The sequence below is a fragment of the Streptomyces sp. BV286 genome (assembly GCF_019090165.1).
Lineage (GTDB): Bacteria > Actinomycetota > Actinomycetes > Streptomycetales > Streptomycetaceae > Streptomyces.
Genome location: NZ_JAHRIB010000149.1, coordinates 115,344 through 156,999, shown reverse-complemented (window position 1 = coordinate 156,999; position 41,656 = coordinate 115,344). Strand labels below are relative to the sequence as shown.

The following is a 41,656-nucleotide window of genomic DNA, read 5'->3' as shown; positions in this document are numbered from 1 at the left end:
GGCGGCCTCCGAGCGCCAGGCCCCCGCGCCCGCCGCCCGGCCCGCGACCGGCCAGCCCGCGCGCTCCGGCGGCTCCTCCAACCGGGTGCGTGCCCGGCTCGCCCGTCTCGGCGTGCAGCGGTCCAATCCGTACAACCCGGTGCTGGAGCCGCTGCTGCGGATAGTGCGCAGCAACGACCCGAAGATCGAGACGTCCACACTCCGCCAGGTCGAGCGCGCCTACCAGGTGGCCGAGCGCTGGCACCGCGGCCAGAAGCGCAAGAGCGGCGACCCGTACATCACGCATCCCCTCGCCGTGACGACGATCCTCGCCGAGCTGGGCATGGACCCGGCGACGCTGATGGCGGGGCTCCTGCACGACACGGTCGAGGACACGGAGTACGGCCTCGACACCCTGCGCAAGGACTTCGGCGACCAGGTCGCGCTGCTCGTCGACGGCGTCACCAAGCTCGACAAGGTCAAGTTCGGCGAGGCCGCGCAGGCCGAGACCGTCCGCAAGATGGTCGTCGCCATGGCCAAGGACCCGCGCGTCCTGGTCATCAAGCTCGCCGACCGCCTGCACAACATGCGCACCATGCGGTATCTCAAGCGCGAGAAGCAGGAGAAGAAGGCGCGCGAGACCCTGGAGATCTACGCGCCGCTCGCCCACCGCCTGGGCATGAACACCATCAAGTGGGAGCTGGAGGACCTCGCCTTCGCGATCCTCTACCCCAAGATGTACGACGAGATCGTCCGGCTGGTGGCCGAGCGGGCACCCAAGCGTGACGAGTACCTGGCCATAGTGACCGACGAGGTCCAGTCCGACCTGCGCGCGGCCCGTATCAAGGCGACCGTCACCGGCCGCCCGAAGCACTACTACAGCGTCTACCAGAAGATGATCGTCCGCGGCCGTGACTTCGCGGAGATCTACGACCTGGTGGGCATCCGCGTCCTCGTCGACACGGTCCGCGACTGCTACGCGGCACTGGGCACCGTCCACGCCCGCTGGAACCCGGTTCCGGGGCGGTTCAAGGACTACATCGCGATGCCCAAGTTCAACATGTACCAGTCGCTGCACACGACGGTCATCGGCCCCAACGGCAAGCCGGTCGAACTCCAGATCCGTACGTTCGACATGCACCGCCGCGCCGAGTACGGCATCGCCGCCCACTGGAAGTACAAGCAGGAGGCCGTCGCCGGCGCCTCCAAGGTGCGCTCCGACCAGCCGCGGACCACCGGCAAGGACGACCACCTCAACGACATGGCGTGGCTGCGCCAGCTCCTCGACTGGCAGAAGGAGACCGAGGACCCGGGCGAGTTCCTGGAGTCCCTGCGCTTCGACCTGTCGCGCAACGAGGTCTTCGTCTTCACGCCGAAGGGCGACGTGATAGCGCTGCCGGCCGGCGCCACGCCCGTGGACTTCTCCTACGCGGTGCACACGGAGGTGGGCCACCGCACGATAGGAGCACGCGTCAACGGACGCCTCGTACCGCTCGAGTCGACCCTCGACAACGGCGACCTGGTGGAGGTCTTCACCTCCAAGGCGGCCGGCGCCGGACCGTCCCGGGACTGGCTGGGCTTCGTCAAGTCGCCCCGCGCCCGCAACAAGATCCGCGCCTGGTTCTCCAAGGAGCGCCGCGACGAGGCGATCGAGCAGGGCAAGGACTCCATCGCGCGAGCCATGCGCAAGCAGAACCTGCCGATCCAGCGCATCCTCACCGGCGACTCGCTGGTCACGCTCGCACACGAGATGCGCTACCCCGACATCTCGTCCCTGTACGCGGCGATCGGCGAGGGCCACGTGGCCGCGCAGGGCGTCGTGCAGAAGCTCGTCCAGGCGCTCGGCGGTGAGGAGGCCGCCACCGAGGAGATCGACGAGAGCATTCCGCCCGCGCGCGGCCGCAAGCGCCGCTCCAACGCCGACCCGGGTGTCGTCGTCAAGGGCGTCGACGATGTGTGGGTCAAGCTGGCCCGCTGTTGTACGCCCGTCCCCGGAGACCCGATCATGGGCTTCGTCACGCGCGGCAGCGGGGTGTCGGTGCACCGCACCGACTGCGTCAACGTCGACTCGCTGTCCCGCGAGCCGGAGCGCATCCTCGAGGTCGAGTGGGCCCCCACCCAGTCGTCCGTCTTCCTGGTCGCCATCCAGGTCGAGGCCCTCGACCGTTCCCGGCTCCTGTCGGACGTCACGAGGATCCTGTCCGACCAGCACGTCAACATCCTGTCGGCGGCCGTCCAGACGTCCCGCGACCGGGTGGCCACCTCCCGCTTCACCTTCGAGATGGGCGACCCGAAGCACCTCGGACACGTCCTGAAGGCGGTCAGGGGAGTGGAGGGCGTCTACGACGTGTACCGGGTGACGTCGGCGCGCAGGCCCTCCGAGGCCTGACACAGCGGACAGCAACGGGAGAGGCCCCCGTACGGTGCGTACGGGGGCCTCTCCCATGGTGCCGGGCAGCGCCCCCGAAGGGGCGCGGAAAACTGCGCGACGAACCACACTCCACCCGCAGACGGCAACCGACCGTCCAGTGGGGCGTCACAGCGGGAAGCTACCCGCCGAACTCGTGCAGCCCTTTGAGCGCCTGCTCCAACAGCGCCTGCCGGCCATCGAGCTCCCGCTGAAGCTTGTCGGCCTTAGCGTTGTTCCCCGCGGAGCGAGCCGTCTCGATCTGCCCCTGGAGCTTGTCCACGGCAGCCTGCAACTGACCGGTCAGACCCTCCGCACGCGCGCGTGCCTCCGGGTTCGTCCGGCGCCACTCGGTCTCCTCGGAGTCCTGGAGAGCCCGCTCCACCGCGTGCATCCGGCCCTCGACCTTCGGGCGGGCGTCACGCGGTACGTGACCGATGGCCTCCCAGCGCTCGTTGATCGAACGGAAGGCGGCCCGGGCCGCCTTCAGATCCTGCACGGGGACGAGCTTCTCGGCCTCCTCGGCCAGCTCCTCCTTGAGCTTCAGGTTCTCCGTCTGCTCCGCGTCCCGCTCGGCGAAGACCGAGCTGCGAGCCGCGAAGAACACGTCCTGGGCGCCGCGGAAGCGGTTCCACAGGTCGTCCTCGTGCTCGCGCTGGGCACGGCCCGCGGCCTTCCAGTCCGCCATCAGCTCGCGGTAGCGGGCCGCCGTCGGGCCCCAGTCGCTCGATCCGGAGAGCGACTCGGCCTCCGCGACCAGCTTCTCCTTGGTCTTGCGGGCCTCCTCGCGCTGCGCGTCCAGGGACGCGAAGTGCGCCTTGCGGCGCTTGGAGAACGCCGAGCGCGCGTGCGAGAAGCGGTGCCACAGCTCGTCGTCGGACTTCCGGTCGAGCCGCGGCAGGCCCTTCCAGGTGTCCACCAGCGCGCGCAGCCGCTCACCGGCGGACCGCCACTGGTCGGACTGGGCGAGCTCCTCGGCCTCGGTGACCAGGGCCTCCTTGGAGTGCCTGGCCTCGTCGGACTGCTTCGCCCGCTGTGCCTTGCGCTCCTCACGGCGTGCGTCGACCGTCTCGACGAGCTTGTCCAACCGCTTGCGCAGCGCGTCCAGATCCCCGACCGCGTGGTGGGCGTCCACCTGCTCGCGGATGTGACCGATGGCGACCTGGGCGTCCTTCGACGACAGGTCGGTGGTCTTCACCCGCCGCTCGAGGAGGCCGATCTCCACGACCAGGCCCTCGTACTTGCGCTCGAAGTAGGCCAGTGCCTCGTCGGGAGTCCCGGCCTGCCAGGAACCGACGACCTGCTCGCCGTCGGCCGTACGCACGTACACGGTCCCCGTCTCGTCGACGCGGCCCCACGGGTCGCTGCTCACAGCGCCTCCTCCACATGATGCCTGCGTGGGGCTGCTTTGCCCCCGGGCATCGTCCACAGTTTCGTCACGGCCAACATAGGCGACCGGCGGGGCGGCTGTCCGCATCCCGCGCGACCGAAATTTCGCTGCTGGAGGTCAGGATTTCGTCACGGTCGCCTTGTCGATCACGACCGTCGCGTTGGGCGCTCCGTCGCCCTGGCCAGTGCTCTCGCCGGCCCCGGCGATTTTCTTCATCACCTTCATGCCTGATTCGGAAATAGTCCCGAACGGTGTGTAGTTGGCCGGCAACCGGCTGTCCTGGTACACGAGGAAGAACTGGCTGCCGCCGCTGTTGCGGCCTTCCTTCGTCTGCGCGTTGTACTGGTTGGCCATCGCCACCGTGCCCGCCGGATACACCTCGCCCTTGAGGCGCTTGTCCTTGAGGTTCTCGTCCGGAATCGTGTAGCCGGGGCCGCCCATGCCGGTGCCCTTCGGGTCACCGCACTGGAGGACGTAGATGCCGTTCGTGGTGAGCCGGTGGCACTTGGTGTGGTCCAGGTAGCCCTTGCCCACCAGGAAGTTGAATGAGTTCACCGTGTGCGGGGCCTTCGAGGCCGGCATGTCGATGTCTATCGCGCCGCAGGTCGTCTGCAGCTTCATCGTGTAGTCCGCCGACTTGTCGATGGTCATCGCCGGCTCCTTCTTGTAGCTCAGCGACTTCACCTTGCCCGCGGCGGCCTTGTCGCAGGGGTCCGGAGCCTTGCTGGGCGCGGAGGGGCTCGGGGTGGCCTCCGCGGCCGCGTCGGACTTGTTGTCGTCCTGCTTGAAGACCCCGGTCGCGTACGACACCACGCTGCCCACGACGACCACGCCGAGGACGGACGCGATCACCGCGTTACGAGCGTGCGCCTTGCGCCGAGCGGACGTGCGCCGCTGCTGCTGCCGCAAGAACTTCTCCCGGGCGAGCTGACGCCGCCGCTGTTCCTGGGTGACCACCGGGTTATCTCCTCATGCGTCTCGTACGTCAGGTGGGACGCGTGCGTCTTGTGAGCCGACCGCCTGCGTGTGCCCCGTACCGTATATGGGTTCGCTGTGGTTCCGGCAGCGCCGGTAGGCTCTGATCCACAGCGATGCCATTCCCCGTACGACATACCGAAGGACGAACGTGCTCATTGCCGGGTTCCCCGCCGGGGCCTGGGGCACCAACTGTTACTTGGTCGCCCCCGCCGCGGGTGAGGAGTGCGTGATCATCGACCCGGGCCACCAGGCCGCCCAGGGAGTCGAGGAAGCACTCCAGAAGCATCGGCTCAAGCCCGTCGCCGTCGTCCTCACCCACGGCCACCTCGACCATGTCGCCTCGGTCGTCCCGGTGTGCGGCGCGCATGACGTACCGGCGTGGATCCACCCCGAGGACCGGTACATGATGAGCGACCCGGAGCGGGCGCTCGGCCGCTCGATCGGGATGCCGCTGATGGGTGAGATCACGGTCGGCGAACCGGACGACGTGTTGGAGCTGACGGACGGCGCCGCGCTGAAGCTGGCCGGACTCGACTTCTCGGTCGCGCACGCGCCCGGCCATACGAAGGGGTCGGTGACGTTCCGGATGCCCGAGAACACGGAGATCCCGTCCGTGTTCTTCTCCGGGGATCTGCTCTTCGCCGGCTCCATCGGACGCACCGACCTGCCCGGCGGTGACATGGACGAGATGCTCGGCTCGCTGGCCCGTGTGTGCCTGCCGCTCGACGACTCGACCGTGGTGCTGTCCGGCCACGGCCCCCAGACGACCATCGGCCAGGAGCGCGCCACCAACCCGTACTTGCGGCAGGTGGCGGCGGCCGGCCCGGGAGCGGACCCTTCCTCCGCTCCTCGACGAGGAATGTGACGAGAGACTTCCGTTGAGTACCTTCAAGGCCCCCAAGGGCACGTACGACCTGATTCCGCCGGACAGCGCGAAGTACCTCGCGGTGCGTGAGGCGATCGCCGCCCCGCTGCGGAACTCGGGTTACGGATACATCGAGACGCCCGGTTTCGAGAGCGTCGAGCTGTTCGCGCGCGGCGTCGGTGAGTCCACCGACATCGTGACCAAGGAGATGTACGCCTTCGAGACCAAGGGCGGCGACAGGCTGGCGCTGCGCCCCGAGGGCACGGCGTCCGTGCTGCGGGCCGCCCTGGAGGCCAACCTCCACAAGGCGGGCAACCTCCCCGTCAAGCTCTGGTACTCGGGCTCGTACTACCGCTACGAGCGCCCCCAGAAGGGCCGGTACAGGCACTTCTCCCAGGTCGGCGCCGAGGCGATCGGTGCCGAGGACCCGGCCCTGGACGCCGAGTTGATCATCCTGGCCGACCAGGCGTACCGCTCACTCGGGCTGCGCACCTTCCGGATCCTCCTCAACTCGCTCGGCGACAAGGAGTGCCGTCCCGTCTACCGGGCCGCGCTCCAGGACTTCCTGCGGGGCCTGGACCTGGACGAGGAGACCCTGCGCCGCGCCGACATCAACCCCCTGCGGGTCCTCGACGACAAGCGGGACGACGTCCAGAAGCAGCTCGTGGGCGCCCCGCTCCTGCGGGACTACCTCTGCGACGCGTGCAAGGCGTACCACGAGGAGGTGCGCGAGCTGATCACGGCCGCGGGCGTCCCCTTCGAGGACGACGCGAGGCTGGTCCGAGGGCTGGACTACTACACCCGCACCACCTTCGAGTTCGTGCACGACGGTCTGGGATCGCAGTCCGCGGTGGGCGGTGGCGGACGGTACGACGGTCTGTCCGAGATGATCGGCGGCCCCGCTCTGCCGTCCGTCGGCTGGGCCCTGGGCGTCGACCGTACGGTTCTCGCGCTGGAGGCCGAGGGTGTGACGCTCGCGCTGCCCGCGTCCACCAGCGTGTTCGCGGTGCCGCTCGGGGACGAGGCGCGGCGCGTGCTGTTCGGTGTGGTGAGCGAGTTGCGCAGGAACGGGGTCGCGGCGGACTTCTCGTACGGCGCGAAGGGGCTCAAGGGCGCCATGAAGAACGCCAACCGCAGTGGCGCCCGCTACACGGTCGTCGCCGGTGAGCGTGACCTCGCCGAGGGCGTCGTGCAGCTGAAGGACATGGAGTCGGGCGAGCAGGTGGCGGTCGGCGTGAACGAGATCGTGGCCGAGCTGGAGTCCCGGCTGAGCTGAGACGGGGGCCGGGACCGGGGCCGGGGGCGTGGTTCGCCCGTCGCCCTTCCCCTTCTCCTTCCCGTTCGGGGACTCCGCCCCGAACGGGAAGCCTCACGTCTCGGGCGGACTGGAAGGCCGAGCCCGTCCGCGACCAGTAGCGCGCGAAATGCCGCACGGTCTCGCCCACCGTCAACCTCGCGGGTGCCGATTCCCCCTGCCGGACGATGCCGACGAGCGTCCCGCCGGAGCGGGCGTTCCGGGACGACCGCACGTACTTCCTTATGTCCATCGAACGGTGGACACACGCGCGTGTGCGGCACAATGACCCTGCCCGGATGGTCCTCTCGAGCTACGGAAACGGCGTGATGAGCAAGACGACAGTCAGGGAAGGCGCCTCCACCGACCAGGTGGCCGCCACAGCCCCACGCACCGTGGGCGGCGGTCGTGCCCTCGCCCTTCTGCTGGTGATCACGGGCGCGGCCGGACTGCTGGCCTCCTGGGTCATCACCATCGACAAGTTCAAGCTGCTGGAGGACCCGAACTTCACGCCGGGCTGCAGCCTGAACCCGGTCGTCTCCTGCGGCAACATCATGAAGAGCGACCAGGCCTCCGTCTTCGGGTTCCCCAACCCGATGATGGGCCTCGTCGCCTACGGCATCGTGATCGGTGTCGGCATGAGCCTGCTCGGCCGGGCCACCTTCCCGCGCTGGTACTGGCTGACCTTCAACGCGGGCACGCTGTTCGGCGTCGGCTTCGTGACCTGGCTCCAGTACCAGTCGCTGTACAACATCAACTCGCTGTGCCTGTGGTGCTGCCTGGCCTGGGCCGCGACGATCATCATGTTCTGGTCCGTGACCTCGCACAACGTCCAGAGCGGTCTCCTGCCCGCGCCCGCCTGGCTGAAGGGGTTCCTCGGCGAGTTCGCCTGGGTGCTGCCGGTCATGCACATCGGGATCATCGGCATGCTGGTCCTGACCCGCTGGTGGGACTTCTGGACCAGCTGACGGGACCGGCTCGTCCCTTGCGCGCCAAGGGCCGGGCCGCGCTGTCAGTGGCGTGACATAGGGTCGACGACGTGGAGCCCGACCTGTTTACCGCCGCAGCCGAAGAACGCCAGGAGAAGGACCCGTCCAGCAGCCCCCTGGCCGTACGGATGCGCCCGCGCGTCCTCGACGAAGTCGTGGGCCAGCAGCATCTGCTGAAGCCGGGCTCACCCCTGCGCAGACTGGTCGGCGACGGCGGAGGCCCGGCGGGCCAGTCCTCGGTCATCCTCTGGGGACCGCCGGGGACCGGCAAGACGACCCTGGCGTACGTGGTCTCCAAGGCCACCGACAAGCGCTTCGTGGAGCTCTCCGCGATCACCGCCGGCGTCAAGGAGGTCCGCGCGGTCATCGAGGGCGCCCGCCGCGCCGCCGGAGGCTTCGGCAAGGAGACCCTCCTCTTCCTCGACGAGATCCACCGCTTCAGCAAGGCCCAGCAGGACTCCCTGCTCCCGGCCGTCGAGAACCGCTGGGTGACGCTGATCGCCGCGACCACCGAGAACCCGTACTTCTCGGTGATCTCCCCGCTGCTGTCCCGCTCGCTGCTCCTGACCCTCGAACCGCTCACGGACGACGACCTGCGCGGACTGCTCCGCCGGGCCCTCGCCGACGAGCGCGGCCTCAAGGACGCCGTCACGCTCCCCGAGGACACCGAGGAGCACCTGCTGCGGATCGCCGGCGGTGACGCCCGCCGCGCGCTGACCGCGCTGGAGGCCGCGGCCGGGTCCGCGCTCGACAAGGGCGAGCCGGAGATCACCCTCCAGACCCTGGAGGAGACCGTCGACCGCGCCGCGGTGAAGTACGACCGCGACGGCGACCAGCACTACGACGTGGCCAGCGCCCTGATCAAGTCGATCCGTGGCTCGGACGTCGACGCCGCGCTGCACTACCTGGCCCGGATGATCGAGGCGGGCGAGGACCCCCGCTTCATCGCCCGCCGGCTGATGATCTCCGCCAGCGAGGACATCGGCCTCGCTGATCCGACCGCACTGCCCACGGCCGTCGCGGCCGCCCAGGCCGTCGCCATGATCGGCTTCCCCGAGGCCGCGCTCACCCTCAGCCACGCCACCATCGCCCTCGCCCTGGCCCCGAAGTCGAACGCGGCCACGACGGCGATCGGCGCAGCCATGGAGGACGTGCGCAAGGGCCACGCGGGCCCCGTACCGATGCATCTGCGCGACGGCCACTACAAGGGCGCGGCCAAGCTCGGCCACGCACAGGGGTACGTGTATCCGCACGACCTGCCCGAAGGCATCGCCGCCCAGCAGTACGCCCCCGAGGAGCTCAAGGACCGGGAGTACTACACCCCGACCCGGCACGGCGCCGAGGCGCGCTACGCGGACGCGGTGGAGTGGACGAGGAAGCACCTCGGTCGAGGACGGCCCTGACCACCCTGTAGACTCCTCGAAGCGCTGCGTCCCGTGTCCGTCTCTCGTCGCTGGAGAGCCGGACACCACCAGAACGGGACATCCAGCCGGAGCCCCCACCGCAAGGCGGGGAATCCAGGAGCGTCGCGCACCGTCGATGGTGTCGCGGGCAGCCCACCACCCTCCCGTATCCCGGGAAACGGTCGGTGGGCCACTCGCGTGCTGCACGTATGTGCCCAGACCAGGGAGCGGCTGCCCAGCAGGTCCGACCGACCGGACCCGCAGGGTTTCCCCGGCTGCGGATTGCGACCTCCCCTAACCCTGGTGAAGCCGTATTCACATCAGAAACACGAGGTGTTTGGTTCATGCCGAACCAGTCCCGCCCCAAGGTCAAGAAGTCGCGTGCCCTCGGCATCGCGCTGACCCCGAAGGCCGTCAAGTACTTCGAGGCCCGCCCCTACCCGCCGGGTGAGCACGGTCGTGGCCGCAAGCAGAACTCGGACTACAAGGTCCGTCTGCTGGAGAAGCAGCGTCTGCGCGCGCAGTACGACGTGTCCGAGCGCCAGCTCGTCCGCGCCTACGAGCGTGCCGCCAAGACGCAGGGCAAGACCGGTGAGGCCCTGGTCATCGAGCTGGAGCGTCGTCTCGACGCCCTGGTTCTGCGTTCGGGCATCGCCCGCACGATCTACCAGGCCCGCCAGATGGTCGTCCACGGCCACATCGAGGTCAACGGCGGCAAGGTCGACAAGCCGTCGTTCCGTGTCCGTCCCGACGACGTCGTGATGGTCCGCGAGCGCAGCCGCAGCAAGACGCTGTTCGAGGTCGCCCGTGCCGGTGGCTTCGCCCCCGACGGCGAGACCCCGCGCTACCTCCAGGTGAACCTCGGCGCCCTGGCCTTCCGCCTGGACCGCGAGCCGAACCGCAAGGAGATCCCGGTGATCTGCGACGAGCAGCTCGTCGTCGAGTACTACGCCCGCTGATCCAGCGGACGGCACCACCGGCTTCGCGCCTGCCTCAGCCCGTCGCTTGCCCGCCCATCACCGGCGGGGGAGCGGCGGGCTGTCGCGTGCGTGGACGCCGCCGCGTGGACGCGCCGCTCCTCAGCCCGCTGTCTCCCCGCGTTCCCGAGTGGGTGAGCCGGCGGGTTTGCGCAGGTCGGGGGGCATGACAGTGCCGCGAGGTGCGGGCAGCACGCCGAGCGGCCGCGGCCGGGTACGCCCCAGCGCCCGGCCCACCGCGGCCTCACGGCCGAGCCGCGCCCCCGCCCGCACGCACTCCTCGTACCGTTCGTCGCCCAGCCGTGCCCGGGCCGTCGCCTCGCACTGCTCGTGCGGGGCGTTGTAGTAGGCGGAGCCGAACAGCGGAAGACCCACCGACGGCCACATCCGGGACGCGGAACCCTGGAGCACCGCGGCCTCGAAGGCGTCGCCCTCCGCCACGGTGACCAGCGCGAGCAGTTCCACCGCCAGGACCGTGCCGAGCAGGTCGTGGAAGACGTGGCTGATGTCGAGGCACTCGGTCAACAGCAGCCGAGCCCGCGGCAGATCACCCTCGGTCCAGGCCGCGTACGCCAGCACGTACAGCGCGTAGGAGAGGGACCAGCGCTCCCCGTGGTCCACGCAGATCCGGCGCACCTCCTCGCACAGTCGCACCGCGCCCGGCAGATCTCCCTGAAAGGCCAGCGCCATCGCCAGCTCGACCTGCGCCATCAGGACGTTGCTGTTGAGCTCGCCGATCTCGTGATAGCGGTCGAGCGCGGAACGCAGCAGTGCCTGCGCGCGGGGCATGTCGTCGGTGACCAGGGCCAGACAGCCGGTGCGGTGCTCGGCGTAGGCCAGCGCGGTGGCGTTCCGGCCGCGTTCCGCCTTCTGACGGCACTCGTCGAGCGCGGCGGACGCGGGCCCCGCGTCGCCCTGCAGGATCGCCACATAGCCGAGCACCCACAGCGCCTTCAGCCGCGAGCGCTCGTGCTCCGTGGACAGGCCCACACTCCGCTCCAGCCAGTGCCGTCCCTCCGACAACCGGCCGCAGCCCACCCAGTAGAACCAGAGGGTCCCCGCGAGGTACTGGCCGAGATGCCCGCCGTCCGGCTCGCTCAGACAGTGCTCCAGGGCACAGCGCAGATTCGGCAGCTCCGCCTCCACCCGCGCGGCCACCTCGCGCTGCCGGGGCGAGAACCAGTCCAGCTCGCACCAGGTCGCGAGCCCCATGTACCAGTCCCGATGGCGACGCCGCAGCCGTACCCCGTCGTCCGTGGCCTCCAGCCAGTCCGCGCCGTACGCCCGGACCGTGTCCAGCATCCGGTAGCGCACGCCCGCCGGGGTGTCCTCGCGGGTGACCACCGACTGGGCGAGCAGCTCGCCGAGCACGTCGAGGATGTTGTCGGGATGCAGGCCGTCGCCCCCGCACACGTACTCGACGGCCTCCAGGTCGAACGGCCCGGCGAACACCGAAAGCCGCGACCACATCAGCCGCTCCTCGGGTGTGCACAGCTCATGGCTCCAGCCGATCGCCGTACGCAGGGTCTGATGGCGCGGCAGCGCGTCACGGCCGCCACCCGTCAGGAGCCGGAAGCGGTCGTCGAGCCGGGCCAGCAGCTGTGCGGGGGAGAGGGCGCGCAGCCGTCCCGCGGCCAGTTCGACGGCGAGCGGGAGGCCGTCGAGCCGCCGGCACAGGTCGAGCACGTCCGCGCGGTTGCCGTCGTCCAGCGCGAAGCCCGGAGTGCCGGCGGCGGCCCGGTCCGCGAACAGCTCCACCGCGTCCTCCTCCGTCAGCGGCGCCAGGGGGAGGACCCGCTCGCCCTCCAGCGCGAGCGGCCTGCGCCCCGCGGCGAGCACCCGCAGGCCCGCCGCGTGCCGCAGCAGCGCACCGATCAGGGACGCGCACGCGTCCACCAGATGCTCGAACCCGTCGATCACGAGCAGGAGTTCACGCTCCGCGAGGTGCTCGAGCAGCACCCGGCGCGGTGGCCGCGACGTGTGATCCGTCAGACCCAGCGACTCCAGGACCGCGTACTCGACGAGCTCCGGCTCGCGCAGCGCGGACAGCTCCACGCGCCACACGCCGTCGCGGGGCCGGACCCGGGCCGCCGCACGCGCCGCCAGCCGCGACTTGCCGACCCCGCCCACGCCCGTCACCGTCACCAGCCGGTTCGCATCGAGGGCCGCGTCCAGCAGGGTCAGTTCGGCCGAGCGGCCCACGAACGCGTTGAGCTCCAGAGGAAGACCGCCGGCCCGATGACCGTCCTCTCCCGCACCGGAACCCCGTGAACCCTCAGAATGCCGCATGGGCAACGGAGCGTACTCATCCGTAAGCACTCCGTACAATCGCTGCGCGCGACCGCGGCTTTGGCGGACGGTAATCCGGTACGGAGCCGCGGCCCCGGCGCGATAGGCTCGGGGGACGACTTTTCAATGGTGAGGCACGAATCCAGGGAGCGGGTGCGCAGTGTCCGGTGGTGAGGTGGCCGGGATCCTGGTGGCCGTCTTCTGGGCGATTCTGGTCTCCTTCCTCGCGGTGGCACTCGCGAGGCTGGCCCAGACGCTCAGGGCGACCACCAAGCTCGTCGCGGACGTGACCGAACAGACGGTCCCGCTCCTCGCGGACGCCTCCGCGGCCGTGCGCTCCGCGCAGACCCAGATCGACCGGGTCGACGCGATCGCATCGGACGTCCAGGAGGTCACGTCCAACGCGTCGGCGCTCTCCTCGACCGTCGCCTCGACGTTCGGCGGACCCCTGGTGAAGGTGGCGGCGTTCGGCTACGGCGTGCGCCGGGCCATGGGCGGCCGCGGCGACGACACGCCCACCAAGCCCGCGCGGCGCACCGTGATCGTGGGCCGCACCGTCCCGTCGGCGCGACGGGGAAAGCGGAAGAAGGACTGACGCAGCGATGTTCCGCCGTACGTTCTGGTTCACCGCGGGCGCAGCAGCCGGCGTGTGGGCCACCACCAAGGTCAACCGCAAGATCAGGCAGCTGACGCCCGAGAGTCTCGCGGCCCAGGCCGCCGACAAGGCGATCGCGGCGGGTCACCGTCTCAAGGACTTCGCGCTCGACGTCCGCGACGGAATGGCCCAGCGCGAAGCGGAACTCGGCGAGGCCCTCGGCCTGAACACCGATCCCGAACTGCCCTCCCCGCGCCGCGTCGCCGCCATCGAGAACAGCAACGACCCGAAGTACAGCAAGAACCCGACGTACGTCGAGAGGTCGACGTACTCGTACAACCGGAATGAGGACCACTGATGGAGTCGGCCGAGATTCGTCGCCGCTGGTTGAGCTTCTTCGAGGAGCGCGGTCACACCGTCGTCCCTTCGGCGTCGCTCATCGCGGACGACCCGACTCTGCTCCTGGTCCCGGCCGGCATGGTGCCGTTCAAGCCCTACTTCCTGGGTGAGGTCAAGCCGCCGTTCGACCGCGCCACCAGCGTCCAGAAGTGTGTCCGCACGCCGGACATCGAAGAGGTCGGCAAGACCACCCGGCACGGCACGTTCTTCCAGATGTGCGGCAACTTCTCCTTCGGCGACTACTTCAAGGAAGGCGCCATCAAGTACGCCTGGGAGCTGCTCACCAGCCCTCAGGACAAGGGCGGTTACGGCCTGGAGCCGGAGAAGCTCTGGATCACCGTCTACCTGGAGGACGACGAGGCCGAGCGCATCTGGCACGAGGTCGTCGGCGTCCCCAAGGAGCGCATCCAGCGTCTCGGCAAGAAGGACAACTACTGGTCCATGGGCGTCCCGGGCCCCTGCGGCCCGTGTTCCGAGATCAACTACGACCGCGGCCCCGAGTTCGGCGTCGAGGGCGGCCCCGCCGTCAACGACGAGCGGTACGTGGAGATCTGGAACCTCGTCTTCATGCAGTACGAGCGAGGCGAGGGCACCTCGAAGGAGGACTTCGAGATCCTCGGCGACCTGCCGAGCCAGAACATCGACACCGGCCTCGGCCTGGAACGCCTCGCCATGATCCTGCAGGGCGTGCAGAACCTGTACGAGATCGACACCTCCATGGCCGTCATCAGGAAGGCCACCGAGCTGACCGGTGTCGAGTACGGCGCCGGCAAGGACTCCGACGTCTCGCTGCGCGTGGTCACCGACCACATGCGGACGTCCGTGATGCTCATCGGCGACGGCGTCTCCCCGGGCAACGAGGGCCGCGGCTACGTGCTGCGCCGCATCATGCGCCGCGCCATCCGCAACATGCGCCTGCTCGGCGCCACCGGCCTGGTGGTCAAGGACCTGGTCGACGTCGTGATCGAGATGATGGGGCAGCAGTACCCGGAGCTCGTCACCGACCGCAAGCGCATCGAGACCGTGGCCCTTGCCGAGGAGGCCGCCTTCCTCAAGGCCCTCAAGGGCGGCACGAACATCCTCGACACCGCCGTCACGGAGACCAAGGCCGCCGGCGGCCAGGTCCTGTCCGGCGACAAGGCCTTCCTGCTCCACGACACCTGGGGTTTCCCGATCGACCTCACCCTGGAGATGGCCGCCGAACAGGGCCTCTCCGTGGACGAGGACGGCTTCCGGCGCCTGATGAAGGAGCAGCGGGAGCGCGCCAAGGCCGACGCCAAGGCCAAGAAGACCGGCCACGCCGACATGGGCGCCTACCGTGAGATCGCCGACGCCGCCGGTGAGACCGACTTCATCGGCTACACGAACATCGAGGGCGAGTCCACGGTCGTCGGCATCCTCGTCGACGGTGCCTCCTCGCCGGCCGCCACCGAGGGCGACGAGGTCGAGATCGTCCTCGACCGCACCCCGTTCTACGCCGAGGGCGGCGGCCAGATCGGCGACACCGGCCGTATCAGGATCGACACCGGCGCCGTGATCGAGGTCCGCGACTGCCAGAAGCCGGTCCCCGGGGTGTACGTCCACAAGGGTGTCGTCCAGGTCGGCGAGGTCACCGTCGGGGCCAAGGCCCAGGCCGTCATCGACGTGCGCCGCCGCACGGCCATCGCCCGCGCCCACTCGGCCACGCACCTCACGCACCAGGCCCTGCGTGACGCTCTCGGCCCGACGGCCGCCCAGGCCGGTTCCGAGAACCAGCCCGGCCGTTTCCGCTTCGACTTCGGCTCCCCGGCCGCCGTGCCCACGGCCGTGATGACGGACGTCGAGCAGAAGATCAACGAGGTGCTCGCCCGCGACCTGGACGTGCACGCGGAGATCCTCAGCATCGACGAGGCCAAGAAGCAGGGCGCCATCGCCGAGTTCGGCGAGAAGTACGGCGAGCGCGTGCGGGTCGTCACCATCGGCGACTTCTCCAAGGAGCTGTGCGGCGGTACGCACGTGCACAACACCGCCCAGCTGGGCCTGGTGAAGCTGCTCGGCGAGTCGTCGATCGGTTCCGGTGTCCGTCGTATCGAGGCCCTCGTCGGTGTCGACGCCTACAACTTCCTTGCCCGTGAGCACACGGTCGTCGCCCAGCTCCAGGAGCTGATCAAGGGACGTCCGGAGGAGCTTCCGGAGAAGGTCTCGGCCATGCTCGGCAAGCTGAAGGACGCCGAGAAGGAGATCGAGAAGTTCCGTGCGGAGAAGGTCCTCCAGGCCGCCGCCGGTCTCGCCGGCTCCGCCAAGGACGTGAACGGCGTCGCCCTGGTCACCGGCCAGGTCCCGGACGGCACGACCGCCGACGACCTGCGCAGGCTGGTCCTCGACGTCCGCGGCCGCATCCAGGGCGGACGGGCCGCCGTGGTCGCCCTGTTCACCGCGGTCAACGGCAAGCCCCTGACGGTCATCGCCACGAACGAGGCCGCCCGCGAGCGTGGCCTCAAGGCCGGTGACCTGGTGCGTACGGCCGCCAAGACCCTCGGCGGCGGCGGTGGCGGCAAGCCGGACGTCGCCCAGGGCGGCGGTCAGAACCCGGCCGCCATCGGTGAGGCCACCGACGCCGTCGAGCGCCTTGTGGCCGAGACCGCCAAGTGAACGACGGCGAGCGGGTCATGCGCCGCGGCCGCCGTCTCGCCATCGACGTCGGGGACGCCCGGATCGGGGTCGCCTCGTGCGACCCCGACGGGATCCTCGCCACCCCGGTGGAGACCGTGCCGGGACGTGATGTCCCCGCCGCCCACCGGCGGCTCGGGCAACTCGTCGAGGAGTACGAACCGATCGAGGTCGTCGTCGGGCTCCCTCGTTCCCTCAAGGGGGGCGAGGGACCGGCCGCCGTCAAGGTCCGTGCCTTCGCCCAGGTCCTCGCCCGGGGTATCGCACCCGTTCCGGTGCGGCTCGTGGACGAGAGGATGACCACAGTGACGGCCAGTCAGGGACTGCGCGCCTCGGGCGTGAAGTCCAAGAAGGGCAGATCGGTCATCGACCAGGCAGCGGCCGTGATCATCCTCCAGCAGGCACTGGAGTCCGAACGGGCGTCAGGCACATCTCCGGGCGAGGGCGTCGAAGTGGTCATCTGATCGCGGTACGGTAACGTTCCGCGCGATGCGGAGGTGTTCGAATAGCCTCCGCACAAGAGAGAGGCGGACGGGAGCCGAGCCACAGCCACCATGCGACCGCCGCCTCGCGGCTCTAGGGGATCGATGACTGAGTATGGCCGGGGCCCGGGCTCCGAACCGTGGCATCCCGAGGACCCGTTGTACGGGGACGGCGGATGGGGAGGACAGGAGGCCCACGCGGCCCAGTCCCCCTACGGCGGCCAGCCGCAGCACTATCCGGAGCAGCCGCAGCAGCAGTACGGCGACTGGGGCACGGGCCAGCAGCCCGGTGGCTACGACCAGAGTCAGCAGCAGTACGCCCAGGGTCAGCAGCAGCACTACGTCCAGGAGCAGCAGCAGTACGGGGGCCAGCCGCCGCAGCAGTACAACGGCCAGGGCGGGCAGGGCTACCCCGACCAGGGCGGCCAGCAGTACGACCAGAACGGTCAGCAGTACCACAACGGTGGCTGGGACACGGGGCAGCAGTACCAGCAGCAGCACCAGGTGCCGTACGGCGGCGACCCGAACGACCCCTATGGCGGTCAGCCTGCGGCATACGGCGGTCAGCAGCCCGACTACTACGGCACCCCTGACGCGTATCCGCCGCCGGAACCGCCGAGCCGGCGCCGCGCGGAGCCGGAACCGCAGCGGACGGACTGGGACCCGGGGCCGGACCAGGGCGAGCACGCCTTCTTCGCGGGCGCCGGTGACGACGATGACGATCCCGACACCGATGACGACCCGCAGAGCCGGCGGCGCGGCAAAGGCGGCAAGAGCGGCAAGGGCAGCAAAGGCAAGAGCAAAGGCGAGACGAAACGCCGGAGCGGTTGCGCCTGCCTGGTCGTGACGCTCGTCTTCACCTCGGTGATCGGTGGAGTCGGCTATTTCGGCTACCAGTTCTACCAAAGTCGTTTCGGTACGGCGCCCGACTTCGCGGGGGACGGCACGGGCGAGCAGGTGACCGTGGTGATTCCCAAGGGTGCCTTCGGATCTGTGATCGGCCAGAAGCTGAAGGCCGCGGGTGTCGTGAAGAGCGTGGACGCCTTCGTGGCGGCCCAGTCGCAGAACTCGAACGGCGACAAGATCCAGTCGGGCTCCTATCTGCTGAAGAAGGAGATGTCCGCAGAAAGCGCTGTCGCGCTGATGCTCGATCCCAAGAGCCAGAACAATCTGGTCGTCAGGGAGGGGCAGCGCAACGTCACGGTGTACGAGGCGATCGACAAGCAGCTGGGACTTTCCAAGGGCAGTACCAAGAAGGTCGCCGAGAAGAAGTACAAGAGTCTCGGACTTCCCAACTGGGCGGACGACAACAGCGACATCAAGGATCCGCTGGAAGGATTCCTCTACCCGGCGACCTATCCCGCCGCCAAGGGCATGAAGCCCGAGGCGGTCCTGAAGGACATGGTGTCGCAGGCCAAGCGGGAGTACGCGAAGTACGACCTGGAGGCGAAGGCGGAGGAGCTCGATCTGGAGAGCCCGCTGCAGGTCATCACCGTGGCGAGCCTCGTCCAGGCCGAGGGCATCACGCACGACGACTTCAAGAAGATGGCAGCCGTCGTCTACAACCGTCTGAAGTCGACGAACGACGTCACCAACCAGAAGCTCGAGTTCGACTCGACGTACAACTACCTCAAGGGTCAGAGCAAGATCGACATCTCGGTCGCCGAGATCCGGAACTACGACGACCCGTACAACACGTACTTCTACAAGGGTCTTCCGCCGGGTCCCATCGGAAATCCGGGCAATGACGCGCTCAAGGCGGCCGTGAATCCGGACGGCGGTGCGTGGATGTTCTTCATCTCCATCGACGGCAAGAAGACCGACTTCACCAAGACCTTGCCCGAGCACGAGAAGCTGGTGCAGAAATTCAATGAACGGCGTAACAAGGACTGACGGGGACCGGCGGTGCCGAGCCGCCGTTCTCGGCTCTCCGATCGCCCATTCCCTTTCCCCGGTGCTGCACGGCGCCGCTTACGGGGAACTGGGCCTGGCCGGCTGGTCGTACGACCGTTTCGAGGTCGACGAGACGACGCTGCCCGCATTCCTGGAGAAGCTCGGTCCCGAGTGGGCCGGGCTCTCGCTGACCATGCCGTTGAAGCGTGCGGTGATTCCGCTGCTCGACGAGATCAGTGAGACCGCCTCCTCCGTCGAGGCGGTGAACACGGTGGTGTTCACGGAGGACGGACGCCGTACCGGCGACAACACCGACATCCCCGGGATCGTCGCCGCCCTGCGCGAGCGGGGCATCGAGCAGGTGGACTCCGCGGCGATCCTCGGAGCGGGCGCCACCGCCTCCTCCGCGCTGGCCGCACTCGCCCGGATCTGCACGGGCGAGGTCGTCGTCTACGTCCGCAGTGCGGCGCGCGCCGCCGAGATGCGGCAGTGGGGCGAACGGCTCGACATCGAGGTGCGTACGGCGGACTGGGCGGACGCCGAGCGGGCACTGACCGCCCCGCTGGTGATCGCGACCACTCCGGCGGGCGCCACCGACGCGCTCGCCTCGTCCGTCCCCGGGCGGCCCGCCACCCTCTTCGACGTCCTGTACGAACCGTGGCCGACCGACCTCGCGGCCCGCTGGTCCGCCTACGGAGGCGCCGTCGTCAGCGGCCTCGACCTGCTGGTGCACCAGGCGGTCCTCCAGGTCGAGCAGATGACGGGCCTTGCTCCGGCCCCGCTCGACGCCATGCGGACGGCGGGCGAGAAAGCCCTCGCGGCCCGGTAGGACGGCCCGCTAGGATCCGGTTTTCGATTCCGCAGGGGGCGGCGTCGGGGGGAATCGGGGGACTGATCCATGCACGTGACACAGGCATCCTGGAAGTCGGAGATCTTCCAGGCGGTGTTCGGGTTCCTGCCGGACTGGGCGAAGAGCGCCGGGCTCGGGCTCGTGGTGCTCGCCGTCCTCGCGTACTGGGCCCTCAAGGTGAAGCGCAGGCTCGCGTACCGGCGGGCGGTGCGCTCCGGGCAGCCCGTCCACGCGGCGGCACAGTACGGGCAGGGCCGCGGCGCCGACTACCTGGGCGCCTACGCCCCGCGGGCCCGGCAGGACGACACCACGGTATGACCGGACAGGCGTCCGCCTGGTGGACCTGAGGCCGAGCAGGGGGCCCGGACGTGGGAGGATCGACGGTGGCGGGCCGGGCCGCGCACCCGGCCACGCCGTCGCCGTACGCGAGGACGCGTGTACGCACAGGCAGGACGCAGTACCAGGTCGCGAGTATGAGGAGATCCGTTGAGCAGGTTGCGCTGGCTGACCGCGGGGGAGTCCCACGGACCCGCACTTGTGGCGACGCTGGAGGGTCTTCCCGCCGGCGTGCCGATCACCACCGACATGGTGGCGGATCACCTGGCCCGGCGACGCCTGGGCTACGGGCGCGGTGCGCGGATGAAGTTCGAGCGGGACGAGGTCACCTTCCTGGGCGGCGTGCGTCACGGTCTGACGCTGGGCTCGCCGGTCGCGGTGATGGTGGGCAACACCGAGTGGCCCAAGTGGGAGCAGGTGATGGCGGCCGACCCGGTGGACCCGCAGGTCCTGGGTGAGCTGGCGCGCAACGCCCCGCTGACGCGGCCGCGGCCCGGTCACGCCGACCTCGCCGGTATGCAGAAGTACGGGTTCGACGAGGCGCGGCCGATCCTGGAGCGGGCGTCCGCCCGGGAGACCGCGGCGCGGGTGGCGCTGGGTGCGGTGGCCCGTTCGTACCTGAAGGAGACCGCCGGCATCGAGGTCGTCTCGCACGTGGTGGAGCTGGCCGCGGCGAAGGCCCCCTACGGCGTCCTGCCGACCCCCGCCGACGTCGAGAGGCTGGACGCGGATCCGGTGCGCTGCCTGGACGCGGACGCCTCGAAGGCGATGGTCGCGGAGATCGACCAGGCCCACAAGGACGGCGACACCCTCGGTGGTGTGGTCGAGGTCCTGGCGTACGGCGTGCCGGTGGGGCTCGGCTCGCACGTGCACTGGGACCGGCGCCTCGACGCCCGGCTGGCGGCGGCGCTGATGGGCATTCAGGCGATCAAGGGCGTGGAGGTCGGAGACGGCTTCGACCTCGCGCGGGTGCCCGGCTCCAAGGCCCACGACGAGATCGTCCACACCGACGAGGGCATCCGGCGCACCTCGGGCCGCTCCGGTGGCACCGAGGGCGGTCTGACGACGGGCGAACTGCTGCGCGTACGGGCGGCGATGAAGCCCATCGCCACGGTTCCGCGGGCGCTGGCGACCATCGACGTGGCGACCGGCGAGGCGACCAAGGCGCACCACCAGCGCTCGGACGTGTGCGCGGTGCCGGCGGCGGGGATCGTCGCCGAGGCGATGGTCGCGCTGGTCCTGGCGGACGCGGTCGCGGAGAAGTTCGGCGGGGACAGCGTGCCGGAGACCCGGCGCAACGTCGAGTCGTACCTCGAGAACCTGGTCGTGCGATGAGCGGTCCCACAGTGGTGCTGGTCGGCCCGATGGGAGTCGGCAAGTCCACGGTGGGGGCGCTCCTCGCGCAGCGGCTGGGCTGCCGCTACCGGGACACCGACGAGGACATCGTGGCCGAGCAGGGCCGCACCATCGCGGACATCTTCGTGGACGAGGGCGAACCGGCCTTCCGCGCACTCGAGAAGCAGGCCGTGCGCCGGGCCCTGGCGGAACACGACGGCGTCCTGGCGCTGGGCGGCGGCTCCGTCCTCGACGCGGACACCCGGGCGCTGCTCGCCGGGCATCCCGTCGTGTATCTCTCGATGGACGTCGAGGAAGCCGTGCAGCGCACGGGACTCAACGCGGCCCGGCCGCTGCTGGCGGTCAACCCGCGCCGGCAGTGGCGTGAGCTGATGGACGCCCGCCGTCACCTGTACAGCGAGGTCGCCGGCGCGGTGGTGGCGACCGACGGCCGTACCCCCGACGAGGTCACCCAAGCGGTCCTCGACGCACTGGAGTTGAAGGAAGCATGAGCGAGGCAGTGACGCGGATCCACGTCGGCGGCACGGCGGGCAGCGAGCCGTACGAGGTCCTGGTCGGCCGCCAACTGCTCGGAGAGCTGGGCGCGTTGGTGGGGGAGCGGGCCCAGCGGGTCGCGGTGATCCACCCCGAGGCGCTCGCCGAGACCGGTGACGCGCTGCGCGCGGACCTCGCCGGTCAGGGCTTCGAGGCCGTGGCCATCCAGGTGCCCAACGCGGAGGAGGCCAAGACCGCCGAGGTCGCCGCCTACTGCTGGAAGGCGCTCGGGCAGTCCGGCTTCACCCGCAGCGACGTGATCGTCGGCGTCGGCGGCGGCGCCACCACCGACCTGGCCGGGTTCGTCGCCGCGACCTGGCTGCGCGGGGTGCGCTGGATCGCCGTGCCGACGACCGTGCTGGCCATGGTGGACGCCGCGGTCGGCGGCAAGACCGGCATCAACACCGCCGAGGGCAAGAACCTCGTCGGCGCCTTCCACCCGCCGGCCGGCGTGCTGTGCGACCTGGCCGCCCTGGACTCTCTGCCGGTCAACGACTTCGTGTCGGGGCTCGCCGAGATCATCAAGGCCGGTTTCATCGCCGACCCCGAGATCCTCGAACTCATCGAGGCCGACCCGCAGGGCGCCCGTACCCCCGCCGGGCCGCACACCGCCGAGCTCATCGAGCGCTCCATCAAGGTCAAGGCCGAGGTCGTCTCCTCCGACCTGAAGGAGGCCGGGCTGCGGGAGATCCTCAACTACGGACACACCCTCGCCCACGCCATCGAGAAGAACGAGCGCTACCAGTGGCGGCACGGCGCCGCGGTGGCGGTCGGCATGCACTTCGCGGCCGAACTGGGCCGTCTGGCCGGGCGGTTGGACGACGCGACCGCGGACCGGCACCGTACGATCCTGGAGTCCGTCGGGCTGCCGCTGGCCTACCGCTACGACCAGTGGCCCAAGCTCCTGGAGACCATGAAGGTCGACAAGAAGTCCCGCGGCAACCTGCTCCGCTTCATCGTTCTGGACGGCCTGGCCAAGCCCACCGTCCTGGAGGGCCCCGACCCGGCGGTCCTTCTCGCCGCCTACGGCGAAGTGGGCGAATAGCCGCCGCGGGCGACACTTGGGGCGATTCGCCTTACGTGGACGGGCACTTCGGGCCGTCCCCGGCCGTTCACCAAACGGCGCCCGGGGACGGTACCGTTCGGTAGGGGAGCGGGGCTGGTGCCTCGCTGCCAGCGCCCATTGCCTGTACGAGACGGAGTGGCACCGGATGCAGCACGCAGTGGGGCCTCCGCTGCCGCCGCCCCACCAGCAGGGGCACGGACCGGCCGCCGGCTGGTCCGGGGCCGCACCACACACGGGACCGCACCACCCGGGTACCCACGCGGGCCCGCACCCGGGACCGGCGCCGGTGAACCCGCCCGCGGGTCCGCCGCCCGGGTTCGCCGGAGCGCCGACCGGCCCCGCCGCCCCGCACCCGCCGGGCCATCCGCCCGCGCCGCACCACACGATCCCGCACCACGCTCCCGCACCGCCGACGCCGGACACCACGGGCCACGTGCAGCTGCCGCCGGGCGGCCCCGTCCCGATGCCGAGCGCGCCGCCCGCGACCGGCACTCCCGACCCGACGTCCACGACGCTCGCCGTGCTGCTCATCGGGCCCGCGGGCGCGGGCAAGACCAGCGTCGCCAAGTACTGGGCGGACCACCGCCGGGTGCCCACCGCGCACATCAGCCTGGACGACGTGCGGGAATGGGTGCGCTCGGGTTTCGCCGACCCGCAGTCCGGGTGGAACGACAGCTCGGAGGCGCAGTACCGTCTCGCCCGCCGCACCTGCGGCTTCGCCGCCCGTAACTTCCTGGCCAACAACATCTCCTGCATCCTCGACGACGCCGTCTTCCCCGACCGGCCCGTCGTGGGCCTCGGCGGCTGGAAGCGGCACGTCGGGCCCGGCCTGCTGCCGGTCGTCCTCCTGCCGGGCCTGGAGATAGTCCTGGAGCGCAACGCCGAGCGCTCCGGAAACCGCCGTCTCACCGACGAGGAAGTGGCCCGCATCCACGGCAGGATGGCCGGCTGGTACGGGTCGGGCCTGCCGATCATCGACAACTCCCAGCTCGACGTACCGCAGACGGCCCGGGTCCTGGACGACGTACTGGCGCGGTCCATCGCAAGCCCGCCCCAGTGGTAGGGAACTCTCGGGGGAGCTGAGCCCGGCCCGCCAGGGACCGGGGACCGCGCGACGAGCCCCCGCAGACCCGCAGCCCCCGCCCCGGCGAACAGCCTTCGGCCGGACCCTCGTCCTCCGTTCGGCTCCCGCCCACTCGGCCCCACTCGACCGGCGCTCCCCGGACACAGCTCCTACGCTCGTCCCATGTCCGAGGTGTACGAGGCCCGCCGAGCGCGGCTACGGGAACGCTGCAACGCGAGCGGCAGCGTCGCGGCGCTGATCTCCCGCCCCGCCAACGTCCGATATCTCACGGGCGCGACCCCGCACGACGCCGTTCTCCTGCTGGGCAAGACCGAGGACCTGCTCGTGTACGGGGCTCCCCCCGAGACCCCGGCCGGGCAGGGCCGTCCGGACGAGGGCCTGCGGATCCACGCGCTGCCGAGCCCCGGGGGTGACCCCGCCGTCGCGGCCGCGGATCTCGCCGCGGCCCAGGGGGCCGAGTCCCTCGCCGTGGAGGAACACCATCTGACCGTGGGCCGGCACCGGGCGATCGTCTCGGTGGCACCCCGGCTGCGCCTCGGCGACCTCGGCGGAGCCGTCGAACAGCAGCGCGTGATCAAGGGCGAGGAGGAGATCTCCTGCCTGCGCATCGGCGCCGAGATCGCGGACCAGGCCCTGGGGGAACTCCTCGAGTCGATCCTGGTCGGCCGCACCGAACGGCATCTCGCGCTGGAGCTGGAACGCCGCCTGGTCGACCACGGAGCCGACGGCCCGGCCTTCCGGACCTCGGTCGGCACGGGACCGAACTCCGGGCGCCGCGGCCACCGGCCCACCGACCGCCGGGTCGAGGAAGGAGATTTTCTCTCCGTCTGCCTCGGAGCGACCTACCGCGGATACCGCGGTGAGATCGGCCGTACCTTCGTCATCGGCACCTCGCCCGCCGACTGGCAGATCGAGCTGTACGACCTCGTCTTCGCATCCCAGCGGGCCGGCCGGGAGGCCCTGGTGCCCGGCGCCGCCTACCGTGACGTGGACCGCGCGGCCCGCCAGGTACTGGACTCCGCGGGGTACACGGAGGGCCTCCCTCCGTGTACCGGACACGGCGTGGGGCTCGAAATCGACGAGGACCCGCAGTTGGCCCCCGCGGCCATGGGTAAACTGGACGCTTGCGTGCCGGTCACCGTCGAACCGGGGGTCCACCTCCCGGGACGGGGCGGCGTCCGGATCGATGACACGCTCGTCGTGCGCCCCGAGGCGGACGGCGGACCCGAGCTACTCACCATCACGACCAAGGAACTGCTCGCGCTCTAGCTTCGAGCCGTGCGCGTGCCACCGGGGTCGTCCACGTCAGTCCAGGAGATTCCGCAACCGTGGCTTCCACGAACGACCTCAAGAACGGCCTGGTGCTCAAGCTCGACGGGGGCCAGCTCTGGTCCGTCGTCGAGTTCCAGCACGTCAAGCCCGGCAAGGGCCCGGCCTTCGTGCGCACCAAGCTGAAGAACGTGCTTTCCGGCAAGGTCGTCGACAAGACGTTCAACGCCGGCGTCAAGGTCGAGACGGCCACTGTCGACAAGCGCGACATGCAGTTCTCGTACATGGACGGCGAGTACTTCGTCTTCATGGACATGCAGACCTACGACCAGCTCATGGTCGACCGCAAGGCTGTCGGCGACGCCGCCAACTTCCTGATCGAGGGCTTCACGGCCACCGTGGCGCAGCACGAGGGCGAGGTGCTCTTCGTCGAGCTGCCGGCCGCCGTCGAGCTCGTCGTCCAGGAGACCGAGCCCGGTGTCCAGGGCGACCGCTCCACGGGCGGCACCAAGCCCGCCATCCTGGAGACCGGCCACCAGATCAACGTGCCGCTCTTCATCACCACCGGCGAGAAGATCAAGGTCGACACCCGCACGAGCGACTACCTCGGCCGGGTGAACAGCTAACCGTGGCTGCCCGCAATACGGCCCGCAAGCGCGCCTTCCAGATCCTCTTCGAGGGTGACCAGCGCGGCGTGGACGTCCAGACGGTCCTCGGGGACTGGATCCGGCACTCCCGGTCCGACACCCGGCAGCCGCCGGTGAGCGAGTACACGATGCAGCTGGTCGAGGGCTACGCGACCTACGCGAAGCGCATCGACGAGCTCATCTCGCAGTACGCCGTCGACTGGACGCTCGACAGGATGCCGGTCGTCGACCGCAACATCCTGCGCCTCGGTGCCTACGAACTGATCTGGGTGGACGAGACCCCGGACGCGGTCGTGCTCGACGAGGCGGTGCAGCTCGCCAAGGAGTTCTCCACGGACGAGTCGCCCGCCTTCGTGAACGGCCTGCTCGGCCGCTTCAAGGAGCTCAAGTCCTCGCTGCGCCGGGACGACGTCTGACCCTCGGCGCTCCGCGCGCTCCGAAGTGACGCGCGGATCGTCCCGGGCCGGTACGCGCAGGTCCCCGCGCCCTCGGGCGCGGGCACGCACCATAGAGACGCCGGAGGGCCCCCAGCCTCACGCTGGGGGCCCTCCGGCGTCCCTGTGCCTCCGAGGGCTCGCAGGCCCGCAGAAAGCCGCCGGGGTGGCCGGAACCACTTGGTTCCGGCCACCCCGGCGGCACGTTTCTTCTCAGTGCTGGTGCGGGTCAGCCCTCGTCGTGGGAGACCGCGCGGCGCGCGTCCGCGTCCAGGACGCCCCAGCTGATCAGCTGCTCGGTGAGCGTCGAGGGCGACTGGTCGTAGATGACGGCGAGTGTGCGCAGGTCGTCCTGGCGGATCGACAGCACCTTGCCGTTGTAGTCGCCGCGCTGGGACTGGATCGTCGCCGCGTAGCGCTGCAGGGGACCTGCCTTCTCGGCCGGCACGTGGGCCAGCCGCTCCAGGTCCAGCACCAGCTTCGGCGGCGGCTCGGCCGCTCCGCCCGGCGTGGTGCCCGGCAGCAGCTCCTGCACGGGCACGCCGTAGAAGTCCGCCAGCTCCGCGAGACGCTGTACGGTCACGGCGCGGTCGCCGCGCTCGTACGAACCGACCACGACCGCCTTCCAGCGGCCCTGGGACTTCTCCTCGACGCCGTGGAGGGAAAGGCCCTGCTGGGTACGGATGGCGCGGAGCTTGGCCCCGAGCTGTTTGGCGTATTCGCTGGACATATGGCTCCCCGGACACGGTGTCGACGTGCGGCTCGGCCGCGCGGCTGGTGACTCACTGTGAGGTTACGCAGCGTGACTCTGCCTCGTCAAGCCGAATGGTCCGGACCGGCCTCCCCGCGCAAGGGGGTGACGGCCGGGACGAGGGTGGTGATCAGGGGCATTGCCGGGCTGGTACCGTTGATGGCGCAATTCCGACGTCCTTTAATGATCCGTCCCGTGAGGCGGAGAAGGGGGTCCGTTTCGTATGGACACTGATCAGCAGAAGCAGCAGTACGAGTCCGATGCGCGGCCCGTACTGGAAGCACCCGACATCGCCCGGGTCCTGACCCGCATCGCCCACGAGATCGTCGAGCGCGCCAAGGGCGCCGACGACGTGGTGCTCCTCGGCATCCCGACCCGGGGCGTCTTCCTGGGCCGGCGGCTCGCCGCCAAGCTCCAGGAGATCACCGGCCGCACGATCCCGGTCGGCTCCCTCGACATCACCATGTACCGCGACGACCTGCGCATGCATCCGCCGCGCGCGCTGGCCCGTACCGACATCCCCGGTGACGGGATCGACGGCCGGCTGGTCGTCCTCGTCGACGACGTGCTCTTCTCCGGCCGTACCATCCGCGCCGCCCTCGACGCGCTGAACGACATCGGCCGCCCGCGCGCCGTGCAGCTCGCGGTCCTCGTCGACCGCGGTCACCGCGAACTCCCGATCCGCGCCGACTACGTCGGCAAGAACCTCCCCACGTCGTTGCGGGAGACGGTCAAGGTCCAGCTCGCCGAGGAGGACGGTCGCGACACCGTGCTGCTCGGTGTGAAGCAGACCGCCCCGGGCGGGCAGCAGTAGCACCCGGCCGTACGGCCCCGCCGTACGCCGCGTCCACGCGCGCCCCCCCGCCTGCCCGGCCGTGCCTCCAGGGCACACCCCGGGCGCCCGCTTCCCGACCTGAACTGCCTTACGGAGCCTGAAAGATGCAGCGTCATCTCATCTCGGCCGCCGACCTCACCCGCGACGACGCCGTCCTGATCCTCGACACCGCCGAGGAGATGGCCCGGGTCGCCGACCGGCCGATCAAGAAACTGCCGACCCTGCGCGGCCGCACCGTCGTCAACCTCTTCTTCGAGGATTCGACCCGGACCCGGATCTCCTTCGAGGCCGCCGAGAAGCGCCTCTCCGCCGACGTCATCAACTTCACCGCCAAGGGGTCCAGCGTCTCCAAGGGCGAGTCCCTGAAGGACACCGCCCAGACCCTGGAGGCGATGGGCGTCGACGCCGTCGTCATCCGGCACGGCGCCTCCGGAGCCCCGTACCGCCTCGCGACCTCCGGCTGGATCGACGCCGCCGTCATCAACGCCGGGGACGGCACCCACCAGCACCCCACCCAGGCGCTGCTGGACGCCTTCACGATGCGGCGCCGGCTCGTCGGCCGGGACGCGGGCCTCGGCCAGGACCTGGCCGGCAAGCGCATCACGCTGGTCGGCGACATCCTGCACAGCCGTGTGGCCCGCTCGAACGTGGACCTGCTCCACACCCTCGGCGCCGAGGTCACCCTCGTGGCCCCGCCGACCCTGGTCCCCGTGGGTGTCGAGACCTGGCCCTGCGAGGTCTCGTACGACCTCGACAGCACGCTGTCCAAGTCCGACGCGGTGATGCTGCTGCGGGTCCAGCGCGAGCGGATGAACGCGGCGTTCTTCCCCACCGAGCGCGAGTACTCGCGGCGCTACGGGCTCGACGGCGACCGCATGGCGCGGATGCCCGAGCACGCCATCGTGATGCACCCCGGCCCGATGGTCCGCGGTATGGAGATCACCGCCGAGGTCGCCGACTCCGACCGCTGCACCGTCGTCGAGCAGGTCACCAACGGCGTCTCCATCCGGATGGCCGTGCTCTATCTGCTGCTCGGCGGCAACGAACCCGCCGTCACCCACACCCGTACCGAGGAGAAGTAAGACTCATGGGCAAGATCCTTATTCGTGGTGCGCGGGTGCTCGGTGGCGAGCCGCAGGACGTCCTGATCGACGGCGACACGGTCGCCGAGGTCGGTACGGGTCTCCCGGCGGAGGGCGCCGAGGTCGTCGAGGCCGACGGCAAGGTGCTCCTGCCGGGACTCGTCGACCTGCACACCCATCTGCGCGAGCCCGGCCGCGAGGACTCCGAGACGGTCCTGACCGGCACGCGCGCCGCAGCGAGCGGCGGCTACACGGCCGTGTTCGCCATGGCCAACACCTTCCCGGTCGCCGACACCGCCGGCGTCGTCGAGCAGGTCTACCGGCTCGGGCAGGAGCACGGCTACTGCGACGTGCAGCCCATCGGCGCCGTCACCGTCGGCCTGGAGGGCAAGAAGCTCGCCGAACTGGGCGCGATGCACGAGTCGGCCGCCGGTGTCACCGTCTTCTCCGACGACGGCAAGTGCGTCGACGACGCCGTGATCATGCGACGCGCGCTGGAGTACGTGAAGGCCTTCGGCGGCGTCGTCGCCCAGCACGCGCAGGAGCCCCGCCTCACCGAGGGCGCCCAGATGAACGAGGGCATCGTCTCCGCGGAACTCGGGCTCGGCGGCTGGCCCGCGGTGGCCGAGGAATCGATCATCGCCCGGGACGTGCTGCTCGCGGAGCACGTCGGCTCCCGCGTCCACATCTGCCACCTGTCGACCGCGGGCTCCGTCGAGATCGTGCGGTGGGCCAAGTCGCGCGGCATCGACGTCACCGCCGAGGTCACCCCGCACCACCTGCTCCTCACCGAGGAGCTGGTGCGCTCGTACAACCCCGTCTACAAGGTCAACCCGCCGCTGCGCACCGAGCGCGACGTGCTGGCCCTGCGCGAGGCGCTCGCCGACGGCACGATCGACATCGTCGCCACCGACCACGCCCCCCACCCGCACGAGGACAAGGACTGCGAGTGGGCCGCCGCCGCCATGGGCATGGTGGGCCTGGAGACCGCGCTCTCCGTCGTGCAGCAGACGATGGTCGAGACCGGGCTGCTCGACTGGGCCGGTGTGGCGGACCGCATGTCCCGCAAGCCCGCCGAGATCGGCCGCACGCAGGGGCACGGCCGTCCCGTCTCGGCAGGTGAGCCCGCCAACCTCACGCTGGTCGACACGGCATACCGTGGTGAGGTGGACCCCGCGGGCTTCGCATCGCGCAGCCGCAACACTCCGTACGAGGGTCGTGAGCTGCCGGGCCGTGTCACGCACACGTGGCTGCGGGGCAGGGCCACGCTCGTCGACGGGAAGCTCGCGTGACATCACTCACCCCCCTTGCAGCGGAGATCGCAACCGGCCTCGCAGCCGAACAGAAGTCCGCGGAAGTGACCGACTGGGCCGCCCGGATCGGCTGGCTCGTCGGCCTCGTCCTGTTCGTCGCGCTCGTCTACTGGCTGATGCGCGAGGGCTGGAAGTGGCGCGGCACGCTACAGGGCGACCTGCCCGAGCTGCCCACCGCGCCGGAAGAGCCCGGCGACGCCAGACTGACGGTGCTGTCGATGAGCGGCCGCTACCACGGTTCGACGACCGCCGGTCAGTGGCTCGACCGCATCGTGGCGCACGGCCTGGGCACCCGCAGCCGGGTCGAGGTGACACTGACGGACGCGGGACTGGACGTCGTACGGCCCGGAGCGGCCGACTTCTTCGTCCCGGCCGAGCGGCTGCGCGAGGCCCGGCTCGACAAGGGCATCGCGGGCAAGGTCCTCACCGAGGGCGGTCTGCTCGTCGTCACCTGGGAACACGGCGACCGGCTGATCGACTCCGGGTTCCGCTCCGACCGCGCGGCCGAGCACAACGAATGGGTCGACACCCTGAACCACATGATCGACAAGAGCAGCGACACGGAAGGCGCACGATGACGACCTCCATTGAGGGGACCGCCTCGCAGAGGCAGAAGGCGGCTCCCGCCGTACTCGTCCTGGAGGACGGCCGGACCTTCCGCGGCCGTGCCTACGGGGCCGTGGGGGTGACGTTCGGGGAGGCGGTGTTCTCCACCGGGATGACCGGCTACCAGGAGACCCTCACCGACCCGTCGTACCACCGGCAGGTCGTCGTGATGACCGCCCCGCACGTCGGCAACACCGGCATCAACGACGAGGACATGGAGTCCCGGAAGATCTGGGTCTCCGGATACGTCGTACGCGACCCCGCGCGCGTGCCGTCCAGCTGGCGCTCCCGGCGCACGCTGGACGACGAGCTGGCCGCGCAGGGAGTCGTCGGCATCAGCGGCATCGACACCCGCGCGCTCACCCGCCACCTGCGTGAGCGAGGCGCCATGCGCGTCGGCATCTTCTCCGGCGAGAGCCTGCCCGACGACGCCACCATGCTGGCCGAGGTGCGCCGGGCCCCCGAGATGAAGGGCGCCAACCTCTACGAGGAGGTGGCCACCGAGGAGGCGTACGTCGTCCCCGCGATCGGCGAGAAGAAGTACACCGTCGCCGCCGTGGACCTCGGCATCAAGGGCATGACCCCGCACCGCATGGCCGAGCGCGGCATCGAGGTGCACGTGCTGCCCGCCACCGCGACCGTCGAGGAGATCTACGCGGTCGCCCCGGACGGCGTGTTCTTCTCCAACGGCCCCGGCGACCCGGAGCAGGCCGAGCACCCGGTCGCCCTGATGCGGGCCGTGCTGGAGCGGAAGACGCCCCTGTTCGGCATCTGCTTCGGCAACCAGATCCTCGGCCGCGCCCTCGGCTTCGGCACCTACAAGCTCAAGTACGGGCACCGGGGCATCAACCAGCCCGTGCAGGACCGTACGACCGGCAAGGTCGAGGTCACCGCGCACAACCACGGCTTCGCCGTCGACGCGCCGCTCGACAAGGTCTCCGAGACCCCCTACGGGCGGGCCGAGGTCAGCCACGTCTGCCTGAACGACCAGGTCGTCGAGGGGCTGCAGCTGCTCGACCAGCCCGCGTTCAGCGTCCAGTACCACCCCGAGGCGGCAGCGGGCCCGCACGACGCCGCCTACCTGTTCGACCGCTTCACGTCTTTGATGAACACCGTCCCGATGGAGGGCCAGCGTGCCTAAGCGCTCCGATATCCAGTCCGTCCTGGTCATCGGCTCCGGCCCGATCGTCATCGGCCAGGCCGCCGAGTTCGACTACTCCGGCACCCAGGCCTGCCGCGTCCTCAAGGCCGAGGGTCTGCGGGTCGTCCTCGTCAACTCCAACCCGGCGACGATCATGACCGACCCGGAGATCGCCGACGCCACGTACGTCGAGCCGATCACCCCGGAGTTCGTCGAGAAGATCATCGCCAAGGAGCGGCCCGACGCGCTGCTGCCCACCCTGGGCGGCCAGACGGCCCTCAACACCGCCATCTCCATGCACGAGCAGGGTGTGCTGGAGAAGTACGGCGTCGAGCTGATCGGCGCCAACGTCGAGGCGATCAACAAGGGCGAGGACCGCGACCTCTTCAAGGGCGTCGTCGAGGCCGTCCGCGCGAAGATCGGTCACGGCGAGTCCGCCCGCTCGGTCATCTGCCACTCCATGGACGACGTCATCGCGGGCGTCGAGACGCTCGGCGGCTACCCGGTCGTCGTCCGCCCCTCCTTCACCATGGGCGGCGCCGGTTCCGGCTTCGCGCACGACGAGGAGGAACTGCGCCGCATCGCCGGCCAGGGCCTCACGCTCTCGCCGACCACCGAGGTGCTCCTGGAGGAGTCCATCCTCGGCTGGAAGGAGTACGAGCTGGAGCTGATGCGCGACAAGAACGACAACGTCGTGGTCGTCTGCTCCATCGAGAACTTCGACCCGATGGGCGTCCACACCGGCGACTCGATCACCGTGGCGCCCTCGATGACGCTGACCGACCGCGAGTACCAGCGCCTGCGCGACATCGGCATCGCGATCATCCGCGAGGTGGGGGTCGACACCGGCGGCTGCAACATCCAGTTCGCGGTCAACCCGGACGACGGCCGCATCATCGTCATCGAGATGAACCCGCGGGTGTCCCGCTCCTCGGCCCTCGCGTCGAAGGCGACCGGCTTCCCGATCGCCAAGATCGCCGCCAAGCTGGCCGTCGGCTACACCCTCGACGAGATCCCGAACGACATCACGGAGAAGACCCCGGCCTCCTTCGAGCCCACGCTTGACTACGTGGTCGTCAAGGCTCCGCGGTTCGCCTTCGAGAAGTTCCCCTCGGCCGACTCGACCCTCACCACGACCATGAAGTCGGTCGGCGAGGCCATGGCGATCGGCCGGAACTTCACCGAGGCGCTGCAGAAGGCGCTGCGCTCGCTGGAGAAGAAGGGCAGTCAGTTCACGTTCGTCGGCGAGCCCGGCGACAAGGCCGAACTGCTGGCCGAGGCCATCCGGCCGACCGACGGGCGCATCAATTCCGTGATGCAGGCCATCCGCGCGGGCGCCACGCCCGAGGAGGTCTTCGAGGCGACGAAGATCGACCCGTGGTTCGTGGACCAGCTGTTCCTGATCAAGGAGCTCGCGGACGGGCTGGCCGCCGCCGACAAGCTGGACCCGGAGCTGCTCGCCGAGGCCAAGCGCCACGGTTTCTCCGACGCCCAGATCGGCGAGATCCGCGGGCTGCGCGAGGACGTCGTCCGCGAGGTGCGGCACGCGCTGGGCGTACGCCCGGTCTACAAGACGGTCGACACCTGCGCCGCCGAGTTCGCGGCGAAGACGCCGTACTTCTACTCCTCGTACGACGAGGAGACCGAGGTCGCGGCCCGCGAGAAGCCCGCGGTGATCATCCTCGGCTCCGGCCCCAACCGCATCGGCCAGGGCATCGAGTTCGACTACTCCTGCGTCCACGCCTCCTTCGCGCTGAGCGACGCGGGCTACGAGACCGTGATGGTCAACTGCAACCCCGAGACCGTCTCCACGGACTACGACACCTCCGACCGGCTGTACTTCGAGCCGCTCACGCTGGAGGACGTGCTGGAGATCGTCCACGCGGAGACGCTCGCCGGCCCGATCGCGGGCGTGATCGTCCAGCTCGGCGGACAGACCCCGCTGGGCCTCTCCCAGGCGCTCAAGGACAACGGCGTCCCGGTCGTGGGCACGCCGCCCGAGGCGATCCACGCCGCCGAGGACCGCGGCGCCTTCGGCCAGGTGCTCGCGGAGGCCGGGCTGCCCGCGCCCAAGCACGGCACCGCCACCACCTTCGCCGGGGCCAAGGCCATCGCGGACGAGATCGGCTACCCCGTCCTCGTCCGGCCCTCGTACGTCCTCGGCGGGCGCGGCATGGAGATCGTGTACGACGAGGCACGGCTGTCCTCGTACATCGCCGAGTCCACCGAGATCAGCCCGTCCCGGCCGGTCCTGGTCGACCGCTTCCTGGACGACGCGATCGAGATCGACGTGGACGCGCTGTACGACGGCCACGAGCTGTACCTCGGCGGGGTCATGGAGCACATCGAGGAGGCCGGCATCCACTCCGGCGACTCGGCCTGCGCGCTGCCCCCGATCACGCTCGGCGGCTTCGACATCAAGCGGCTGCGGGCCTCGACGGAGGCCATCGCCAAGGGTGTCGGCGTGCGCGGACTGATCAACATCCAGTTCGCGATGGCCGGCGACATCCTGTACGTCCTCGAAGCCAACCCGCGCGCCTCACGCACCGTCCCCTTCACCTCGAAGGCGACCGCGGTGCCGCTCGCCAAGGCCGCCGCCCGGATCTCGCTGGGCGCGACCGTCGCCGAACTGCGCGCGGAAGGCCTGCTGCCCGCCGTCGGCGACGGCGGGGAACTGCCGCTGGACGCGCCGATCTCCGTCAAGGAGGCCGTCATGCCGTGGTCGCGCTTCCGCGACATCCACGGCCGCGGCGTCGACACGATCCTCGGCCCGGAGATGCGCTCCACCGGTGAGGTCATGGGCATCGACTCGGTGTTCGGCACGGCCTACGCCAAGTCCCAGGCCGGCGCCTACGGTCCGCTGCCGACCAAGGGCCGCGCCTTCATCTCCGTCGCCAACCGCGACAAGCGCTCGATGATCTTCCCGGCGCGTGAACTCGTCGCCCACGGCTTCGAACTGCTCGCCACCTCCGGCACGGCCGAGGTGCTCAGGCGCAACGGCATCAACGCCGTCGTCGTGCGCAAGCAGTCCGAGGGCGAGGGCCCCAACGGCGAGAAGACGATCGTCCAGCTCATCCACGAGGGCGAGGTCGACCTCATCGTCAACACGCCGTACGGCACCGGCGGCCGCCTCGACGGCTACGACATCCGTACCGCGGCCGTCGCCCGGTCCGTGCCGTGCCTGACGACGGTCCAGGCGCTCGCCGCCGCCGTCCAGGGCATCGACGCGCTCAACCACGGCGACGTGGGCGTGCGTTCGCTGCAGGAACACGCCGAGCATCTGACCGCGGCCCGCCACTGAGCTCTCCGCTCGCTGCGGAGCCTCGCCCGCGGGTACGCCGTGGCTGGTCGCGCAGTTCCCCGCGCCCCTTCGGGGCACTGGGCGACCAGCCTCTTCACAGGAAAGCGACCATGTACAAGCTCTTCTTCCGGCTCGTCTTCCAGCGGATGGACCCGGAGCAGGCCCACCACCTGGCCTTCCGCTGGATCCGGCTCGCCGTCCGCGTGCCCGTCCTGCGGACCTTCGTCGCCGCCGTGCTCGCGCCCCGGCACAAGGAGCTGCGCACCGAGGCGTTCGGGCTGCGCATGCACGGTCCCTTCGGGCTCGCGGCGGGCTTCGACAAGAACGCCGTGGCCATCGACGGGATGTCGATGCTCGGCTTCGACCACGTCGAGATCGGCACGGTCACGGGGGAGCCGCAGCCCGGCAACCCCAGGAAGCGGCTGTTCCGCCTCGTGCCGGACCGCGCGCTGATCAACCGCATGGGCTTCAACAACGAGGGTTCCGAGGCCGTGGCCGGGCGCCTGGCGGCCCGTACGCCCGTCTTCAGGACGGTCTTGGGCGTCAACATCGGCAAGACCAAGGTCGTCCCGGAGGCCGAGGCCGCCGCCGACTACGTGAAGTCCACCGAACGGCTGGCCGCGCACGCCGACTACCTCGTGGTCAACGTCAGCTCCCCGAACACGCCCGGCCTGCGCAACCTCCAGGCCACCGAGTCGCTGCGCCCCCTGCTGACCGCCGTCCGCGAGGCCGCCGACCGGACCGTGACCACGCGCCGCGTGCCGCTGCTCGTGAAGATCGCGCCCGACCTCGCCGACGAGGACGTCGACGCCGTGGCCGACCTCGCCGTCGAGCTCGGCCTGGACGGGATCATCGCCACGAACACCACCATCGCGCGCGAGGGACTCGGTCTGGAATCCGGCCCCGACCTGGTCGAGGAGACCGGCGGGCTCTCGGGCGCCCCCCTGAAAGCGCGCTCCCTGGAGGTGCTGCGGCGCCTCTACGCGCGCGTGGGGGACAGGATCACCCTCGTGGGCGTCGGCGGGATCGAGAACGCCGAGGACGCCTGGCAGCGCATCCTGGCCGGCGCCACGCTCGTCCAGGGCTACAGCGCGTTCGTCTACGAGGGCCCGTTCTGGGGCCGCGCGATCCACAAGGGCCTCGCCGCCCGCCTGCGCACCAGCCCGTACGCCACCCTCGCCGACGCGGTCGGCGCCGACGTAAGGAGGACGACGGTATGACCGGGTCATTCGGAGCGCGGCTGCGCCGTGCCATGGACGAGCGGGGGCCGCTGTGCGTCGGCATCGACCCGCACGCCTCCCTGCTCGCGGACTGGGGCCTGAACGACGACATCGCGGGCCTGGAGCGCTTCAGCCGCACCGTCGTCGAGGCACTGGCGGACCGGGTCGCCGTACTGAAGCCGCAGAGCGCGTTCTTCGAGCGCTTCGGGTCGCGCGGCGTGGCCGTGCTGGAGAAGTCGGTCGAGGAGGCGCGCGCGGCCGGGGCATTGGTCGTCATGGACGCCAAGCGCGGTGACATCGGCTCCACCATGGCGGCCTACGCCGCCGCCTTCCTCGAGAAGGGCTCCCCGCTCTTCTCGGACGCGCTGACCGTCTCGCCGTACCTCGGATACGGGTCGCTGAAGCCGGCGGTCGAGCTCGCGCGGGCGAGCGGCTCCGGTCTGTTCGTGCTCGCCCTCACCTCCAACCCGGAGGGCGCCGAGGTGCAGCACGCGGTACGCCCCGAGGACACCGCCCTGCGGAACGTGGGCGCGACGATGCTGGCCCATCTCGCCGAGGAGAACGCGGGCGAGGACCCGATGGGCTCCTTCGGCGCGGTCGTCGGCGCCACGCTCGGCGATCTGTCCTCCTACGACCTGGACATCAACGGACCGCTCCTCGCCCCCGGGATCGGCGCCCAGGGGGCGACCCCGGCCGACCTTCCGCGGGTCTTCGGCGCGGCGGTGCGCCAGGTGGTGCCGAACGTCAGCCGGGGTGTTCTGCGTCACGGACCCGACATCGCCGCGCTACGCGCGTCATCGGATGTCTTCGCGGAGGAGATCAGGGCGGCGGTCGGGACTGCGTAACGCTCTGGGCAGGAGTCCTCGGAGCGTCCCGCGTCTGAATACATCCTCAAATCCGGGCCGTTTTGTCGTAAATGTCGGACTCGATGGAGGCTGACCAGGACTTTTCCGCTGTTCTCGCTGACTCCGGCGGACTTGCCCGCTAGTCTCCGACGAGTGGGAGCACCCCCGCGCTCTCCGTAGAGCGGGGGAGAACGGGCAAGAGCGTTGCTCGTTGCTCCCCAGGTGTGGGGCGACTAGGTTCCTCACCGGTCCGTATCCGACAGTTCGACATCCGAGGTGACGTAGGCGTGGCTCTTCCGCCCCTTACCCCTGAACAGCGCGCAGCCGCGCTCGAAAAGGCCGCCGCGGCTCGCCGGGAGCGGGCCGAGGTCAAGAATCGACTCAAGCACTCCGGCGCCTCCCTTCACGAGGTCATCAAGCAGGGTCAGGAGAACGATGTCATCGGCAAGATGAAGGTCTCCGCTCTCCTCGAGTCCCTGCCGGGCGTGGGCAAGGTCCGCGCCAAGCAGATCATGGAACGACTCGGGATCTCCGAAAGTCGCCGTGTGCGGGGTCTCGGCTCCAATCAGATCGCCTCCTTGGAGCGCGAGTTCGGCGGCGGCGCCGCCTGACGTTCTCGGGCACCCCCGAGAACCTGGATAATCGCTGCATGGCTGCAACACCCCGGGGGACGACCCCCGTACCCCCGGACGTACGTCCGCGGCTGACCGTGCTCTCCGGCCCCTCAGGGGTCGGCAAGAGCACGGTCGTCGCCCATATGCGCAAGGAACACCCCGAGGTCTGGCTCTCGGTGTCGGCGACGACCCGCAAGCCACGCCCCGGGGAGAAGCACGGCGTCCACTACTTCTTCGTCAGTGACGAGGAGATGGACAAGCTGATCGCCAACGGCGAGCTGCTCGAATGGGCGGAGTTCGCGGGCAACCGCTACGGGACTCCGCGCACGGCCGTGCTCGAACGGCTGGAGTCCGGCGAGCCGGTCCTCCTGGAGATCGACCTCCAGGGAGCCCGGCAGGTCCGTGAGTCCATGTCGGACGCCCTGCTGGTGTTCCTGGCACCTCCCTCCTGGGAGGAGCTCGTGCGCCGGCTCACCGGGCGGGGCACCGAGCCGCCCGAGGTGATCGAGCGCCGGCTGGAGGCCGCCAAGATCGAACTGGCGGCCGAGCCGGAGTTCGACGAGACCCTGGTCAACACCTCTGTCAAGGACGTGGCCCGTGAGCTGCTAGCCTTGACGGAAGTTGTTTGATCTTTCAGGTCACCTTTAAGGTCAATTTCCACCTTTCGGAAGGCAGAGCGTGTCCTCTTCCATCACCGCGCCCGAGGGCATCATCAACCCTCCGATCGACGAGCTCCTCGAGGCAACCGACTCGAAGTACAGCCTCGTGATCTACGCGGCCAAGCGTGCCCGCCAGATCAACGCGTACTACTCGCAGCTCGGTGAAGGTCTCCTCGAGTACGTCGGTCCCCTCGTCGACACGCACGTCCACGAGAAGCCGCTCTCCATCGCCCTGCGCGAGATCAACGCGGGTCTGCTGACGTCGGAGGCCATCGAGGGCCCTGCTCAGTAGTATTTTCAGCTTGCGGTTCGTTCATCCACAGGCCCGGCAGTACGACTGCCGGGCCTGTGGTGTGTGATGGAGGCGTACGTTTTCCGAGGTCCGGGGAGAGACGTGGACAAGCCGAAGGTAGTCCTGGGGGTCAGCGGCGGCATCGCCGCCTACAAGGCGTGCGAGCTGCTGCGCCGGCTGACCGAGTCGGGGCACGACGTGCGCGTCGTGCCGACCGAGTCCGCGCTGCACTTCGTCGGCGCCGCGACCTGGTCCGCCCTCTCGGGCCATCCCGTCTCGACCGAGGTCTGGTCGGACGTGCACGAGGTGCCGCACGTGCGCATCGGGCAGGCCGCCGACCTGGTGGTCGTCGCTCCCGCCACCGCCGACATGCTGGCGAAGGCGGCCCACGGCCTGGCCGACGACCTCCTCACGAACACCCTGCTCACCGCCCGCTGTCCGGTCGTCTTCGCGCCCGCCATGCACACCGAGATGTGGGAACACCCGGCCACCCAGGAGAACGTGGCGACGCTGCGCCGCCGCGGCGCCGTCGTCATCGACCCCGCCGTGGGGCGCCTGACCGGAGTGGACACCGGCAAGGGGCGTCTGCCGGACCCGTCGGAGATCTTCGAGACCTGCCGCCGGGTGCTCGCCCGGGGGGCGGCCGAGCCGGACCTCGCCGGCCGGCACGTCGTCGTCAGCGCGGGCGGCACGCGTGAGCCGCTCGACCCGGTCCGCTTCCTCGGTAACCGTTCCTCCGGGAAGCAGGGGTACGCCCTCGCGCGCACCGCCGCGGCCCGGGGCGCCCGGGTCACGCTGATCGCCGCGAACACCCAGCTGCCGGATCCCGCGGGCGTCGACGTCATCCAGGTCGGGACCGCCGTGCAGTTGCGCGAGGCCGTGCTCAAGGCGGCCCCGGACGCCGACGCCGTGGTGATGGCCGCGGCGGTGGCCGACTTCCGGCCTGCTGCATACGCGGCGGGAAAGATCAAGAAGAAGGACGGCCGGGAACCGGAGCCCATCGTTCTCGTTCGTAATCCGGACATCCTCGCGGAGATCTCGGCGGAGCGTGCCCGCTCGGGCCAGGTGGTCGTCGGATTCGCCGCCGAGACCGACGACGTCCTGGCCAACGGCCGGACGAAGCTCCGCCGCAAGGGCTGCGACCTCCTCGTCGTCAACGAGGTCGGGGAGCGCAGGACGTTCGGCTCCGAGGACAACGAAGCGGTCGTGCTGGGCGCCGACGGAAGCGAGACCCCCGTGCCCCACGGGCCCAAGGAAGCACTGGCCGAAACCGTGTGGGACCTCGTGGCGCGCCGCTTCGCGTGAACGTCTCATTCGCTCCACAAGACCCCTTGAAACCGGCGCACAAGGGTGTGGGAACCTGGCGGAGACGGTTCATCGTGTCGCAGAATGCCCGTGCCGCAGGTCACAGCGCTTCCGAGAGGCGAGACAGTGGCCCCGTGGCGGAGCGCGACCGATAAACTGTTCTCGGACGACGCCGGGCGCAGCTCCCGGCCGTCCGCCAATGATCAGCCAGCAGCCGCTGCAACCCCAGGGAGCGTTGTGTCCCGTCGCCTGTTCACCTCGGAGTCCGTGACCGAGGGTCACCCCGACAAGATCGCTGACCAGATCAGCGACACCATCCTCGACGCACTCCTGCGCGAGGACCCGACGTCTCGGGTCGCCGTCGAGACCCTGATCACGACCGGCCTCGTGCACGTGGCCGGCGAGGTCACGACCAAGGCCTACGCACCGATCGCGCAGCTCGTGCGCGACAAGATCCTCGAGATCGGCTACGACTCCTCGAAGAAGGGCTTCGACGGAGCGTCCTGCGGCGTGTCCGTGTCGATCGGCGCCCAGTCCCCCGACATCGCGCAGGGCGTCGACACGGCGTACGAGAAGCGGGTCGCGGGTGCCGCCGCGGGTGACGAGGACGACGAGCTCGACAAGCAGGGTGCCGGCGACCAGGGCCTGATGTTCGGCTACGCGACGGACGAGACCCCGGAGCTCATGCCGCTCCCGATCCACCTCGCGCACCGCCTCTCGCGCCGCCTGTCCGACGTCCGCAAGAACGGGACGATCCCGTACCTGCGCCCCGACGGCAAAACCCAGGTCACCATCGAGTACGACGGCGACAAGGCGGTCCGCCTGGACACGGTCGTCGTCTCCTCGCAGCACGCGTCGGACATCGACCTGGACTCGCTGCTCGCGCCCGACATCCGCGAGTTCGTGGTGGAGCCCGAGCTGAAGGCCCTCCTGGACGACGGCATCAAGCTGGAGACCGAGGGCTACCGCCTCCTGGTGAACCCGACCGGCCGCTTCGAGATCGGCGGCCCCATGGGCGACGCCGGCCTCACCGGCCGCAAGATCATCATCGACACGTACGGCGGCATGGCCCGCCACGGCGGCGGCGCCTTCTCCGGCAAGGACCCGTCCAAGGTCGACCGCTCCGCCGCGTACGCCATGCGCTGGGTCGCCAAGAACGTCGTGGCGGCGGGCCTCGCCACCCGCTGCGAGGTCCAGGTCGCGTACGCGATCGGCAAGGCCGAGCCCGTCGGTCTGTTCGTCGAGACCTTCGGTACCGCCAAGGTCGACGCGGAGAAGATCGAGGCGGCCATCTCCGAGGTCTTCGACCTCCGCCCGGCCGCGATCATCCGCGACCTCGACCTGCTGCGGCCGATCTACGCGCAGACCGCCGCGTACGGCCACTTCGGGCGTGCGCTGCCCGAGTTCACCTGGGAGCGGACCGACCGGGTGGACGCACTGCGGAAGGCCGCGGGGCTCTAGTACCGCCGCACTCTGCGAGGCCCGGCACCCCTCGGGGTGCCGGGCCTCGGTGTTTCACGCCGCGGG

The 41,656-nt window shown here is 70.2% G+C and carries 37 protein-coding genes; 33 read left to right on the top strand and 4 right to left on the bottom strand.

Translation table 11 applies throughout. The features are described from left to right. Window positions 1–2,368, top strand: a 2,368-nt coding sequence (locus KUF83_RS24680; protein WP_217457108.1) for a bifunctional (p)ppGpp synthetase/guanosine-3',5'-bis(diphosphate) 3'-pyrophosphohydrolase, incomplete at its 5' end; no start/stop codon positions are given. 160 nt (window positions 2,369–2,528) lie between these two features. Here the strand turns inward: KUF83_RS24680 and KUF83_RS24675 are convergent. Both KUF83_RS24675 and KUF83_RS24670 read right to left on the bottom strand, forming a co-directional pair. After that, entirely contained in the window at window positions 2,529–3,758 is a 1,230-nt protein-coding gene (locus tag KUF83_RS24675; RefSeq protein ID WP_217457107.1) for a DUF349 domain-containing protein, read from the bottom strand. A gap of 135 nt (window positions 3,759–3,893) precedes the next feature. Next, window positions 3,894–4,733, bottom strand: coding sequence for a peptidylprolyl isomerase (locus tag KUF83_RS24670; RefSeq protein WP_217457106.1), 840 nt, complete (start codon window positions 4,731–4,733; stop codon window positions 3,894–3,896). 169 nt (window positions 4,734–4,902) lie between these two features. Here KUF83_RS24670 and KUF83_RS24665 point away from each other — a divergent pair, with 169 nt between their 5' ends. The 5 genes from KUF83_RS24665 to rpsD all read left to right on the top strand — a co-directional run bounded on the left by KUF83_RS24665 (window position 4,903) and on the right by rpsD (window position 10,264). After that, window positions 4,903–5,619, top strand: coding sequence for an MBL fold metallo-hydrolase (locus tag KUF83_RS24665; protein WP_217457105.1), 717 nt, complete (start codon window positions 4,903–4,905; stop codon window positions 5,617–5,619). A 13-nt stretch (window positions 5,620–5,632) separates the two neighbouring features. Continuing rightward, on the top strand, window positions 5,633–6,895 hold the full coding sequence (gene hisS, locus KUF83_RS24660; RefSeq protein ID WP_217457104.1) for a histidine--tRNA ligase: 1,263 nt from the start codon (window positions 5,633–5,635) through the stop codon (window positions 6,893–6,895). Window positions 6,896–7,242: 347 nt separating this feature from the next. Then, on the top strand, window positions 7,243–7,881 hold the full coding sequence (locus tag KUF83_RS24655; protein ID WP_217457103.1) for a vitamin K epoxide reductase family protein: 639 nt from the start codon (window positions 7,243–7,245) through the stop codon (window positions 7,879–7,881). Window positions 7,882–7,952: 71 nt separating this feature from the next. Further along, entirely contained in the window at window positions 7,953–9,305 is a 1,353-nt protein-coding gene (locus KUF83_RS24650; RefSeq protein WP_217457102.1) for a replication-associated recombination protein A, read from the top strand. A 344-nt stretch (window positions 9,306–9,649) separates the two neighbouring features. Further along, window positions 9,650–10,264, top strand: a complete 615-nt coding sequence (rpsD, locus tag KUF83_RS24645) for a 30S ribosomal protein S4 (RefSeq protein WP_217457101.1) — start codon at window positions 9,650–9,652, stop codon at window positions 10,262–10,264. Between the two features lie 120 nt (window positions 10,265–10,384). Here rpsD and KUF83_RS24640 read toward each other — a convergent pair whose 3' ends face one another. Then, window positions 10,385–12,571, bottom strand: coding sequence for an AAA family ATPase (locus KUF83_RS24640; RefSeq protein WP_217457100.1), 2,187 nt, complete (start codon window positions 12,569–12,571; stop codon window positions 10,385–10,387). Window positions 12,572–12,731: 160 nt separating this feature from the next. Here KUF83_RS24640 and KUF83_RS24635 point away from each other — a divergent pair, with 160 nt between their 5' ends. From KUF83_RS24635 to nusB, 14 genes are all read left to right on the top strand, one after another. Continuing rightward, window positions 12,732–13,166 carry a DUF948 domain-containing protein gene (locus KUF83_RS24635; RefSeq protein ID WP_217457099.1) on the top strand — a complete coding sequence of 145 codons (435 nt, stop codon included), beginning with the start codon at window positions 12,732–12,734 and terminating at the stop codon, window positions 13,164–13,166. Between the two features lie 7 nt (window positions 13,167–13,173). Further along, window positions 13,174–13,524 carry a DUF6167 family protein gene (locus KUF83_RS24630; protein WP_217457098.1) on the top strand — a complete coding sequence of 117 codons (351 nt, stop codon included), beginning with the start codon at window positions 13,174–13,176 and terminating at the stop codon, window positions 13,522–13,524. Continuing rightward, window positions 13,524–16,196 (top strand): alanine--tRNA ligase, encoded by a 2,673-nt coding sequence (alaS, locus tag KUF83_RS24625; RefSeq protein ID WP_217457097.1) that lies wholly within the window; start codon window positions 13,524–13,526, stop codon window positions 16,194–16,196. The genes KUF83_RS24630 and alaS overlap by 1 nt, the downstream gene beginning before the upstream one ends. 17 nt (window positions 16,197–16,213) lie before the next feature. Next, complete coding sequence (ruvX, locus tag KUF83_RS24620; protein WP_217457115.1) at window positions 16,214–16,678, top strand: Holliday junction resolvase RuvX; 465 nt, start codon at window positions 16,214–16,216, stop codon at window positions 16,676–16,678. Between the two features lie 123 nt (window positions 16,679–16,801). After that, window positions 16,802–18,589: an endolytic transglycosylase MltG gene (gene mltG / locus KUF83_RS24615; RefSeq protein WP_217457096.1), complete on the top strand. Its 1,788-nt coding sequence runs from the start codon at window positions 16,802–16,804 to the stop codon at window positions 18,587–18,589. After that, a complete protein-coding gene (locus KUF83_RS24610; protein WP_217457095.1) occupies window positions 18,567–19,418 on the top strand; it encodes a shikimate dehydrogenase in 852 nt (283 codons plus the stop codon). Before mltG ends, KUF83_RS24610 begins: the two co-directional genes overlap by 23 nt. Before the next feature lie 69 nt (window positions 19,419–19,487). After that, the gene (locus KUF83_RS24605; RefSeq protein ID WP_217457094.1) at window positions 19,488–19,757 is read left to right on the top strand and encodes a hypothetical protein; all 270 of its coding nucleotides are present in this window, start codon (window positions 19,488–19,490) and stop codon (window positions 19,755–19,757) included. A 168-nt stretch (window positions 19,758–19,925) separates the two neighbouring features. Beyond that, window positions 19,926–21,110 carry a chorismate synthase gene (gene aroC / locus KUF83_RS24600; RefSeq protein WP_217457093.1) on the top strand — a complete coding sequence of 395 codons (1,185 nt, stop codon included), beginning with the start codon at window positions 19,926–19,928 and terminating at the stop codon, window positions 21,108–21,110. Then, window positions 21,107–21,622 (top strand): shikimate kinase, encoded by a 516-nt coding sequence (locus KUF83_RS24595; RefSeq protein ID WP_217457092.1) that lies wholly within the window; start codon window positions 21,107–21,109, stop codon window positions 21,620–21,622. The genes aroC and KUF83_RS24595 overlap by 4 nt, the downstream gene beginning before the upstream one ends. After that, window positions 21,619–22,710: a 3-dehydroquinate synthase gene (aroB, locus tag KUF83_RS24590; RefSeq protein WP_217457091.1), complete on the top strand. Its 1,092-nt coding sequence runs from the start codon at window positions 21,619–21,621 to the stop codon at window positions 22,708–22,710. Before KUF83_RS24595 ends, aroB begins: the two co-directional genes overlap by 4 nt. Window positions 22,711–22,876: 166 nt before the next feature. Further along, window positions 22,877–23,794, top strand: coding sequence for a Pro-rich N-terminal domain-containing protein (locus KUF83_RS24585; RefSeq protein WP_217457090.1), 918 nt, complete (start codon window positions 22,877–22,879; stop codon window positions 23,792–23,794). A 183-nt stretch (window positions 23,795–23,977) separates the two neighbouring features. Beyond that, on the top strand, window positions 23,978–25,084 hold the full coding sequence (locus KUF83_RS24580) for a M24 family metallopeptidase (protein WP_217457089.1): 1,107 nt from the start codon (window positions 23,978–23,980) through the stop codon (window positions 25,082–25,084). 59 nt (window positions 25,085–25,143) lie between these two features. Beyond that, window positions 25,144–25,710: an elongation factor P gene (gene efp / locus KUF83_RS24575; protein ID WP_217457088.1), complete on the top strand. Its 567-nt coding sequence runs from the start codon at window positions 25,144–25,146 to the stop codon at window positions 25,708–25,710. Between the two features lie 2 nt (window positions 25,711–25,712). Next, window positions 25,713–26,147 (top strand): transcription antitermination factor NusB, encoded by a 435-nt coding sequence (nusB, locus tag KUF83_RS24570; RefSeq protein ID WP_217457087.1) that lies wholly within the window; start codon window positions 25,713–25,715, stop codon window positions 26,145–26,147. Window positions 26,148–26,394: 247 nt separating this feature from the next. Here the strand turns inward: nusB and bldD are convergent, their stop codons facing one another. Continuing rightward, on the bottom strand, window positions 26,395–26,895 hold the full coding sequence (bldD, locus tag KUF83_RS24565; protein ID WP_217457085.1) for a transcriptional regulator BldD: 501 nt from the start codon (window positions 26,893–26,895) through the stop codon (window positions 26,395–26,397). 244 nt (window positions 26,896–27,139) lie between these two features. Here bldD and pyrR point away from each other — a divergent pair, with 244 nt between their 5' ends. From pyrR to metK, 13 genes are all read left to right on the top strand, one after another. Then, window positions 27,140–27,730, top strand: coding sequence for a bifunctional pyr operon transcriptional regulator/uracil phosphoribosyltransferase PyrR (gene pyrR, locus KUF83_RS24560; protein WP_217457079.1), 591 nt, complete (start codon window positions 27,140–27,142; stop codon window positions 27,728–27,730). Window positions 27,731–27,855: 125 nt separating this feature from the next. Continuing rightward, window positions 27,856–28,833, top strand: coding sequence for an aspartate carbamoyltransferase catalytic subunit (locus tag KUF83_RS24555; protein ID WP_217457077.1), 978 nt, complete (start codon window positions 27,856–27,858; stop codon window positions 28,831–28,833). Window positions 28,834–28,838: 5 nt separating this feature from the next. Beyond that, window positions 28,839–30,125 (top strand): dihydroorotase, encoded by a 1,287-nt coding sequence (locus KUF83_RS24550; RefSeq protein ID WP_217457076.1) that lies wholly within the window; start codon window positions 28,839–28,841, stop codon window positions 30,123–30,125. Next, a complete protein-coding gene (locus KUF83_RS24545) occupies window positions 30,122–30,724 on the top strand; it encodes a hypothetical protein (RefSeq protein WP_217457074.1) in 603 nt (200 codons plus the stop codon). Before KUF83_RS24550 ends, KUF83_RS24545 begins: the two co-directional genes overlap by 4 nt. Next, window positions 30,721–31,893, top strand: coding sequence for a glutamine-hydrolyzing carbamoyl-phosphate synthase small subunit (gene carA, locus KUF83_RS24540; RefSeq protein ID WP_217457073.1), 1,173 nt, complete (start codon window positions 30,721–30,723; stop codon window positions 31,891–31,893). Before KUF83_RS24545 ends, carA begins: the two co-directional genes overlap by 4 nt. Continuing rightward, window positions 31,886–35,194 carry a carbamoyl-phosphate synthase large subunit gene (gene carB, locus KUF83_RS24535; RefSeq protein WP_217457072.1) on the top strand — a complete coding sequence of 1,103 codons (3,309 nt, stop codon included), beginning with the start codon at window positions 31,886–31,888 and terminating at the stop codon, window positions 35,192–35,194. The genes carA and carB overlap by 8 nt, the downstream gene beginning before the upstream one ends. A gap of 110 nt (window positions 35,195–35,304) precedes the next feature. Beyond that, window positions 35,305–36,414: a quinone-dependent dihydroorotate dehydrogenase gene (locus tag KUF83_RS24530; protein ID WP_217457065.1), complete on the top strand. Its 1,110-nt coding sequence runs from the start codon at window positions 35,305–35,307 to the stop codon at window positions 36,412–36,414. Then, window positions 36,411–37,259: an orotidine-5'-phosphate decarboxylase gene (pyrF, locus tag KUF83_RS24525; RefSeq protein ID WP_217457064.1), complete on the top strand. Its 849-nt coding sequence runs from the start codon at window positions 36,411–36,413 to the stop codon at window positions 37,257–37,259. The genes KUF83_RS24530 and pyrF overlap by 4 nt, the downstream gene beginning before the upstream one ends. 287 nt (window positions 37,260–37,546) lie before the next feature. Then, on the top strand, window positions 37,547–37,870 hold the full coding sequence (locus KUF83_RS24520) for an integration host factor (RefSeq protein ID WP_005319887.1): 324 nt from the start codon (window positions 37,547–37,549) through the stop codon (window positions 37,868–37,870). 38 nt (window positions 37,871–37,908) lie between these two features. Further along, entirely contained in the window at window positions 37,909–38,502 is a 594-nt protein-coding gene (gene gmk, locus KUF83_RS24515; protein ID WP_217457063.1) for a guanylate kinase, read from the top strand. Between the two features lie 49 nt (window positions 38,503–38,551). Next, on the top strand, window positions 38,552–38,824 hold the full coding sequence (rpoZ, locus tag KUF83_RS24510; RefSeq protein WP_005319902.1) for a DNA-directed RNA polymerase subunit omega: 273 nt from the start codon (window positions 38,552–38,554) through the stop codon (window positions 38,822–38,824). A gap of 102 nt (window positions 38,825–38,926) precedes the next feature. Beyond that, entirely contained in the window at window positions 38,927–40,129 is a 1,203-nt protein-coding gene (gene coaBC / locus KUF83_RS24505; protein ID WP_217457061.1) for a bifunctional phosphopantothenoylcysteine decarboxylase/phosphopantothenate--cysteine ligase CoaBC, read from the top strand. 237 nt (window positions 40,130–40,366) lie between these two features. Then, entirely contained in the window at window positions 40,367–41,590 is a 1,224-nt protein-coding gene (metK, locus tag KUF83_RS24500; RefSeq protein ID WP_217457059.1) for a methionine adenosyltransferase, read from the top strand. Window positions 41,591–41,656: the final 66 nt, after the last annotated feature.

Excerpts from the sequence above, each read along its gene's own strand:
- KUF83_RS24655 (WP_217457103.1), top strand. The coding sequence starts at position 7,243 with ATGAGCAAGACGACAGTCAGGGAAGGCGCCTCCACCGACCAGGTGGCC.
- rpsD (WP_217457101.1), top strand. The coding sequence starts at position 9,650 with ATGCCGAACCAGTCCCGCCCCAAGGTCAAGAAGTCGCGTGCCCTCGGC.
- KUF83_RS24640 (WP_217457100.1), bottom strand. The coding sequence starts at position 12,571 with ATGCGGCATTCTGAGGGTTCACGGGGTTCCGGTGCGGGAGAGGACGGT.
- KUF83_RS24630 (WP_217457098.1), top strand. The coding sequence starts at position 13,174 with ATGTTCCGCCGTACGTTCTGGTTCACCGCGGGCGCAGCAGCCGGCGTG.
- alaS (WP_217457097.1), top strand. The coding sequence starts at position 13,524 with ATGGAGTCGGCCGAGATTCGTCGCCGCTGGTTGAGCTTCTTCGAGGAG.
- ruvX (WP_217457115.1), top strand. The coding sequence starts at position 16,214 with ATGCGCCGCGGCCGCCGTCTCGCCATCGACGTCGGGGACGCCCGGATC.
- mltG (WP_217457096.1), top strand. The coding sequence starts at position 16,802 with ATGACTGAGTATGGCCGGGGCCCGGGCTCCGAACCGTGGCATCCCGAG.
- KUF83_RS24610 (WP_217457095.1), top strand. The coding sequence starts at position 18,567 with ATGAACGGCGTAACAAGGACTGACGGGGACCGGCGGTGCCGAGCCGCC.
- KUF83_RS24605 (WP_217457094.1), top strand. The coding sequence starts at position 19,488 with ATGCACGTGACACAGGCATCCTGGAAGTCGGAGATCTTCCAGGCGGTG.
- KUF83_RS24595 (WP_217457092.1), top strand. The coding sequence starts at position 21,107 with ATGAGCGGTCCCACAGTGGTGCTGGTCGGCCCGATGGGAGTCGGCAAG.
- aroB (WP_217457091.1), top strand. The coding sequence starts at position 21,619 with ATGAGCGAGGCAGTGACGCGGATCCACGTCGGCGGCACGGCGGGCAGC.
- KUF83_RS24585 (WP_217457090.1), top strand. The coding sequence starts at position 22,877 with ATGCAGCACGCAGTGGGGCCTCCGCTGCCGCCGCCCCACCAGCAGGGG.
- KUF83_RS24580 (WP_217457089.1), top strand. The coding sequence starts at position 23,978 with ATGTCCGAGGTGTACGAGGCCCGCCGAGCGCGGCTACGGGAACGCTGC.
- bldD (WP_217457085.1), bottom strand. The coding sequence starts at position 26,895 with ATGTCCAGCGAATACGCCAAACAGCTCGGGGCCAAGCTCCGCGCCATC.
- pyrR (WP_217457079.1), top strand. The coding sequence starts at position 27,140 with ATGGACACTGATCAGCAGAAGCAGCAGTACGAGTCCGATGCGCGGCCC.
- KUF83_RS24555 (WP_217457077.1), top strand. The coding sequence starts at position 27,856 with ATGCAGCGTCATCTCATCTCGGCCGCCGACCTCACCCGCGACGACGCC.
- KUF83_RS24550 (WP_217457076.1), top strand. The coding sequence starts at position 28,839 with ATGGGCAAGATCCTTATTCGTGGTGCGCGGGTGCTCGGTGGCGAGCCG.
- carA (WP_217457073.1), top strand. The coding sequence starts at position 30,721 with ATGACGACCTCCATTGAGGGGACCGCCTCGCAGAGGCAGAAGGCGGCT.
- KUF83_RS24530 (WP_217457065.1), top strand. The coding sequence starts at position 35,305 with ATGTACAAGCTCTTCTTCCGGCTCGTCTTCCAGCGGATGGACCCGGAG.
- pyrF (WP_217457064.1), top strand. The coding sequence starts at position 36,411 with ATGACCGGGTCATTCGGAGCGCGGCTGCGCCGTGCCATGGACGAGCGG.
- gmk (WP_217457063.1), top strand. The coding sequence starts at position 37,909 with ATGGCTGCAACACCCCGGGGGACGACCCCCGTACCCCCGGACGTACGT.